The sequence below is a fragment of the Brevibacillus migulae genome (assembly GCF_004521915.1).
Taxonomy (GTDB): domain Bacteria; phylum Bacillota; class Bacilli; order Brevibacillales; family Brevibacillaceae; genus Brevibacillus_F; species Brevibacillus_F migulae.
Genome location: NZ_SDKD01000008.1, coordinates 171,971 through 228,996, shown reverse-complemented (window position 1 = coordinate 228,996; position 57,026 = coordinate 171,971). Strand labels below are relative to the sequence as shown.

54 protein-coding genes (1 of these 54 cut by a window edge) are annotated in these 57,026 nt (G+C 51.2%); 5 read left to right on the top strand and 49 right to left on the bottom strand.

Translation table 11 applies throughout. From position 1 onward, the window contains the following. Positions 1 to 74: 74 nt before the first annotated feature. From EIZ37_RS11845 to hemA, 15 genes are all read right to left on the bottom strand, one after another. Positions 75 to 1,067: a phosphotransferase gene (locus EIZ37_RS11845; protein ID WP_134684814.1), complete on the bottom strand. Its 993-nt coding sequence runs from the start codon at positions 1,065 to 1,067 to the stop codon at positions 75 to 77. Beyond that, a complete protein-coding gene (locus tag EIZ37_RS11840) occupies positions 1,054 to 2,076 on the bottom strand; it encodes an aminoglycoside phosphotransferase/kinase family protein (RefSeq protein ID WP_167568805.1) in 1,023 nt (340 codons plus the stop codon). Before EIZ37_RS11840 ends, EIZ37_RS11845 begins: the two co-directional genes overlap by 14 nt. A 14-nt stretch (positions 2,077 to 2,090) precedes the next feature. Next, positions 2,091 to 3,560, bottom strand: a complete 1,470-nt coding sequence (locus EIZ37_RS11835; protein WP_167568803.1) for a LysM peptidoglycan-binding domain-containing protein — start codon at positions 3,558 to 3,560, stop codon at positions 2,091 to 2,093. A gap of 149 nt (positions 3,561 to 3,709) precedes the next feature. Then, entirely contained in the window at positions 3,710 to 4,555 is an 846-nt protein-coding gene (locus EIZ37_RS11830; protein WP_134684811.1) for a DUF4097 family beta strand repeat-containing protein, read from the bottom strand. Between the two features lie 3 nt (positions 4,556 to 4,558). Beyond that, positions 4,559 to 5,137 (bottom strand): HAAS signaling domain-containing protein, encoded by a 579-nt coding sequence (locus tag EIZ37_RS11825; protein WP_134684810.1) that lies wholly within the window; start codon positions 5,135 to 5,137, stop codon positions 4,559 to 4,561. Positions 5,138 to 5,332: 195 nt separating this feature from the next. Beyond that, on the bottom strand, positions 5,333 to 7,195 hold the full coding sequence (locus EIZ37_RS11820) for a bifunctional metallophosphatase/5'-nucleotidase (RefSeq protein WP_134684827.1): 1,863 nt from the start codon (positions 7,193 to 7,195) through the stop codon (positions 5,333 to 5,335). 89 nt (positions 7,196 to 7,284) lie between these two features. Continuing rightward, positions 7,285 to 8,076 carry an alpha/beta fold hydrolase gene (locus EIZ37_RS11815; protein ID WP_134684809.1) on the bottom strand — a complete coding sequence of 264 codons (792 nt, stop codon included), beginning with the start codon at positions 8,074 to 8,076 and terminating at the stop codon, positions 7,285 to 7,287. 68 nt (positions 8,077 to 8,144) lie between these two features. Then, complete coding sequence (gene hemL, locus EIZ37_RS11810) at positions 8,145 to 9,434, bottom strand: glutamate-1-semialdehyde 2,1-aminomutase (RefSeq protein WP_134684808.1); 1,290 nt, start codon at positions 9,432 to 9,434, stop codon at positions 8,145 to 8,147. A 95-nt stretch (positions 9,435 to 9,529) separates the two neighbouring features. Then, a complete protein-coding gene (ahbA, locus tag EIZ37_RS11805) occupies positions 9,530 to 10,582 on the bottom strand; it encodes a siroheme decarboxylase subunit alpha (RefSeq protein WP_134684807.1) in 1,053 nt (350 codons plus the stop codon). 1 nt (position 10,583) lies between these two features. Beyond that, the gene (gene hemB, locus EIZ37_RS11800; RefSeq protein ID WP_134684806.1) at positions 10,584 to 11,564 is read right to left on the bottom strand and encodes a porphobilinogen synthase; all 981 of its coding nucleotides are present in this window, start codon (positions 11,562 to 11,564) and stop codon (positions 10,584 to 10,586) included. Position 11,565: 1 nt separating this feature from the next. Beyond that, positions 11,566 to 13,086 carry a uroporphyrinogen-III C-methyltransferase gene (cobA, locus tag EIZ37_RS11795; protein ID WP_134684805.1) on the bottom strand — a complete coding sequence of 507 codons (1,521 nt, stop codon included), beginning with the start codon at positions 13,084 to 13,086 and terminating at the stop codon, positions 11,566 to 11,568. Next, entirely contained in the window at positions 13,083 to 14,027 is a 945-nt protein-coding gene (gene hemC / locus EIZ37_RS11790; RefSeq protein WP_134684804.1) for a hydroxymethylbilane synthase, read from the bottom strand. Before hemC ends, cobA begins: the two co-directional genes overlap by 4 nt. Then, positions 14,024 to 14,677, bottom strand: coding sequence for a precorrin-2 dehydrogenase/sirohydrochlorin ferrochelatase family protein (locus EIZ37_RS11785; protein ID WP_134684803.1), 654 nt, complete (start codon positions 14,675 to 14,677; stop codon positions 14,024 to 14,026). The genes hemC and EIZ37_RS11785 overlap by 4 nt, the downstream gene beginning before the upstream one ends. 20 nt (positions 14,678 to 14,697) lie before the next feature. Next, positions 14,698 to 15,516 (bottom strand): cytochrome c biogenesis protein, encoded by an 819-nt coding sequence (locus EIZ37_RS11780; protein WP_134684802.1) that lies wholly within the window; start codon positions 15,514 to 15,516, stop codon positions 14,698 to 14,700. 20 nt (positions 15,517 to 15,536) lie between these two features. Beyond that, complete coding sequence (hemA, locus tag EIZ37_RS11775; protein ID WP_134684801.1) at positions 15,537 to 16,898, bottom strand: glutamyl-tRNA reductase; 1,362 nt, start codon at positions 16,896 to 16,898, stop codon at positions 15,537 to 15,539. 400 nt (positions 16,899 to 17,298) lie between these two features. Between hemA and EIZ37_RS11770 the strand changes: the two genes are divergently transcribed. Then, positions 17,299 to 18,234: a DMT family transporter gene (locus EIZ37_RS11770; RefSeq protein ID WP_134684800.1), complete on the top strand. Its 936-nt coding sequence runs from the start codon at positions 17,299 to 17,301 to the stop codon at positions 18,232 to 18,234. Positions 18,235 to 18,288: 54 nt separating this feature from the next. On the opposite strand, the gene EIZ37_RS11765 is transcribed toward EIZ37_RS11770, so the two are convergent. From EIZ37_RS11765 to racE, 12 genes are all read right to left on the bottom strand, one after another. Next, positions 18,289 to 19,656 (bottom strand): protein O-GlcNAcase, encoded by a 1,368-nt coding sequence (locus EIZ37_RS11765; RefSeq protein WP_134684799.1) that lies wholly within the window; start codon positions 19,654 to 19,656, stop codon positions 18,289 to 18,291. Between the two features lie 41 nt (positions 19,657 to 19,697). Next, positions 19,698 to 20,354 (bottom strand): ribosome biogenesis GTP-binding protein YihA/YsxC, encoded by a 657-nt coding sequence (gene yihA / locus EIZ37_RS11760; RefSeq protein WP_134684798.1) that lies wholly within the window; start codon positions 20,352 to 20,354, stop codon positions 19,698 to 19,700. After that, positions 20,351 to 22,684 carry an endopeptidase La gene (lon, locus tag EIZ37_RS11755; RefSeq protein ID WP_134684797.1) on the bottom strand — a complete coding sequence of 778 codons (2,334 nt, stop codon included), beginning with the start codon at positions 22,682 to 22,684 and terminating at the stop codon, positions 20,351 to 20,353. The genes yihA and lon overlap by 4 nt, the downstream gene beginning before the upstream one ends. Before the next feature lie 162 nt (positions 22,685 to 22,846). Further along, entirely contained in the window at positions 22,847 to 24,547 is a 1,701-nt protein-coding gene (lonB, locus tag EIZ37_RS11750) for an ATP-dependent protease LonB (protein WP_134684796.1), read from the bottom strand. Positions 24,548 to 25,129: 582 nt separating this feature from the next. Beyond that, positions 25,130 to 26,395, bottom strand: coding sequence for an ATP-dependent protease ATP-binding subunit ClpX (gene clpX, locus EIZ37_RS11745; protein WP_134684795.1), 1,266 nt, complete (start codon positions 26,393 to 26,395; stop codon positions 25,130 to 25,132). A 14-nt stretch (positions 26,396 to 26,409) separates the two neighbouring features. Next, the gene (gene clpP, locus EIZ37_RS11740) at positions 26,410 to 26,997 is read right to left on the bottom strand and encodes an ATP-dependent Clp endopeptidase proteolytic subunit ClpP (protein ID WP_134684794.1); all 588 of its coding nucleotides are present in this window, start codon (positions 26,995 to 26,997) and stop codon (positions 26,410 to 26,412) included. A gap of 144 nt (positions 26,998 to 27,141) precedes the next feature. Continuing rightward, entirely contained in the window at positions 27,142 to 28,434 is a 1,293-nt protein-coding gene (gene tig, locus EIZ37_RS11735) for a trigger factor (protein WP_134684793.1), read from the bottom strand. A 137-nt stretch (positions 28,435 to 28,571) separates the two neighbouring features. After that, a complete protein-coding gene (locus EIZ37_RS11730; RefSeq protein WP_134684792.1) occupies positions 28,572 to 29,096 on the bottom strand; it encodes a metallophosphoesterase family protein in 525 nt (174 codons plus the stop codon). Further along, positions 29,093 to 29,698, bottom strand: coding sequence for an XTP/dITP diphosphatase (locus tag EIZ37_RS11725; protein WP_134684791.1), 606 nt, complete (start codon positions 29,696 to 29,698; stop codon positions 29,093 to 29,095). The genes EIZ37_RS11730 and EIZ37_RS11725 overlap by 4 nt, the downstream gene beginning before the upstream one ends. Next, positions 29,691 to 30,467, bottom strand: coding sequence for a ribonuclease PH (gene rph / locus EIZ37_RS11720; protein WP_134684790.1), 777 nt, complete (start codon positions 30,465 to 30,467; stop codon positions 29,691 to 29,693). The genes EIZ37_RS11725 and rph overlap by 8 nt, the downstream gene beginning before the upstream one ends. A gap of 151 nt (positions 30,468 to 30,618) precedes the next feature. After that, positions 30,619 to 31,686, bottom strand: coding sequence for a GerMN domain-containing protein (locus EIZ37_RS11715; protein WP_134684789.1), 1,068 nt, complete (start codon positions 31,684 to 31,686; stop codon positions 30,619 to 30,621). 141 nt (positions 31,687 to 31,827) lie between these two features. Further along, positions 31,828 to 32,649 carry a glutamate racemase gene (racE, locus tag EIZ37_RS11710; RefSeq protein ID WP_134684788.1) on the bottom strand — a complete coding sequence of 274 codons (822 nt, stop codon included), beginning with the start codon at positions 32,647 to 32,649 and terminating at the stop codon, positions 31,828 to 31,830. 175 nt (positions 32,650 to 32,824) lie between these two features. On the opposite strand from racE, the gene EIZ37_RS11705 reads away from it, so the two are divergent. Continuing rightward, entirely contained in the window at positions 32,825 to 33,775 is a 951-nt protein-coding gene (locus EIZ37_RS11705; RefSeq protein WP_134684787.1) for a superoxide dismutase, read from the top strand. 83 nt (positions 33,776 to 33,858) lie between these two features. On the opposite strand, the gene EIZ37_RS11700 is transcribed toward EIZ37_RS11705, so the two are convergent. Continuing rightward, positions 33,859 to 34,758, bottom strand: coding sequence for a PhzF family phenazine biosynthesis protein (locus EIZ37_RS11700; protein ID WP_134684786.1), 900 nt, complete (start codon positions 34,756 to 34,758; stop codon positions 33,859 to 33,861). A 128-nt stretch (positions 34,759 to 34,886) separates the two neighbouring features. On the opposite strand from EIZ37_RS11700, the gene EIZ37_RS11695 reads away from it, so the two are divergent. The 3 genes from EIZ37_RS11695 (at position 34,887) to EIZ37_RS25915 (ending at position 36,186) form a co-directional block, all read left to right on the top strand. Then, positions 34,887 to 35,765 (top strand): LysR family transcriptional regulator, encoded by an 879-nt coding sequence (locus EIZ37_RS11695; RefSeq protein ID WP_134684785.1) that lies wholly within the window; start codon positions 34,887 to 34,889, stop codon positions 35,763 to 35,765. 79 nt (positions 35,766 to 35,844) lie between these two features. Continuing rightward, the gene (locus tag EIZ37_RS25920) at positions 35,845 to 36,006 is read left to right on the top strand and encodes a hypothetical protein (RefSeq protein ID WP_167568801.1); all 162 of its coding nucleotides are present in this window, start codon (positions 35,845 to 35,847) and stop codon (positions 36,004 to 36,006) included. Between the two features lie 27 nt (positions 36,007 to 36,033). Continuing rightward, positions 36,034 to 36,186 carry a hypothetical protein gene (locus EIZ37_RS25915; protein WP_167568799.1) on the top strand — a complete coding sequence of 51 codons (153 nt, stop codon included), beginning with the start codon at positions 36,034 to 36,036 and terminating at the stop codon, positions 36,184 to 36,186. Positions 36,187 to 36,272: 86 nt separating this feature from the next. Here the strand turns inward: EIZ37_RS25915 and EIZ37_RS11690 are convergent, their stop codons facing one another. The 21 genes from EIZ37_RS11690 to EIZ37_RS26630 form a co-directional block, all read right to left on the bottom strand. Next, complete coding sequence (locus tag EIZ37_RS11690; protein ID WP_167568797.1) at positions 36,273 to 36,749, bottom strand: NUDIX hydrolase; 477 nt, start codon at positions 36,747 to 36,749, stop codon at positions 36,273 to 36,275. A gap of 262 nt (positions 36,750 to 37,011) precedes the next feature. Next, a complete protein-coding gene (locus EIZ37_RS11685) occupies positions 37,012 to 38,055 on the bottom strand; it encodes a hypothetical protein (RefSeq protein WP_134684783.1) in 1,044 nt (347 codons plus the stop codon). 33 nt (positions 38,056 to 38,088) lie between these two features. Further along, on the bottom strand, positions 38,089 to 39,003 hold the full coding sequence (locus tag EIZ37_RS11680) for a TIGR01777 family oxidoreductase (protein ID WP_134684782.1): 915 nt from the start codon (positions 39,001 to 39,003) through the stop codon (positions 38,089 to 38,091). 112 nt (positions 39,004 to 39,115) lie between these two features. Next, a complete protein-coding gene (locus EIZ37_RS11675) occupies positions 39,116 to 40,075 on the bottom strand; it encodes an ABC transporter ATP-binding protein (RefSeq protein WP_134684781.1) in 960 nt (319 codons plus the stop codon). A 21-nt stretch (positions 40,076 to 40,096) separates the two neighbouring features. Beyond that, on the bottom strand, positions 40,097 to 41,002 hold the full coding sequence (locus EIZ37_RS11670; RefSeq protein WP_134684780.1) for a C40 family peptidase: 906 nt from the start codon (positions 41,000 to 41,002) through the stop codon (positions 40,097 to 40,099). Next, positions 40,999 to 42,099, bottom strand: coding sequence for a dipeptide epimerase (locus tag EIZ37_RS11665; RefSeq protein WP_134684779.1), 1,101 nt, complete (start codon positions 42,097 to 42,099; stop codon positions 40,999 to 41,001). The genes EIZ37_RS11670 and EIZ37_RS11665 overlap by 4 nt, the downstream gene beginning before the upstream one ends. A 15-nt stretch (positions 42,100 to 42,114) precedes the next feature. Next, a complete protein-coding gene (locus EIZ37_RS11660; protein WP_134684778.1) occupies positions 42,115 to 43,071 on the bottom strand; it encodes a S66 peptidase family protein in 957 nt (318 codons plus the stop codon). A 70-nt stretch (positions 43,072 to 43,141) separates the two neighbouring features. Continuing rightward, a complete protein-coding gene (locus EIZ37_RS11655; protein WP_134684777.1) occupies positions 43,142 to 44,788 on the bottom strand; it encodes a peptide ABC transporter substrate-binding protein in 1,647 nt (548 codons plus the stop codon). Positions 44,789 to 44,878: 90 nt separating this feature from the next. Then, entirely contained in the window at positions 44,879 to 45,892 is a 1,014-nt protein-coding gene (locus tag EIZ37_RS11650; RefSeq protein ID WP_134684776.1) for an ABC transporter ATP-binding protein, read from the bottom strand. A 6-nt stretch (positions 45,893 to 45,898) separates the two neighbouring features. Further along, positions 45,899 to 46,816 carry an ABC transporter permease gene (locus EIZ37_RS11645; protein WP_134684775.1) on the bottom strand — a complete coding sequence of 306 codons (918 nt, stop codon included), beginning with the start codon at positions 46,814 to 46,816 and terminating at the stop codon, positions 45,899 to 45,901. 5 nt (positions 46,817 to 46,821) lie between these two features. Further along, complete coding sequence (locus EIZ37_RS11640) at positions 46,822 to 47,754, bottom strand: ABC transporter permease (protein ID WP_134684774.1); 933 nt, start codon at positions 47,752 to 47,754, stop codon at positions 46,822 to 46,824. 190 nt (positions 47,755 to 47,944) lie between these two features. Next, positions 47,945 to 48,292 carry a DUF3870 domain-containing protein gene (locus EIZ37_RS11635; protein WP_134684773.1) on the bottom strand — a complete coding sequence of 116 codons (348 nt, stop codon included), beginning with the start codon at positions 48,290 to 48,292 and terminating at the stop codon, positions 47,945 to 47,947. A gap of 216 nt (positions 48,293 to 48,508) precedes the next feature. Then, positions 48,509 to 49,498, bottom strand: a complete 990-nt coding sequence (gene bioB, locus EIZ37_RS11630) for a biotin synthase BioB (protein WP_134684772.1) — start codon at positions 49,496 to 49,498, stop codon at positions 48,509 to 48,511. After that, positions 49,498 to 50,244: a dethiobiotin synthase gene (gene bioD / locus EIZ37_RS11625; RefSeq protein WP_134684771.1), complete on the bottom strand. Its 747-nt coding sequence runs from the start codon at positions 50,242 to 50,244 to the stop codon at positions 49,498 to 49,500. Before bioD ends, bioB begins: the two co-directional genes overlap by 1 nt. Positions 50,245 to 50,248: 4 nt before the next feature. Further along, positions 50,249 to 50,827, bottom strand: coding sequence for a biotin transporter BioY (locus tag EIZ37_RS11620; RefSeq protein WP_134684770.1), 579 nt, complete (start codon positions 50,825 to 50,827; stop codon positions 50,249 to 50,251). 215 nt (positions 50,828 to 51,042) lie between these two features. Then, the gene (locus EIZ37_RS11615) at positions 51,043 to 51,264 is read right to left on the bottom strand and encodes a helix-turn-helix domain-containing protein (protein ID WP_003387736.1); all 222 of its coding nucleotides are present in this window, start codon (positions 51,262 to 51,264) and stop codon (positions 51,043 to 51,045) included. Positions 51,265 to 51,424: 160 nt separating this feature from the next. Beyond that, complete coding sequence (locus EIZ37_RS11610) at positions 51,425 to 52,348, bottom strand: ABC transporter permease (RefSeq protein ID WP_134684769.1); 924 nt, start codon at positions 52,346 to 52,348, stop codon at positions 51,425 to 51,427. 57 nt (positions 52,349 to 52,405) lie between these two features. After that, the gene (locus EIZ37_RS11605) at positions 52,406 to 53,203 is read right to left on the bottom strand and encodes an ABC transporter permease subunit (RefSeq protein ID WP_235827968.1); all 798 of its coding nucleotides are present in this window, start codon (positions 53,201 to 53,203) and stop codon (positions 52,406 to 52,408) included. 257 nt (positions 53,204 to 53,460) lie between these two features. After that, the gene (locus tag EIZ37_RS11600; protein ID WP_134684768.1) at positions 53,461 to 53,919 is read right to left on the bottom strand and encodes a chemotaxis protein CheX; all 459 of its coding nucleotides are present in this window, start codon (positions 53,917 to 53,919) and stop codon (positions 53,461 to 53,463) included. A 96-nt stretch (positions 53,920 to 54,015) separates the two neighbouring features. After that, positions 54,016 to 54,390, bottom strand: a complete 375-nt coding sequence (locus tag EIZ37_RS11595) for a hypothetical protein (protein WP_134684767.1) — start codon at positions 54,388 to 54,390, stop codon at positions 54,016 to 54,018. A 587-nt stretch (positions 54,391 to 54,977) separates the two neighbouring features. Beyond that, positions 54,978 to 57,026: the 3' portion of a S8 family serine peptidase gene (locus EIZ37_RS26630; RefSeq protein WP_134684766.1), read on the bottom strand. The gene runs 1,731 nt beyond the window's last position; the window shows 2,049 of its 3,780 coding nt (coding positions 1,732–3,780); its start codon lies off the right edge, out of view — the gene reads right to left on this strand; it ends in the stop codon at positions 54,978 to 54,980.

Here is a 57,026-nt window from a genome sequence, read left to right as displayed (position 1 = left end):
GACTTTCACCCTATAGCTATCGCCCATGCTGGGCGCACAAATAAAGCAACGTCTCAAGAAACGAGACGTTGCGGCTAAAATGCCTGATGCACCCAGCGGCATAGACGGATTAAACGATCAATATCTTTTTCCAACCGCTTCACCGCATACAATTCATTCCAATCTTGCTTGCGGCAATAGTAGATCTCCAAATCTCGCATCACCCGTTCGGGATACAAGAGAAAGGCGGCGAGCAGCTCGACCTCTTCCGGGCGCAAGGGAAATACCGCCGTGTAGCGTCGGTATAACTCGGAAGCGAATGCGTCCTCTCCGCCCAGATGAAAATACGATCGGTAAAAAAGCGTCAGATCGCGTGTCGGCGTATCGAAGCCTGCGCGGTCAAAATTGATCAATCTCCCTTTGCCGTTTTGATCCACGATGAAATGGGCTGGATGCGGAAATCCATGGATGATCGACAGACGGAAATGGGCATGTGTGCGATGCGCTTCCCGCCACTGCGCCAACTGTTTGATCGCTGTACTCGCCATATCGACAATAAACTCCTGATTGGCCAGGAATACCACGTCAAACGGGGAAGGATAGTTTCGGCTGGCAGCCTCCGCTGCATAGCGCCTGGTGTCTTCCAGCCAGCTCTCCCAGCGTTTTAAAAGGGAATTTACGAGAGGCTCTACCTGCCGGGGGTCGTCAAATCGATAATTTTGCGTAAAATGATGCAGCTCTGCCAACCGTTCGATCATGGGTGGTGACCACTCGGCTGGAGCCAACACATCAGCAGGACGGTTTGCCCACGGGGTAAGGTAATAGGTGGCATCCCCGCGTACAACAAACGGTTCATCATATTTGGTGTACGTAAACGGAATGCAGCCTTCCCAGCCCCGCTGCTGCAGATGCCGCAGGACCCCTCCCAGATATTGCAGGCGATTGTTTGAAGCTTTGGTTCGTTTGCACACGTAGGAACCATAGGGGGTCATCGCCTTGTAAACATGCGGCGCCTTGATCATCTCGATCGCCTGGGCAAACATATCGTATTCCTGAAACAGCGGATAAATCTCCTCAAAGCGGCTCATGGATGACCCCACTCCTCGCACGCTCAGCCCGGTGTGCGATGTGCTGCAGGAGACGGTCGATTCTTCCTTGGACAGTCAAAGCGGCGAGTATGGCTTCTGGTGGTTCTTGCTCCTGCTCCTCTTCCCGAGCCAAACAGACGTTGCTCACATAATGTTCAATCCGGTTCCACGTTTCCAGAGGAAATGCCATGAAACCGAGCAGTAGCTTGTAATCTTCATAGCTAATCCTTCTTTTCGCCTCATATCCATCCAAAAACGCATCGACACGCTCCCCATCCTCTTGCTCGTTATACAGCTGCTTTAAAAAACTGGCGACATCGCGCATCTGCACAGACAGACCCGTACGGTAAAAGCCGCGGAGCAGCACTTTCTCATCGACCAGCGCCCAATTTTCTGTGCCTAACTGGCGATGCGATACAGCCAGGTTTTCCAGTTCCCCTTGTTGGGCGGCCAACAGTAAGTCCGCGCTTCTTTCCATTCGCTCAACCAGCGGCCCAAACAGACTGGACAACCATTTGTCCCGCTCCTGAGGAAACGCTTCTCTGGAAAGCAGCTCTTGATGCAAACGGCGCGCCCGTTTTGCTTCTGCGATCGCAAAGCCCTGTTCCTTCTTTAACAGCTCAGCGGCATCTAATAGGTGGTTGGTCTGCTGTGCGTCATGCATCATCGCCACCATGCTGCCGCAGGTGGCAGCATGTGCTCGTGATGGGGAATAGGGCTTGGCGCCGCGCAAATGATCGGTCAACGTAAAGCCTTTGCGACCAGCAATGACAAATGGTTTTGCATCTCGCGTACGGATAAACCGTTCAACCTCCCGAACGCCCTGTCGCGCCAACTGCTCCCTCCAGGCAAACGACCAGCGCATCACTTCGATTCGCGGCCAGAGGCGCAGCTCCTTTGGCCCCCGGTTTGTTTCCAAGAGATAAAAATCGTCATGCGGCGTGATTTGAATCACCCTTACTTTATAGCGCTGGCATACTTGTGTCAGGTCGATCCGCTCACGTGCCAAAGTACCCCCTCCGATCACTGGGGAATATAGAGAATTTGTCCCTCCGTGATCCGGTCGGAGGAAACATTATTTGCTTCCAAAATACGAGAAACGGGAATGCTGTAACGATCGGCGATGGATTCGAGCGTCTCATTGCGCTGCAGAATGGCGATTCGCACCTTGCTCATTCGCTCCTCTCCCTGACGGACGAACGAAGTAAGATTGCTTACCGCTTCGGAATTCTTGCCGGTATCTGCGACAGCCCTGCTGCTGCTCGAGGAAGACTCTTGTTCCACAGCAGCTTTTTGCGTTTGCGCCTTTTTGCTCTGCGTAAACAAGGAGGTGATATTGACCTTGGCATCGGTCTCTTCGCCATGCTTGCTTCCGATCGCAACTTTCATTTCTTGGGCTTCTGCTGCCGGAAGCGGCGCTTCTGCAAATACGGGCTCTGCTTCTTCTTCCTCTTCCGTTGCTACTTCTGCGGCTTCAAGCGCTTCTGGTTCTGCGACGGGCTCAGCAGTTTCCTCCTGTGCCTCTGCAGCAGCAGGAACAGATTCTTCCCTGTCTTCCTGCTCGTAGGACACGGCCGTACTCTGCTCGTGCCATTCCTCCGCGTGCAGGGTTGGCGTTGCCTCTGCTTCTGGTTCCGCTTCCGGTTCTTGATTGGTATACGCGACCGGCTCAATGTCCTGCTTCAAGTTGTCCAGATGCACAGACGACACATCGCCAAAGAGTGGCTGTGACGGAGGCAGGGGTGAAAACGCCGGCTGAACGTTGATACGCGGTTCCTCTTTTTCCATTTCAGGCTCACTGGCGAAAGAAGCCTCCTGGGCAATAAACAAGTTTGCTGATGATGCCGTTTTTGCTGACTCATCGCGTTTTTCCTGCAAGAGAATTTCCTCTTCCAGTGCCGCGAGCTTCCTTTCGATTTCCTCCAGCGAGCGGGGTTGATGATCAGCTACAGGCTGTACCTCTTGAGAGAGTGAATGGACGAATTCCCATGCCTCTTCATCCGCTTTCGCCGTCTTCTCGACCTCCAGATCACGCAGCTGAATGCCAGCGATTTTCAAATTGGCATGAATTTGAAGACAATTCGCTGTTTCCAGATGATAATCGAAGCTATCCACAATCGCGTAGATTTCAGCCACTTCCTCCACCCGGTTAAGTGGAATCGAAATATTCAACGGGATTCGATGGGAAATCGTCTGCTCCTCTGCAGAAAGAAAGCTACCGGTTTGCCTTTCCTCCAATTGAAACGGTGTAAACTTCATCGCAGCTACAAGCGTATCCGTTTCCTCTGAATCTTCTTCTGCCTTTCCCTGATAGGGATCATACTTGCCAAACAGCTGCAAGCAACCTGTGATGGAGATTTCCTGCGGGTTTTCAATGATCTCTACGTCCGGTACAAGCTCCAGCTCTTTTAATTCCCCGATCCCCGCTTTATCCGATGAGAGGAAAACAGTTTCCTTGATTTGAAACGACAACAAGCCATCCTGCAATGCCACCTGTGCTCCTCCTTTCAAATCCATGACATTTCCCTATACTATATGGACATTAGCTTTGATTTAGACCACGTGAGACAACGGCAAAAGCGTTGCTCCTGCATGCGGAGCAACGCTTTTAAGGGAAACACCAGATTTTCTTTTATCTATCGCTAGTTTGTGATCAACAAATCTCCTGTTGCGCTTTGCACCTTGATGATCGGACCCCCGGTGCCAATAGCAGCTCTTATTTCTTTCTCTTCATTCTTTTCAAAAGTGAGATCAGGGAGTTCAGTGCGCACTTCACCCGTATCGCTTTCCAGCTCTACCTGTGCCGCTTTTGGAACGGTTCTCAGCTTTACGGTGACATCCCCCGTAGAGGTTTCGATGGTGACATCCTGGGCAAGCTCCAATAGCTCAAGATCATTGATGTCACCAGTGGCCGTACGGAGCGAGATCGCCCCTTTCACTTGCGCCAAGTCCATGTCTCCCGTCTCGCTGGATGCCTGCAGCTGGTTGCCCGTGTAGCCCTTCAGGCGAAGATCTCCTGTGTCTGTCGTCAACTCCATTTGATCTACCTGAAGAGGAAGCAGGCTTTCAAAATCACCCGTGTTCGTCTGCAAACGAAGCTCTTGGTACGCTTTGTCAGGGAGTGCGATTTCCAGATCAAGCTGACGTCTCCCAAAAGAAAACGGGAATTGCTCCGATTCGGAAACAAGGATCCTTAGTTGCCCGGGTCCTACAGGTTCTACTGTCAGCCCTATATCGTTATGCATCACTTCTCCATTCAGGCTGACCTCGATCTGTTCCGTGCTGCTTTTCGTCACCCGCACATCTGCTGTTACCGTATCAATCTCCACCCGCGTGATGTCTTTCGCTTCTATTGTTTTGTGCTCTTGAATCACTTTGTGTTCGGTCGGAAAAGACTGATAACGCACAAATAAGTAGATAAGACCTCCAACACCGACCAGGAACGAAAGAAAGGCCAAAATCGCAACTTTTTTCAGTAATCCTTTCATTTTCTATTCACCCCTGATCAATTTCATATTCAATTTCAAGTAGGCCACCGTAGCGCGGAAAAACCACTTGGTGACATAAAAGCTGCCTATGGCAAGCAAAATGCCCAATCCCCCTGCCGCCAAGCTGCCGAAGATGGTGAAACCCCATACTTCTTCAGTGACCGGGGCCGCCAGACTTGCGAATAAAATAACCGGGGATAAGAGCAAGGATAGCGCTCCTGCGTAAATGCCCATCAAAATTCCGACTAAGCCAAAATACGGGCCCAGGACAAAAATCAGATTAAAAAAGATGAGAGCCACTGTCACCAGAAACGCCCGCGTCGGATTCGCCGTCTGGACCGGAATTTGCTGTACAATCGGATTTTCGAGCGGGGGGCGTTTTACCTGCTGGTAAGCGGATAAGTATTTGCTTGCAATATGAACCGGACTGCCCAGTTCTGCGGCAATCTCTTCTTCATTTTTTCCTTCCTGGATGCCGGTCAGGAAATGTTCGGTATAGTCGGCCAGTATATCCAGCCGTTCTTTATCAGGCAGCTCGCTCAGCAGCTGATCCAACTCCCTGATAAACTCTCGTCTCGTCATGTTTACCCTCCTTCATGCCTTACCACACTGATTATGCTTACGGTTTAATCGACTTTCTCATTGTAACCCCGATGGGGAAAATATGTGTCCATCCGCGGTTCGTTTTTCTCTCCAACTTAAGACGGATATCCTCGCATTTCGGGCGAGCTGGGCATGAAAAAGAGGGGCATGTGCTGCCCCCCTTATGTGTGACGCTTATTTTACTTCTACGATGCGGCCTTCCACTTTTGGATTGATGGTTTTTTGTTTCAGCAGTTCCGCTTCCACGATGCTGTAAAGCGTTTCACCTGTGTTCAGCGAAGGCTTCTTGAAGGATTCATAGCCATCGCCTCCAGCCGCGATAAAGTCAACGGTTGCAACCTTGTAGGTCTTTTTCAGATCAAGTGCCTCTTGGCCCACTTTCACTTCAACAACGCGTTCACCAGCAGGTTTTTTCGGATCATAGGTGAAGGACATGCCGCTGATTTGCGGGAAGCGTCCAGCTCCAGATTCTACTTGGCTGACGCCGTTTTCCAATGCTGCCTTCAATTCTTCACCGGTTACCTCGATGACAACCAAGGTGTTGTTGAATGGCAGGAGCGTATACAGATCCTTCTTGGTCAGGTCGCCCGCTTTCAATTGCGTGCGGATACCACCGCCGTTTGTGAGCGCTACATCTGCTTCGCTGCCCTTGATTTCTTTGGTGCGTGCCAGCATTGCATCCGCGATAAAGTTACCTACGTTGGTCTCTCTTGTGCGAACCAGCGTGCGGTCACCATCGAGATCCACCTCAGACTTCGCGATCACGACGTTCATCACGGTATCGATTTGTTTCACTACATCTTGAACCAATTTGTCGATTTCTGGATCAGCTTGTACCTTTTCATCATAAGCAGAGAGTCCGCCGCTGAACGCTACCAGCTCTTTGCCGAGGTAGTAAAGGTCAGCGCGGCCGAGAGATTTGCCATACTCCCAGTCCTGCACGATGTAGGTGCCATTTACCAGCTCAGGTTTTTCCAAAGGCGTATGGGAATGTCCGCCCACGATCAAATCGATGCCTGGTACATTCTTCGCGATTTCACGGTCAACCTCGACACCGATGTGGGAAACTACGATCACATGATCCACTTCTTTTTGCAGCTGTGGAACCACTTGCTTCGCGATTTCAACCGGATTTTTAAAGGTCAGGCCTTTCACGTTGTCAGGGTGAGTCAGGATCGGTGTATCCTCTGCAACAAGCCCTACAAAACCAAATTTCTTGCCGCCGATTTCCGCGATAAACGTTGGTGCCAGCAGGTTGGAGCCATCCTGCTTGAATACGTTTGCAGAAATGATCGGGTATTTCAGGCTGTCGCGCAGTTTGAGCAGCTGCTCGTAACCGAAGTCAAATTCGTGGTTCCCTGCTGCCATGGTATTGTAGCCCAATTGGTTCAGGATCGGCAGGATGGATTCGCCTTTGAATTGGTTCACGAACACCGTTCCTTGGAAGGTATCGCCTGCATCCAGCAGCAGGAAGTTCTCATTCTCTTCGCGCCATTGCTTCAGCAGGGTCGCGATTTTCGCGTAGCCGAATTCTTTTTGGCTTTTGTCTTCTACGATATGGCCGTGCACATCGTTGGTATGGGCGATGGTGATATGTTCCGTCAATGCTTCACCCAGCGCTTGGATGAATTCACCGCGAGTCACTTGTGCTTTTTCAGCCAGTGCAAGCTCCAGATTGAGTTTTTTGCCCATGTCGATCACTTGCGCAGAAGAGAGTGTTGCAGTAGGCTTCGCAGCTTGCTCTGCACTGATCGCTCCCAACTTTTGACCCCAGGCCAGGTATGGAGCCGCCCAATCTTTTGCTCCCGCCACTGCCGCAGGTGTTTCGCCTTTGGCTTTTGCCAGGATGACCAATGCTTCTGCAACGGTGATAGAGCGTTCCAACTGCAAATTGCCGTCTTTTGGTGCACTCAGAATGGATTTTTTCACCATCCAGTCTGCGTGATTAACCGGTTGAAGCGGTGCTGCCAGAGCTGCTCCAGCCCACATAGAGGATGCAAGCGCTCCCGCAAGCAGTGAGAAAACGACTCGATTCATTTTTTTCACGATATTTTTCCCCTCTCTTCCACAAAACTAGCAAAATTATAACAAATATTGCTAAGTTTCAGCTAGTCTAAAAGTCATATTTATTTCTGCTGTAAAAATGAAGAGAGCGCTTGATGCAAATCTTCCGGTGCTTCCAGCATGCTCATATGGCCGACTTCCTTCAGCAGCACTTCGGCAATCTGCGACTTTTGTACTGAAAACGTTTTGTCAGGAGGAATGACTTGATCATGCTCACCCGCTACCAGGAGAACAGGGACGGCGGTTTCACGCAGTACATGGTTGCGGTCCGGTCTCTCTTTCATCCCGAGAAGCGTGTTGATCGCTCCTATCGGTTTGGTTTCTTCGCCGATTTTTCTCACATGAGCCACTTCATCTGCCAATGTCTCTACGAGCGCGGGGGCGAATAGCTTGGGAGCAAGGGTTTTCATATAAGGGACCATGCCATGCTCACGAATGCTCTCTGCCGCTTTGATCCGCCCCGCTTTGGCTTCTTCGCTGTCCGGGTAAGCCATGGAATGGACGAGTGAAAACGCGCGCAACCGCTGCACATGACGTTCGGCAAAAGCGAGAGTAACATAACCGCCCAGGGAATGGCCAAAGAGCGTCGCCGTTTCGATCTGGAGCTGATCCAGCAGTGCCGCGATATCGTCGGCCATCAGCTCCACCGTATAAGGTCCATCCTCGGGAGCATCGCTATCCCCATGTCCGCGCAGGTCCGGGACAATCACCCGATAATCCGCAGCCAAAAGGGGCAGCACATATTTCCAGTACGCTGCGCTGCCACATAAGCCGTGTATGAGAACGATCGGCTCTCCGCTTCCTTCCTCCCTATACGCAATCCTGCAGCCGTTCACATCCGCATGTTTTTTCATAGTAGGCAAGCCTCCTCATATGGGAAGACCTTTTCCACTGTCTGCTGGAAAAGGTCCCCTCCTTTGATTTATAGACGCTTCATCGCTTTATAACTTGCTTCAATGGTACGCTCAATATCCTCGTCCGTATGGGCAAGGGAAACAAACATTCCTTCGAATTGGGACGGAGGAATCATGACACCTTCCTCCAACAGGTACTGGAAGTACGCCGAAAAACGCGACAAATCAGCGGTTTTTGCTGTCTCGTAATTGACCACAGTCGTATCGGTAAAGAACAGGCAGACCATAGAGCCTACACGGTTCAGCGTATGCGGCAGCCCCGCTTTTTTCGCATTTTCCGCCAAGCCCTCCGCCAGTCGCGCCGATTTCGCTTCCAATTGCTCGTATACGCCTGGGCGTCCCAGCTCTTCCAGCGTAGTCAAACCAGCTGCCATCGCCAATGGATTGCCCGATAATGTTCCAGCTTGATAAATCGGTCCTGCCGGAGCTACCTGCTGCATGATTTCGCGTTTGCCGCCATAGGCACCGACCGGCAAGCCTCCGCCGATGACTTTCCCCATGGTGGTCAGATCAGGAGTAATGCCGTAATAGTCTTGAGCGCCGCCCCGGGCAACACGGAAACCTGTCATGACTTCATCAAAGATCAACAGTGTGCCGTAGCGTTGGGTAATTTCTCGCAGGCCTTCCAAGAAGCCTGGAATCGGCGGAACGACACCCATGTTGCCTGCGACAGGCTCGACGATGACCGCTGCCAGCTCGTTGCCGAATTTTTCAAAGGCCAGCTTGACACTCTCCATGTCATTGTAAGGCACGGTGATCGTATTGACGGCGATCGAGCTTGGCACTCCCGGGCTGTCCGGCAATCCGAGTGTTGCCACTCCGGAGCCCGCCTTGATCAGCAAGCTGTCAGCATGGCCATGGTAGCAGCCTTCAAATTTCATGATCTTGTCCCGCTTTGTATAGCCGCGGGCCAGACGCAGCGCACTCATAGTTGCTTCCGTACCCGAGTTGACCATCCGTACAACTTCGACGGAAGGTACGATCTCACAGACCTGCTTGGCCATCTCGGTCTCCCGCTCAGTCGGCGCGCCGAAGCTGGTCCCCAATACCGCTGCCTCTTGAATCGCTGCCAGCACCTTCGGATGGGCATGCCCGAGGATCAGCGGCCCCCAGGAACCGATGTAATCAATGTATGTATTTCCGTCCACATCAGTAATGTGTGAACCTTCGCCTTTCGCTATGTATACAGGATTGCCGCCGACGCTTTTGAACGCGCGCACCGGGCTGTTTACACCCCCGGGTATGTAATTCTGCGCTTCCGCAAACAGTTTGTGTGATTGATCAAAACCTTTATGCATTCCTGATCCCTCCGTCATAAAAGTGGGCACTTCCTTATGTGCAGAAAAACCCACACGGCATGAGGGTGCTAAGCCGTGCGGGCAATCGCTTTCTCTTACAGTCCCAGACGCTGGGCGACTTCCTCTTCCCACTCGTAAATTTCCGGGGTGAAGTAGGATACGCGCGTCTTTTTGTATTCTTTGGTGGAATAAAGCGTGATACGGTCAGTGATGCCTGTCTCATCCTCAATCGCTTGCAGGATTTGCTCGCATTCTTCCATATCGCGTCCATGCACCATAGTGAAAATGTTGTATCGCCAGTCTGGATAGATCGGACGCAGGTAGCAGTGGCTCACCGCACGGAAGCTTCCCATTTTCATCCCGATTTCATCCGCTTTTTCCTCAGGCACGTGCCATACTCCCATGCCGTTTGCACGGAAGCCCGCTTTGCGGTGGTTCAATACCGCAGAGAAACGGCGCATTTGACCGCGCTCGACAAAGTCTTCCGCGTGTGCCAGCAATTGCTCCGTGGTCATGCCAATGTTGGCAGCCCACTGATCAAATGGGCGGGATACGATTTCGAGATCCTTTTGCAGCTCCAGGATCACTTTGATATCCAGGTCGGTCAATCCTTTTTTCATGGCTTCCAGACGCATTTCTTCGGTGTAATTCGGCGCAGCTTTTTCGTTCGCTTCGCTTTCCTTTTTCACGTCAAGCTGCACACCGATTTTATACAGCTTCAAAGTTGGCAGCAGACGAATGGATTCCACTTGTGCCATTTCACCCAAAATCTCCACGGATTTCTCCAGGCCAAAACGGCTGTTTGGCGGGACTGCAATCGTAAACCACAGGTTGAAATCATGGTTACGCTTATAGTTATGGGTAATACCTGGGTGCTGGTTAAATACCTTCGCCATTTCATCCAGCTTGTCTGGAGCGATGCGGGCAGCTACCAGGCTCGATTTGTAGCCGAGTGCCTTCGTATCAAAAATGGCGGACATCTGCCGGATTTCATTGCCTTTCATACTGTTCAAGCGCTCCAGCAGGACATCCTCGGTTGTCCCGATTTTCTCCGCCATCACTTTGAACGGCTCTGGCACCAGAGGAATTTCCTTTTGAACGATATCCAAAATCTCTTTGTCTAGCTCATCACGCAGGTCAACTGCCATCTTACATGCCCTCCTTCAGCCATTTTGCGATATCTTTCGCATGATAGGTAATGATCAGGTCAGCGCCAGCGCGTTTAAAGCCAACCATCGTTTCCATCACGATTCTCTGTTCATCGATCCAGCCGTTCGCTGCCGCAGCTTTTACCATGGAATACTCCGCGCTCACATTGTAAGCCACAATCGGCAATTCAAAGCGGGTGCGAAGACGCTGGATCATATCCATATAAGCCAAGGCTGGTTTCACCATGAGGAAATCTGCGCCTTGCTCAACATCCGCTGCCGCTTCCCGAATCCCTTCGCGCGCATTGGCCGGGTCCATCTGATACGTCTTGCGATCACCCGTTTGCGGGGTCGAATGAGCGGCATCACGGAATGGCCCGTAGAAGGAGGACGCATATTTCACTGAGTACGACATGATCGGAATATGCACAAAGCCCGCTTCATCAAGCGCAGCTCGGATCGCTGCCACGAAACCGTCCATCATGTTGGATGGAGCGATGACATCTGCTCCCGCTTTCGCTTGGGAAACAGCGGTTTTGGCCAAAAGCGCAAGCGATTCGTCGTTTTCCACATTTCCTTCATGCAATACGCCGCAATGACCGTGATCGGTATATTGACACAAGCAGTTGTCGGCCATGACGACCATATGCGGATACGCTTCCTTGATCATGCGGATGGCTTGCTGCACGATTCCGTTTTCCGCATATGCTTCCGAACCGCATGCGTCTTTATGATTCGGTACACCAAACACCATCAAAGACTGAATGCCCAAAGACACAATGTCATCCAGCTCTTCTTTGAACACATCCAGCGAGAAATGATACACACCTGGCATCGATGGGATTTCATGCTTTACTCCTGTACCTTCTACGAAAAACAATGGATAGATCAAATCTTCCACGCGTACATGATGTTCTCTTACCAAGTTGCGCATCGTCGCACTCATACGCAGACGGCGGTGTCTATCAAATGAAAGGCTCATTTTATTTTCCTCCCCCATTGGTTAACAACGCATCCAAGAGTCCTTGTATCGAAAAGTCCTTGGCTACGATATCCACAGCAAGGCCAAGCTCTTTGGCGGTATCAGCCGTTACCGGTCCGATACAGGCGATTTGCACGCCATCCAGCAATTCCTGCAGGTTTTCCTGAGCCAACGCTTGCACAAAATTTTTCACCGTCGAAGAGCTGGTAAAGGTAACAATGGAAATTGCCTTTTCTTTAAACAACTCGATTGTTTCGGCGGCATTTTCCGCATCGATCACCGTTTCATATGTATCGACCTCGGTTACTTCAAGACCTCTTTCCTTCAGCTCGCGAGGCAGAACTTCACGGGCGATGTCTGCACGCGGCAGCAGCACTTTTTCTCCCGGTTTCAGCTGACCTTCCAGGCTGTTCAACAATCCCTCCGCCCGGAATTCTCCCGGCAATACAGTGACGGTCAAGCCTTTTTCCTGGAGCGCTTCCGCCGTCTTCGGTCCCACTGCTGCCAGCTTCGCCCGCATATGGCGAATATCAGCGCCAAGCTCGCGCAACCGTTTGAAGAAAAAGCCTACACCATTCGGACTGGTAAAGATCACCCAGTCGAAGCTGCCTAATTGCGAAATCGCTTCATCCAGCGGACGCGGATCCGTTGGAGGGATCATTTTGACCAATGGAAACTCGTAAGCTTCTCCGCCCAGCTCTGCAATTTTCTCCGACAGCTCGCTTGCCTGACTGCGTGCGCGTGTTACCAGCACACGTTTGCCAAACAACGGCTTTTTCTCAAACCATTGCAGCTTGTCGCGCAGCTTGACGACTTCCCCGACGATGATGATCGCTGGATTGGTCAGGCCTGCTTCTTCTCTCTTTTCTACGATATTTTCCAACGTTCCGACCAATGTCTCCTGATCCACGGTGGTGCCCCAACGCACCAACGCCACAGGAGTCTGCGGGGAACGTCCATATTTGATCAACTGCTCACGGATAAACGGCAAATTGCCGACACCCATGTAAAATACGATCGTTTCAACAGCGGTCGCCAGCTTCTCCCAGTTGATGCTGGACTCGGTTTTATCCGGCCGCTCATGCCCGGTCACAATCGCGAGAGAAGAATTGTAATCACGATGAGTTACCGGTATTCCTGCATAAGCAGGAGCCGCGATACCTGACGTGATCCCTGGTACGATTTCAAACGGGATATCATGCTTCGCCAATTCTTCCGCTTCTTCGCCCACACGTCCGAAAATGGACGGATCTCCCCCTTTTAAACGGGTGACAACTTTACCTTCCAGCGCCTTGTCGACCAGGACCTGGTTGATTTCTTCCTGGGTCAGCGTATGGCGGTCTGGCAGCTTGCCGCAATAGATCAATTCAACATCGGGCCGTGCATGGGCCAACAGGCGTGGACTGGCAAGCCTGTCATAGACGATGCAATCGGCCTGCTTGATCGTTTCCATGCCGCGCACCGTGATCAGCTTGGGATCTCCCGGGCCTGCTCCGACAAGAAAGACTTTACCTTTGCTCATTTCTGATTCTCCTCCCGCACTTTTGCCAACACTTCACCAGCACCTTGCGCCAAGACTCTCTCGGCAAGCTCTCTTCCTAAGGTAACCGGATCTGTTCCGGACTGCTTTTCGATGAACAAGCGGGAGCCATCTGGAGCCCCTACCAAGCCCACCATGCTGATCACAGGCAGTTCACCCGTACTGGACTCTTCAACCGTCGCATAAGCGCCGATCGGTACCTGACAGCCGCCTTGCAGCTTGTGCAGGAATGCTCGCTCAGCTGTTACCGCCAATCGTGTCGGCAAATGGTCAAATTGAGACAGGAGGGCGAGCATCTCTTCATCATCCGAGCGGCATTCAATCGCGAGCGCCCCTTGGCCTACTGCAGGAATGCTGATGTCTACCGGCAAAAACTGCGATATCGTTCCTTTCCAATTGACCCTCTCAAGCCCTGCAGCCGCCAGTACGATCGCATCAAAATTGCCCTCTTCCAGCTTGCGTACCCGTGTATCGATATTGCCGCGAATCGACTCGATTACCAGATCCGGCCGATAAGCCAGGAGCTGGGAGGAACGGCGCAGGCTGCTCGTGCCTACAATCGCTCCATGGGGCAATTGATCCAATGTTTTTCCTTCCTTGCTCAGCAATACGTCACGGGGATCTACCCGTTTCGGAATCGCGCCAATGGTCAATCCTTCCGGCAGTTCGGAAGGCATATCCTTCAAGCTATGCACCGCCATATCCGTTTCACGATCAAGCAGAGATTGCTCAATCTCCTTGACAAACAAGCCCTTTCCACCCACCTTGGAAAGCGTGACGTTCAAAATCTTGTCTCCCTTGGTCACGATTTCATGGGTTTCAAAGGTAGCCGTCGGATCTAATTGCTTCAGCTGGTCAATCACCCAGTTGGTCTGCGTCAGCGCCAGCATGCTTCTGCGTGTTCCTACTTTCCAGTGTTTCATTGTTGCCTCCTCACGAGCCCCTCTCCCAGCACCTGATTGATGAGGGTCTCTGCCATCTGATATCGCTGTTCATCGTCTGCCAGTAAGAAACGGTCATCCAGCAGCTGACGAAAGATTTTTTTCCGTTGCGTGGTGTCAGAAACGGTTTTCATGACCTGCCCTCTCACGGCAGCCAGGAAATCTACATAAGATTCGTACTCGGGTCCGATCTCCTGCTCTACCTGCTGCCTGATTTTTCGTGCCAATCCGGGACTTGCCCCCGAAGTGGAGATCGCGATCACCAGTTTACCACGCTGCACCGTAGATGGCACGATGAAATTGCATAAATCGGGGCGATCCACAATGTTGATCCAACCGTCAACCTCTTTCACCGCTTGCCATACCGCCAGATTCACATCCGTACGATTGGTAGCAGCCACGACCAATGTATACTTTTTCAGCTCATGCGTGGAAAAAGGCTCTTGCCGCCAGTCCAGTAAACCCTCTGCCGCCCATTCGGCAATCTGCGCAGTGGCTTCCGGCGCGATAACGGTAACGCGAGCCTGGGCATGCATGAGCGCTTCTGCTTTTCTTGTCGCCACTTCTCCTCCGCCGACTACCAGGCAAGCCTTGTCAGCCATATCAAGGACGAGCGGAAAATGTGTCTGCATCGTTGTGATATCCTCCTCAACTACAGCCAACGATGGAAGTTGGACGTATCCGTTAATAAAACATTCAAGATGATCAGCAAAAAGGCGATCATGTTCCAGATGGCAAGCTTTTTGCCCTCCCATGTGTCAGTCAACCGTTTATAGAGGATGGTTCCGTATGTCACCAACACGATCACAGACATTCCGACCTTCGGATCCAGCCAAAAAGGAGTAGATACTACCAGTTGTGCCCAAATACTTCCCAAGATAATAGCAAGAAGCAGCATCGGGACGCCTATCATATTGAGGGAAAATGAATATTGCTCCAATTTTTCCAGACTGGGCAATCTGCGAAACTTCTGCGGCCATCGCTTTTTCTTCAACATCTTGTGCTGAAGCAGATAGAGTGCCGAGAAAATCATTGATAAGGAAAACGTGCCATAGCTGGCGATTGCCATGGTGATATGAATGAACAATAGCTCTGATGTAAAGGCATTGGACGGTTCATGCAAAGGCCCAATCGGCATAAACATCGAGAGAGTCAACACGGCAAAGCCAATCACATTCGTAAAGAAAATAAGTGCATCAATTCGAAAGAAATAGTTAATCACGAGCGAAAGCGTGACCAGTACCCACGAGTAAAAGAAGAGTGTTTCAAACAGCGTCAGTACTGGAAAATACGCCTTTTCCCACATTTGCGAGGCAAAAAATAGCGTTTGCAGTGCCCAAACGACAGCAAGCAACCCAAAAGCCAGACGATTGACTTTCCGGTTGCTTTGCAGAAAATCGTGAAAATAGAAGAGCACACTCGCTGCGTAGAGAAAGATCGTCAAATCGTAGATCCATCTCGTTTCGGCCATTTCCGCTCCCCTTTCCTTGCCTACTCCCCAGTGCGTGGAGCGAGTACCTGTTCTCGGACGATTTGATGTTGTTGTTTGCCGTGATCCCAAGCAGCCTCTTGCGCATTGCGCTCGAGAATCTCCTCTAATGCAAAAATCGTAGAGAACACATCCAGCACCTCGTCACCGCTTTTCTCTGCCGCGAGTTCTTTCAGGCGGACGACGGGATCATGCAGAAGTTGATTGATAATGCCTCGTGTATGTTTGCGGATGATATGTAACTCACGCTCTGACAGATTCGGCAGTTTGTTCTCGATTTTTTTCATCGCGTCTCCATGAATGGCGAACGCCTTTTCACGCAGGGCCGCGATCAAAGGCACGACACCCAATGTCTGGAACCATGACGTAAACGCCACGATTTCGCTGTCGATCATTTCCGTGATGCGCTCGGCTTCCTTCGTGCGCTCAGCCAGGTTGCTGGCGACGATGCCTTCCAGATCATCGATATCGTACAGATACACATTGTCAAGCTCGTGCAGCTGCGGATCGAGGTCACGCGGAACCGCGATGTCGATCATGAACAGCGGACGGTTCTTGCGCTGCTTCAAGAGCGGCTTCAACTGCTCTTTTGTCACCACATACCCTGTCGCGCCCGTCGAGCTGATGACGATGTCGGCAGCGAGCAGCGCCTCAGGCAGCTGCTCCATCGTACAGGAATCGCCTTGGAATTTTTCTGCCAGAAGCTGCGCCCGTTCAATCGTGCGGTTCGCTACCGTTACTCGGCTCGAGCCATTGGCACGCAAATGTTTGGCGGTAAGCTCACTCATTTTTCCCGCCCCGATGATCAGGACATGCTTGCCGTCAAAAGAACCGAAAATCTTTTTCGCCAGCTCAATCGCAGCGTAGCTGACAGATACAGCATTTTCATTGATGCCTGTCTCGGTGTGCGCACGTTTGGCCAGTGTGACTGCCTGTTTGAACAATGTATTGAATACAGTCCCTGTCACTTTTTGTTCCTGCGCCAGCAAAAAGGCATCGCGCACTTGACCAAGAATTTGCGTTTCTCCCATGACCATGGAATCAAGACCGCAGGAAACCCGGAACAAATGGTCGATTGCATCTACATTTTCTTTCATATATAGGTGTTCTTGGAACGTATCTTTATCTACGCCGAACCAATCAGCGAGGAAATTGCGAACATAGAAACGTCCGGTATGCAGCTGGTCACATACGACGTAAATTTCCGTACGGTTGCACGTGCCAAGAATCACACTCTCCACGACACTCTTCGTCTGGGAAAGAAGATGGAGGGCACGCTCTGTGCTGTTGTCGCTAAAGGTAAACTTTTCGCGAACTTCGACAGGTGCAGTTTTATAGTTGAGACCAATAAGCAGGATATCCATTTCCTTCCTCCCGGATACGTGTGCATTCTCTTTAGAAAAACTTGGCTACGCCAATTCTATGGGCGGAGCTTCGTTTTTCTTATATCGATGGGAATTTTATATATTCCTATCGATTAAAAGCCAATCTCATTATAGCATATTTCTTCTTTAGAGTAATTCTAATTTGTGAACAGTTTTTTAACGTGTGCTTTTCGACACTTTTCTACCATATCATTATTACCATAAATACAGTAGGATAAATTGTGATTTTTGTCACTCTGTAAGCTTTTGCTTGTACGAGCATTCATATGCATCTATTCACAAGCTTCCCTTTGCAAAATTGACAATTTTTCGAGAAATGCTATATGATTCAGAAAAAATCTACATAGGCTGGGTAACCATCACTTGAAAGGAGCATACTGTGAAAAAACCTATCGTGGCTGATCTCGTCTTGCTCATCATCGCCTTTATTTGGGGAGCAACCTTTCTGGTCGTGCAGAACGCGATCGCGACATTGCCACCCAATACGTTTAACGCTGTCCGGTTTACGATCGCTTCTCTCTTTTTAGCAGCCATCATGCTGCTGTTTGTTCGCCGTGATCTCGGCAAGTTCACCCCGTCGCTCCTGAAAGCGGGACTTACGATCGGGGGTTGGCTGTTTGCCGGGTACGCCCTGCAGACCATGGGCCTCGTCTATACGACCCCGTCCAAAGCCGGATTCATTACGGGCTTGTCTGTGGTGCTTGTCCCGCTGTTTTCCTTTCTGTTTTTACGCGAACGCATCAAGTGGCCCGCGATTGCCGGCGCGCTTGTCGCTGTCACAGGACTTTACCTGCTGACGTTAGGTGAATCACTGCAGCTGAACGTGGGGGATATTCTCGTATTTGGCTGTGCGATCTCGTTTGCCCTGCAGATTGTCTACACCGGGAAATACGCTCCCCAGCACGCAGCCCTGCCGCTCGCCATCGTTCAACTGACTGCTGTCGCACTGGCCAGTTGGATCTATGCGCTGTTGTTTGAGGACTGGCGATTGGCTTTTAATGCTGAAGCAATGCTCACCCCGGAAGTTGCCTGGGGACTTTTTATCACTGCGATTCCTGCTACCGCACTGGCTTTCCTGGCGCAGACCGCATTCCAGCAGCAGACATCCTCCACCAGGGTCGCTTTGATCTTTGCGATGGAGCCTGTCTTCGCCGCGCTAACCTCGTATGTGTGGATCCATGAAATTTTGACGGTGAAGCAAATCATGGGATGCTCGTTTATCTTTGCTGGCATGATCCTGGCCGAGCTGCCCATCGCCGCATGGATCAAATCATGGACAGCCGCCAAAAGCGATTCCAGTGAGCCCAACCCGTAAATGCATAGACATGCGAAACACCCCGAGACTGGCGACAGTCGCTTCGGGGTGTTTTTATTTGCTCTGTTTGTCTCTTTTCACTTTCACTTCTTGTAAAATCGCATCGACAAACAGTCTCATCACACTGCCGCATACCCGCTGCGGCATCTTTTCCGCCCGTGCCAGCCGGTACTTGAGCAAGAGCAGATAAAAGACGGCAAGCGGCGTTCGTCCGCGAATGCCGGATTCCACCATCAAAGCCGTTGCTTGTCCCACCTTTGCCCACCTGCGATACTTTTCAACCCAGCGCTCTACTTCGCTTGCCAGCTTTTTGTTATGCATTCGGTGCAGCAGATAGACGGCTGTCGCTTCCATTTCTTGAAAGAGCTTTTTAACAGCGGACACCGCCGCTTTTTGGTCTCCTCGCAGGAACTGGGAACGAAAACGTAAAAATAGCTCGAGCAGCCGGGGAGATTCCTGCTCATTTAAAAACGAGCTTCGGACATTATCGGCAAATAGCTGAAATGCCTCGGCATCCTGCTCGCCTGCAATTTCTCTGATCGCTTGTTTCCAGGATTTTTCGGGATCATAGCCCTCCGGATTGGACAAATAATGGCCCGTGGTGATCAACGGAATCTTCGAGGACTCCACCAGCTCCATCGCGTTAGCCACATAGCCATGTGCGTGCCGGTACAATGCGGGATCGCGATGGAGGAGCGGACCGATGTGCAGCTCATTGGCCATCGCCAGATCATTGACCGGATAATTGTCCCAGTACAGCGGCCGATGTCCGGTCCATTCCACAAATTTGGCGGCGTCCCCCTCAGTCAGGTAAGGGGAGCATACAAATCGCCCTGTCCAAAAGATCATGATCTCTTGGGGAAGCAGCCTGCCCAATTCGACGATGTATGGTTCGTTGCCCAAACCGTTATACAGGGTAGGGCAGATGACTAAGCGATTCTCGTCCGACCAGCTTTGCAGCTGCCTCCAGAACCGCAGGGTCACATCCGCATGAGCAGTCGCTAGCGAGTCATAACACTGGAGGTCGTCCTCATGAAGCAGCGTCATCGGAATATCGTCAAAAAACAAACCGAAGTGCCGGATCCCCGCAGAGAACATTTGCCGGAACTTCTCCAGCAGGATCGAAAAATCTTCTTCCCTGCTGTAACGCATATCCAGTCCTGGGCTGAGACAATAGTAAAAATCAAGTTTACCTTCCCGCGCTTCCTCCGCCAAGCGTACGATATTAGCCAATTGCATGGTAGGATGCGGCTCTTGCCAGCGTTCACGCAGGTACGGATCATCCTTTGGCGCGTAAAAGTAAGCATTGTAACCATGGCTTGCGAGAAAATGAATCATCGCGAGCCGTTCCTCCTGCGACCAAGGTGTTCCGTAAAATCCTTCGATGACACCGCGAATGGCAAAGGTAGCTGTTTCGTTCACACGTCTTCCTCTCCTCTGGATGAACGTCTGACGTATTTGCGTTATTCGGAGAAAGGCGGCTGCGCTTCTTCGGAGACGGCGGCTACGGCTTCCATCTCTTCTTGTTCATCAAGTTGACCGAGGCGTCTCAAGATTTCTTTCCATAATTCATCTCTACCTTGCCCGGTCTCTGAAGAAAATAGAATCATCGTGTCGGTTTCACGGAGATGCAGATCCTGCTTGATGACTTTCAGATGCTGCTGCCATCTGCCCCGTGCGATCTTGTCCGCCTTTGTGGTCACAATGACGGTCGGTATGCCCAGTTCCTTGCACCATTCGTACATGGAGATATCGTCCTTGGTAGGAGGGTGACGCAGGTCAATCAATTGCACGATAAATTTCAGCTCTTTGCGGTTTTTCAGATAGCCCTCGATCATTTTTCCCCACTGATGGCGCAGCGTTTTGGCCACCTTCGCATAGCCGTAGCCGGGAAAATCGACGAAATAGAGCATTTCGTTGACGCGAAAATAATTAAGCGTTTGCGTTTTTCCCGGCTTTTGGCTGATACGCGCCAACGCTTTGCGATTCATCATTTTGTTGATCAGCGAAGATTTCCCTACATTGGAGCGACCTACCAGTGCGATTTCTGGTAGGCCGTCTTCCGGATATTGTTTTGGTCCGACTGCGCTGATAATAAATTCAGCTGATTTGATTTTCATCGTTTTTCACCATTTTTCACCAAAGCGTTCCGCAGCACTTCATCCATATGCTCTACTGGGATAAATTTCAGCTCCTGCCGCACGCTTTCCGGAATTTCATCAATGTCTTTTTCATTTTCCTTCGGCATGATGATGACACGCAGGCCAGCCCGGTGCGCTGACAAGGATTTCTCCTTCAATCCGCCAATCGGCAGGACACGACCGCGCAGGGTGATCTCGCCGGTCATCCCCACCTCCTTGCGTACAGGGATGCCGGTCAGCGCCGATACGAGAGCGGTCGCCATGGTAATCCCTGCCGAAGGGCCGTCTTTTGGAATCGCACCCTCAGGCACATGGATATGAATATCATTTTTCTCATGGAAATCAGGTTCAATATCCCAGTCCTTGGCGATGGAGCGAATATAGCTGAATGCAGCCTGTGCCGATTCCTTCATCACATCGCCCAGCTGCCCTGTCAAGGTAAGCTTCCCTTTTCCCGGGAAAATGCTTACTTCCACATTCAGCGTGTCTCCGCCTGTCTGGGTCCAAGCAAGCCCGGTCACAGAGCCGACCTGATCCTCTTTTTCGGCGAGCCCGTAACGATAACGCGGTTTGCCCAGCAAGGTTTCCACCGTTTTGGGCGTGACCACAACCTTTTTCTTTTCCCCGCTGACGATCATTTTCGCCGCTTTTCGGCTGATGTTGGCCACTTCACGGTTCAGGTTGCGTACCCCTGCTTCACGTGTATACTGACGGATCAGCTTCATCATGGCTTCTTCGCTCATCTGCAGCTTATCTTTGCCAAGACCGTGGTCTTCCAGCTGCTTGGGCAAGAGATATCCTTGCAAAATATTGAGTTTTTCCAGCTCCGTATAGCCGGAAATATGGATGACTTCCATCCGGTCCAAAAGAGGGCGTGGAATCGTATGTATGGTGTTCGCCGTGGTGATGAACATCACGTTGGTCAAATCATAAGTCTCTTCGACATAGTGGTCGCTGAATTTGTCATTCTGGTTCGGATCGAGCACTTCCAACAGCGCAGAAGCAGGATCTCCACGGAAGTCCGAAGCCAATTTATCGATCTCGTCCAGCAAGAAAACGGGATTCACCGTACCCGCCGTTTTCATTCCCTGAATGATGCGGCCTGGCATGGCGCCGACATAGGTGCGGCGATGTCCGCGGATTTCCGCTTCATCACGCACGCCCCCCAAGGAGATACGTACGAATTCCCGTCCGAGCGCGCGGGCGATCGAACGTGCCAACGAGGTTTTCCCTACGCCTGGAGGACCTGCGAAGCAGAGAATGGGGCCGCGCATTTTGTTGACCAGCTTTTGTACAGCCAAATATTCCAAAACGCGTTCCTTTGGCTTCTCCAAGCCGTAATGGTCCTCATCCAATACTTTTTCCGCATGTGCGATGTCGAGATTGTCTTCGGTCTTCTTCGTCCACGGCAGTGACAAAAGCGTATCGATATAAGTCCGGATCACACCGCCTTCCGCAGAAGTGGACGGCATCTTTTCCAATCGTTCCAGCTCTTTTTCGATCTTGCTTTTAATCCGCTCGGGAGCATCGGATTTTTCCAATTGGGCACGCAGCTCTTCGACTTCTCCCGCGCGTCCCTCTTTGTCTCCCAGTTCTTTTTGAATCGCCTTCATTTGCTCGCGCAGATAGTATTCCTTCTGCGTTTTTTCCATCTGCTTTTTCACGCGGGCGCCGATTTTTCGTTCCAGCTCCAAGACTTCGCGTTCATTGTGCAGGATGCCGAGCAAAATGTCCAAGCGATCCTGGATCACGGTCGTCTCCAGAATTTCCTGTTTATCCTTCATTTTTAACGGCAAATGCGACGCAATGACATCCGCCAAACGACCTGGCTCATCGATGTCGCTCACCGAAGTGAACGTCTCGGGCGAAATCTTTTTGGACAGCTTGATATATTGCTCGAAATGCGTGAGGACGGAGCGCATTAACGCTTCTACTTCATTTTCATTTCCTTTGGTTTCATCCAAAAAGGTGATCGAAACGTAGAAGTATTCCTCTTCCTGCAGAAACTCTTCAATTTTGGCGCGCTGCAATCCCTCGACAAGCACACGGATCGTGCCATTCGGCAGCTTCAGCATCTGCTTGACGCGGGCGACCGTGCCTACTTTATAGATCTGCTCGGCGCCAGGCTCCTCTATATTCACTTCTTCCTGAGTAGCCAACAATATCTGATTGTCGTCAACCATCGCTTTCTCTAATGCTTTGATTGACTTCTCCCGGCCTACATCCAAGTGGAGTACCATGCTTGGATAAACGAGCAATCCGCGCAACGGCAGCAGCGGTATCTCCCTGGTTCCCTTTTGTTCGCTCATGGCCAGACACCCCCCAATCCTATATCACATGTCTTATGTATCTTGTTTTGTTTTTGCTCAAGAGAAAACGGCCTCAGCCGAAGGCCGTTTTCGTATCATTGTAGCGTAAACGGAAGATAATGTCTAATTCCATTCACAGTTTGAAAGGTCCCACCCAGCCGCTTATAAAGGAAGCGTAGAGGAAGCAAGTCCCTCCGCAGCTTGCATCGGCACGGAAAATGGCACAACAGTCGTTTCTTCTTGTGTCTCTTCGACCAGAGCCAGTTGAAGCGCTTCCTCGACAGTGGCAACCGGGATCACTTGCACGCCTTCCATCTCTTCAAATATGGTTTGCCAGTTTTCTTCCGGAATCAATACACGGGTAGCCCCTGCCTGACGAGCGGCCTCCACTTTCGCCACGACTCCGCCGACCGGTTTTACCTTTCCGTGAATGCTGACCTCCCCCGTCATCGCGAGCAGATTATCCACAGGTTTCTCCATGATGGCGGAATATACAGCAACAGCAATCGTTATTCCCGCCGAAGGTCCGTCGACCGGGACTCCTCCCGGAAAATTAATGTGCAGATCGTAATCATATGGCTTGATACCCAATCTGTGCAGCACAGTCAGCACGTTTTCAATCGAACCTTTCGCCATCGATTTGCGGCGGATGGTGCGGCTGCGGCTGCCCATTTCTTCCTCTTCCACCAGCCCTGTCATTGTTACGCGTCCATTTCCCGGCGTCACAGACAGGGATGCTGTCACTTCAAGCTCCATGACGCTTCCCATGTTTGGTCCGTAAATCGCGAGACCATTTACTAAGCCCACTTGGGGAGTCGTATGCACAGCTTTTTCTTGACGCGGTGATTTCTGACTGCTATGTACCACCCACTCGACATCGGACGGCTGGATTGTCCGGCGCTGCTCTGTCAAGGCGATGCCGGCTGCGATTTGCAGCGTATTAATCGCTTCACGGCCATTGGTGGCGTAGCGCTCGATGACGGTAATCGCTTCCGGTGAAAGCTGCATATCCATCTTCTTGCCTGCTGTCCGTACGATGCTCCCAATCTCGGCCGGCTTTAACGGCCGGAAAAAGATTTCGAGACAACGGGAACGAAGCGCTGGCGGAAGTTCTTCCGGAGTGCGTGTGGTAGCCCCGACCAGCCTGAAATCTGCCGGCAGCCCATAGCGAAACATATCATGAATGTGGGAAGGGATCTGTGCATTCTCTTCGCTGTAATAGGCGCTCTCGAGCATTACCTTGCGATCTTCCAACACTTTGAGCAATTTATTCATTTGAATGGGGTGCAATTCCCCAATCTCATCCAGAAACAAGATACCGCCATGCGCTTTGGTTACTGCGCCGGGCTTAGGCTGCGGAATTCCCGCTTGTCCCAGTGAGCCAGCCCCTTGATAAATCGGGTCATGAACGGAACCGATAAGCGGATCGGCAATGCCGCGTTCATCAAAACGGGCAATGGTCGCGTCAATCTCCACGAATTTGGCATCGTGTTTAAAGGGAGAAAGATTATTTTTTTTCGCTTCTTCCAAAACGACACGTGCCGCTGCAGTCTTTCCTACTCCCGGCGGTCCGTAAATGATCACATGCTGTGGATTGGGACCGCATAAGGCAGCGCGTAATGCTTTCAGTCCGTCTTCTTGGCCAACGATCTCCTGCAAGGTGGCAGGCCGGGTTTTCTCGGATAACGGTTCGGTCAGTGCGATCATGCGCAGCTTGCGTAATTGATCTAAGTCTTTGCGCGAATCTTTGTCAGCTGAATTTTTCGTCGTACGCTGTGTACGGAGCAAATTCCAAAAATAGGTACCGATAATAATCCCTACGATTACTTCGATACATGCAATCACTAAAGTCGTATAGTCCATCGGCATTCCCTCCCTACCAAGTAACGCGTGAGCCAGCGCCGCTTGTGTTATATAGTGTAGTATTGCCGACCGTCCTGCCGAGTAAACGAAGATTTCCTTGTTGACCTTTCGCTTGAATTCGACAGCTTTTTGTAGGAGCTGCTGTGGTGGGAGAAGCGAGTTTTTCAGTCTGTGCTCCGATTCTTTGTCCCGCGAGGAAGCGGAAACTGCCCGCTCCACACCGATTCCGTGGGAAGGGCAAAAAGTGGTGTCGCTTTGGAGCTTATTCAAGTATGCCCTTCGGATCCACGGAAACGGCGTTCCGCTCGGTCTTAAGCAAGTCGCTTCGCCTGAAAAACTCGCTTCTCTTACGGGGCTTTTCCGCGGAACAACGCAGTGCGGGAAAAAGAGGAGCGCACCCGCCCGAGCTTCGAAGCGGCTACCACCTACTTTTGCGCTCCCCGCAATTTGCTGTTGAGAGGACAGTTTCAGCTTCCTTGCGAACATAGGCTGGAGTGAGGAATAGGAAAATTCCTTCTCTCCACCACATCCACGAAAATAAAAGAGACTGCCCAGTATCGGACAGTCTCCTTCATCACAACCTTACGCGCTTTCGCTGCGTACGCTGTTTCCTTCTTTGTTGATCAATTGTGGCTTCACCTTGTCACGGACGGTTTCTTCCGTGATCACGCACTTGTTCACATCTTCGCGGGATGGCAATTCATACATCATATCCAGCAGAATTTGCTCGATGATGGCCCGCAGACCGCGTGCGCCGGTATTGCGCTTGATCGCTTCCTTCGCGATTTGGGAGAGTGCTCCTGGCGCAAAGTCAAGCTCCACGTTATCCAAGCTCATCAGCTTTTGATACTGCTTCACCAAAGCGTTTTTCGGTTCAGTCAGGATGCGGATCAGCGTGTCTTCATCCAGCGGCTCCAGTGTAGCGATCACTGGCAGACGTCCGACAAACTCCGGAATCAAGCCAAATTTGAGCAGGTCTTCCGGCAAGGAGTACTTGAGGTACTCGCCCACTTTCAGGTCACCCTTCACATTTTCAACGGTATCGGTACCAAAGCCGATTACCTTTTTACCGATGCGGCGCTTGATGATTTGTTCCAAACCATCGAAGGCTCCGCCGCAGATAAAGAGGATGTTCGAGGTATCGATCTGGATGAACTCCTGATGTGGGTGCTTACGTCCGCCTTGTGGCGGTACGCTCGCTACGGTACCTTCCAGGATTTTCAACAGCGCTTGCTGCACCCCTTCGCCCGACACGTCGCGCGTGATGGACGGGTTCTCGGATTTGCGTGCAACCTTGTCGATCTCGTCGATGTAGATGATTCCTTTTTCGGCTTTTTCCACATCGTAATCAGCAGCCTGGATGAGCTTCAACAGGATGTTTTCCACGTCTTCGCCCACATAGCCAGCCTCTGTCAGAGAGGTTGCATCGGCAATCGCAAATGGCACATTGAGAATGCGCGCCAAGGTTTGCGCCAGCAGCGTTTTCCCGCTTCCGGTAGGTCCAATCAGCATGATGTTGGATTTTTGCAGTTCCACATCTTCAATTTTCGCACCGGAGTTGATGCGTTTGTAGTGATTATATACAGCCACCGAAAGCGACTTCTTCGCTGTATCTTGACCAATCACATAGTCGTCAAGAATCTTGCGGATTTCCATCGGCTTCGGAATTTCTTTCATATCAATTTCTTCATCTGTGCCCAGCTCTTCTTGAACGATTTCGTTACAGAGCTCAATGCATTCATCACAAATGTAGACACCCGGTCCAGCAACGAGCTTGCGAACCTGTTCCTGGGACTTTCCGCAGAAAGAGCATTTCAACTGACCTTTATCGTCGTTAAACTTAAACATCTACTTCACCTCTCCTAGATCGAATCCTTGCGTTGAATGATTGCATCTACCAAACCATACGCAACAGCCTCTTCGGCACTCATAAAGTTATCGCGGTCCGTATCTTGTTCAACCCGTTCGATCGGTTGTCCGGACCGTTCTGCAAGGATCTGATTGAGCTGGCGCTTGGTCTTCAGGATCCAGTCGGCATGAATGCGGATATCCTCTGCCTGACCACGCACGCCGCCCAGCGGTTGGTGAATCATCACTTCACTATTGGGCAGCGCATATCGCTTCCCTTTAGCCCCTGCTGCCAAAAGCACCGCTCCCATGCTTGCGGCCATCCCGATACAAATCGTGGAAACATCTGGCTTAATAAATTGCATGGTGTCAAAAATGGCCATACCTGCTGTAACTGACCCACCTGGTGAGTTTATGTACAAGCTAATATCTTTGTCCGGATCTTCAGCCGCCAAGAACAGCAATTGCGCAACGACGGCATTGGCTACCTCGTCATCGATCTCACTGCCGAGAAAGATAATCCGGTCTTTCAGCAAACGCGAGTATATGTCATACGCCCGTTCACCACGACTGGTTTGTTCAATGACCATAGGAATTAGCATGGGTATTCCCCCTCCTTTACGCACTTGTTTGAGAAAGGTGGATGGTGGAAAAACAAGGCACGAAAGTTGGTTCGTGCCTTGCTCGTTTGTCGATATAGATAGGTTATCCGATTTTTCCTGGAGCAGAAGACCTCATGTATCAGCTTATGCAGATACTTTGTTTTCTGCCACTAAAAGATCAATCGTTTTTCTAGCTTGAATATCTTGGCGCAGGCCAGCCAGTCCATCTTGAGAGGTGAAAATTTTGCGCAGCTCATCAGCAGGACGACCATACATGCTTGCCATTTTGTTCAGCTCTTCTGTGATGTCTTCTTCGGTCACTTGGATGTTTTCCGCTTTCGCGATCGCTTCCATGGTCAATGCGCTGCGAACACGAGTGGTCGCATCAGGACGCAGTTGATCGCGCAGTTGGCTTTCATCCATACCGGAGAATTGATAGTAGAGCTCGATATCCATGCCTTGCATACGGAGACGTTGACCGAATTCATTTACCATTTGATCCAGCTCTTGCTCGATCATGACGCCTGGAATTTCGATCTCGGCATTTTCGCTTGCTTTGAGCAGCAGCTGTTCACGAACATAGGTATCCTTTTCGTTCGCAGCGCGCTCTTCCAGTTTTTTCTTGGTGTCAGCTTTCAGCTCATCCAACGTATCGAATTCGCTTACGTCTTTTGCAAACTCATCATCGAGTGCAGGCAGATTTTTGCGTTTGATACCGTTCAGCTTCACTTTGAAGAGAGCTTCTTTACCAGCAAGGTTTGGAGAATGATACTCTTCTGGGAAAGTGAGCGTGATATCTTTTTCTTCGCCAATCGCCATACCCACGATTTGCTCTTCGAATCCAGGGATAAATGTGCCGGAACCCAGCTCCAAGCTGTAGTTCTCCGCTTTGCCGCCTTCAAAAGCTACCCCATCCTGGAAGCCTTCAAAGTCGATTTGCGCCATATTGCCGTTTTGTGCAGTGCCTTCTTCCACCACTACCAATTCAGCATGACGCTCTTGCATGCGTTTCAATTCTTCTTCCACTTGCTCGTCGGTTACAGTGAATTCCTTCGGTTCGATGGTCAGGTTTTTGTAATCGCCCAACTTCACTTCTGGTTTCACAGTAACAGTCGCTTTGAAGATGAGGTTTTTGCCTCTCTCCATCTGTTCTACATCCACTTCGGGACGGTCAACAGGTTCGATTTCAGTTTCGCGCACAGCTTGTCCATAAGCTGCAGGCAACAGGATATCCAATGCGTCCTGATACAAAGATTCTACACCAAAACGCGCTTCGAACATCTTGCGCGGAATTTTGCCCTTACGAAAACCAGGAACGTTCACCTTTTTCACGACTTTCTTGAATGCTTGATCCAAAGCCGCGTCAACCTGAGCTGCATCTACTTCGATCGTCAGGACTCCCTGGTTATTCTCTAACTTTTCCCATTTTGCTGCCACGTAAACTTCCCCTCCTAGATTGAATCCACAAAAACGGTCACATCGCCCATAGCACAGGGGCTCTTTCCTGGGCGACGGACACGTGACTTCCACGATAACCCTTTCAGTATAACATATGGCAATCAAAATTCAAGGACTCATCGTCTAACTGTAAAGTTCCCGCCACGCTCGCCTACAATCTGCCCTTTGTGATCATAAAAAATGACATTCAGCATGATCCCTTCGCTGGTCTCATCCGTCTTATCGATCACGACATAAGTAGGGACATCAAACCCCCGGGGCAGCTGCAGACTTCCCGGATTCAAAAAGAGAATGCCGCGCTCCACCGTACAGACCGGAAAATGGGAGTGACCGAACAGTGCGATGTTGGCCCCGACCTCTTCCGCCCGATAATGGAGCTGCAGCAGCGAGCGCTTGACCCCGTACAAGTGACCGTGCGTTTGGTAAATGGTCAGTCCATTCCACGAGGTTTTCCGTTCCTCAGGCACATCCGTGGCAAAATCGCAGTTTCCACGCACAAGCTGCATACCCGAAAAAGGCTCACGATTTTTGTCGACGCAAAAATCGCCGCAATGGAATATCATCTCTGCCGGATGGCGTCCCACCACGTCTTGCACTTCCCTCACCAACCCATGCGTGTCACTCAGTACGAGTATGCTCATCTCCCCATCCCCCTGATTGCTGCCAGCAAATTTTCCATCGCCTTTGCCCGATGGCTAATCTGATTTTTTCTCTCTGGAGCAAGCTGTGCCATGGTACACATTTGCTCCGGCAAAAAGAACACCGGATCATAGCCGAAGCCATTGCTCCCTGCCGGCTCGCGCAGGATGGCGCCTTCGCATGAGCCGCTCGCGGTGATCGGCTCTTTTCCCGGTTCCACCAAAGCCAAGACACAGCGAAACCGAGCCGTCCTTTTCTCGTTCGGTGTGTCTTTCAGCTCTTCCAGCAGTTTTTTCCAGTTATCCTCGTCGCTTGCCTGCTCCCCCGCAAAACGGGCGGAGTAGACACCGGGCCTGCCGCCCAGCGCGTCCACTTCCAAGCCGGAGTCATCTGCAATCGCCGGAAGTCCCGTCGCTGCGGAAATGATTGCCGCTTTTTTCAGCGCATTCGCGGCAAATGTCTCGCCATCCTCCACCACTTCCGGAGCATCCGGAAATTCATCCAGGCTGACGATCTCCCAGCCTAAAGGAGCAAACAACCGTTCCATCTCCCGTACTTTCCCTTTGTTTCTCGTGGCCAGCACCACTTTTTTATGTTCAGACATGACTTTCCTCCGTGACAGATGCCGAATCATTGGTGCTCTCCATAGAAAGCTTGATTTCCCCGAGAGCCGTTTGCTGGGCCTGGATCAGCTCGCGGATTCCTTTCTGGGCGATCGCCAGCAGCTGCTGGAGCTCATCCGCGCTAAATGGGGCTTCTTCGCCGGTGCCTTGCAGCTCCACGAACTTCCCTTGCCCCGTCATCACGACATTCATGTCCACAATAGCCGAAGAGTCTTCTTTGTAATTCAGGTCGAGCATAGTCTCGCCTTCGATGATCCCGACCGACGTAGCCGCCAGGTAATCGGAAATCGGCAGCTCCTTCCAGGTGCCGTTTTCGACGAGCTTATTCATGGCGTCCACCATGGCGACGAATGCCCCGGTGATGGAAGCCGTGCGGGTGCCTCCGTCTGCCTGAATCACGTCGCAATCCAACCATACGGTCTTTTCACCCATCAGCTCCAGCTTCACGACGGAGCGCAGCGCCCGGCCAATCAGCCGCTGAATTTCCATGGTGCGTCCTGCGACCTTACCTTTTGACGATTCCCGCGCGTTGCGTGATTCGGTCGCACGCGGCAGCATGCCGTATTCGGCGGTAATCCAGCCTTTTCCTCCGCCTCTCATAAAAGGGGGGACACGGTCTTCCAAGGTTGCGGTGCAAATTACTTTGGTATCACCGACTTCAATTAAGCAAGAGCCCTCTGCATGTTTGATATAGTTGCGTGTAATGGTTATAGGACGCAGTTGGTCGTTTGCCCGTCCATCATGTCTCATACCGTGTTCCTCCTACTTCTTACTCTTCGTCAGCTTTGCCCATTATACCAAAAGCAGGAAACGGAATGCCACTTTTGGGCCCAAGCACTTTTGGGTACAGGCATTTTAGTGCCCAGGCAGAGAAAAACCACGCCGGAGCGCGGTGTGGGGATCAAAATTGCATGGCATTTATGGACAAAGGACGGACGACCGGTTTGCTGAAATCATAGGCGCCGGTGGAGCTGGAAAGCGGCTTGCCTTCCACGAGCAGCTGAACCTTATTGTATCCGGTATTTTCGGTCAACGACAGCACCAGGGATTCCAACGCTTCCGGATTCGCTTCTTTGCCGCTGCCGTATTTGAGAATGTCATCGCTGAGGTTCACCGTGACCGTTCCGTCGCTCTCTTTCACATCCAGCACCTTGGTCGTGGAGAGCAGTGAGCTGAAAAGCGGAGAGCCTTGCTTGGGCCCTTTCACCAGCTCCTCGACAACAGCACGGGCGCGTTCCTTGGTTTCGGGAATCAGCCTTGTCACAGGAACGAAATAGCTCCTTTTGTCATCCAGCTGGCTTTGAAAGTAGACGGTGACACTTGTCGTATTCCCCGGGATTGCTCCTTCCGCCAACTCCAGATTGACGCCATGGTTGCGGTCCAACTGGGAGACCGGCGTATTGTTCACAGGCATCTCTGTCAACGGTGTGCCATTTACCCAGATGGATACGTTTTTGATGGTCGGAAACTCGGTCAGGGCTCTCGTAATGGCATCCATGATTTTGTTCTCGTCTTTGGCATCGTATTGTTTGAATTCCTTGGAAAAGTCGACAGTAGCCGTTCCGTCTTTTACCACCATGCCGAGCACTTTGGTGCCTTCGGGCAGAACTGCTTGAAAGCCTTGAGGCAGCATTGTTTCCACTGGTCCGCCTTTTACCATGTAGGTCAGCACCTGCTTGGCGATGCCTTCCTCTTTTGGAATGGTAAGGGCGACAGGCACGACATATCCATTCGCATCAAGCAGATAAACCGTGCGCTCTGAAGATTGCTGCGCCTGCGCATCGACCGGTGCGCCTTCCTCTCCCGGAAGCGCTGTGCTTTGCGCCGAATCGTCTACGGCCACTTCAGACAGCGGCGGCGGATCGATGCTGGTTGCTTCTTTTTCCGGACCAAACAGGCCGCAGCCCGTCAACAGCAAAGCGCTTACTCCCAATACGGCAGTCATTTTGCCGATACGGCGAATGTTCATTTCTCTAACCTCCTCGGGACCCTTTGTACTACCATGTATACGAGCCTTGCCCGGGTTTATGCTTGTTTCATTGGAAAGGCGGATATCGGAGGCCATAGAAAAAGCCCAGCGACATGCGGACGCTGGACTTTCGGTTGACAACTATTTATTTTGCATGGCCTGAGCCAGGTCTTTTTGTTCGACATGCAACTCACGATCAAGCCATTCTTCTCCGATTTCCTGGAAAATTTGCTTGTTTCCGCTGGTAAAAAACAAATGCTGTGGCGCTGACGATTGCTCACATGCATGCAAGTCGTCCAGAGAAAACAGCGTGCTCAGCTCCCTAGCCGTCTCTTCTGCCGAGCTGATCAATGTGATTTCATCCCCTAATGCTTCCTGAATCAGCGAAGACAGAAGCGGATAGTGTGTACAGCCTAAAATCAACGTATCCAGTTCCTCATAGCGGAGCGGCGCCAGCGTTTTTTCCACAATCCTTCGCGCTTCCGGCGTGTGCAGCAGTCGCTTTTCAACCAGCGGCACAAATTCCGGACAGGCCAGCTGCGATACATACAAATTGGGATTCAATCGGCGAAGCGCGCGTTCATAGGAGGATGTGCGAATTGTCGTCTCCGTGCCGATAATCCCGATGCGACGGGTGCGGGAAGTGGAAATGGCGGCCCGTGCACCAGGTTCTATCACCCCCAGAACCGGGATCGACGACAGCTCTTTGACTTCCTCCAGCACGACTGCCGCGGCAGTATTGCAGGCAATCACCAAGGCTTTTACGGGATATTGGTACAAGTACTCGATCATTTGCAGACTAAAAGTCCTGATTTCATCGGCAGGCCGCGATCCATACGGGCATCGATCATTATCACCAAAATACAGGATTTTTTCGCGCGGCAGCTGACGCATGATCTCCTTTGCGACCGTCAGCCCACCGACACCGGAATCGATGATGGCAACCGCTTTTTGTTCGTTCATGACGCTCTCCCTCGTTTCGGTTGGTTAAAAGGATCTATCCCCGTGTTCTTTTTTTCTTCCAAGCGTGATATTACCATATGCCACAGGATAGCGCCATGTACTCCGCATATGCCGCACCCCTGCCCCTGGTGAATCATATAGTGAAAAGGTAGCCCAGAACGAGGAGGAGTACACGTTGAAAGAAAAAATAGAGCACCTCATCAAATGGAGTGAATGGGGGCGCCAATGGGTCGATTATCTGCGGCGCAAGCCATCGCTGATTCAGGAGATGGACCGCAACATCCGCAGGTTCGAAACGGCCTTTGAACAGATCGGCAGCAAAGCGCGTTATCTGCAAACCGCCGACACCTCGGAAGCGGAGGTCAGTCGGTTGGTGGCCAAAGCGGAAGAGATCCAGCATCACTTTCATCAAATGCTCCGGCTGGTGCAGGAACGCAGTGATGAGCAAGCTTCCGCCCCGATACCGGCTACACAGCGACAGTCCGCCCCGATTACCCATCCCGTCCCAATCGGTGGCCACACTTTGCCCCCGCTTCCCTATCGCTACGATGCATTGGAACCTTATATCGACGCCGAGACCATGCGCATCCACCATGACAAGCATCACCAAAGCTATGTCGACGGTTTGAACAAAGCGGAGACCATGATGGCACGAGCCCGCCAAACCAATGATTTTGATCTGATCAAGCATTGGGAAAGAGAAGCTGCCTTCAACGGAGCCGGCCATTATCTGCATACGATCTTCTGGCAAATCATGAGTCCGCGCGGCGGCGGTGCCCCCCAAGGCGAACTGGCGGAACAGATCATCCGTGATTTCGGTTCGTTTGATGCATTCAAGCGCCATTTCTCGAAGGCGGCAGAAAAAGTGGAGGGAGGCGGTTGGGCACTCCTCGTCTGGTCCCCTCGCTCGCAGCGTCTGCAGATTCTCCAGGCAGAAAAGCATCAAGATTTGTCACAATGGGATGTGATCCCGCTGCTTGTCCTCGACGTATGGGAGCATGCCTACTATCTCTCCTATCGCAATGAGCGTGCCCGTTATATTGAAGCTTGGTGGAATGTGGTCAACTGGGCCCACGTGCAAGACCGTTACTTGCAAGCTCGCCGACTGCGCTGGCAGCCCTTTTAATCCACGCAATAAGCAAAAAGGATGGCAAATCCCCGCATGCGAGCGAGATTTGCCATCCAGCTTTTTTTAGGTCCATTTTTTGTTTACAGCCGAATGTCGCCAGCTGCAGTCAAATGAGCTGCTCCTCCTACCTGGATAACCGGAGTACCGTCACCAGTAAGGATCGTAACTTTCAAGGTTCCAGGGCGACCAATCGCGTTCCCTTGGGCAACCAGCAGCTCATGCGTGTCTTTTCCCGACAAGATCCCTTCCAGCACGAGATAGCCCGCAAGCGCACCGTTGGCCGCACCGGTCACCGGGTCCTCCGGTATGCCGATAGCCGGGCAAAAATCGCGTGTGTACAGATCATGGATGTCGCCTTGGGTATCAAATGTGAAAAGATGCGTCGTGCTGATTTCATACTCGCGGTTCATCTCTGCCAGCTCGGCAAGACGCGGCTGGGCTTCATCGATCGCCCTCCAGCTTTTCACAGGCACGAGTAAATGCCAGTTTCCCGTATTGCTTAAGCGGATTGGATAGCGAGCATCAATTTCCGTCTCCGGAATGCCAACCAGGCCTGCGATTTCAGATACGGGCAGATGAAAATCCTTAACCTTGGGCGCCACTTGCGTCATCGTCACACGCTGCAGAATACCTTCCTCCCGTTCAAACCGTACCGGGACCAACCCGACATTCGTTTCGAATACGACCTGTTCCTTATCATTCCAGCCGTATTCCGATGCCAGCAACCAAGCAGTGGCCACCGTCGCATGCCCACAGAAGTTAATTTCTTCAGCAGGTGTGAAGTATCTGATGCGAAAATCTGCTTGAATGTGCTCGCTTTTGCGTAGAAAAGCGGTTTCGGATTGGTTCAATTCACGGGCAATTTGCTGCATTTCTTGCTCAGTCAGCGCCTCTCCTTCGGGAACAACCCCTGCGGCATTCCCCCCAAACGCCCGCTCCGTAAAAGCATCCACCAGATAATACGCTACCTTTTTTCCCATCGAGCTCTCCCCTTCCCTCTCTTGCCAACGTTTCTTGTTACTCGTTATGATAAGACCACAACCAACATATGTAAAATGAATCTTATCAATCGTATACATGAGAAAAAGATCATGAAAGGGGAAGCCGGATGACCCTATTACAGCTTGAAGTGTTTGTGGCGGTCGTGGAGACTGGCAGTTTTACCCGGGCGGGCGAAAAGCTTCGCCTTAGCCAATCCGGGGTGAGCCATACGATTGCGGGGATGGAAGAGGAGCTGGGTATCTCTCTGCTGACGAGAAATCGCAATGGTATCCGCTTGACGGAAGCTGGGGAAGCCATCTTGCAATATGCCCGACGGATTCTCACCGATATGGATCAGATCAAGCAAACAGCGGCTGCGGCCAAAGGACTGCAGGTAGGAAACTTGCGAATCGGAAGCTTCCCCAGCGTATCTGCCAAGCTGTTGCCCGGTATGCTTCGGCTATTTCGGGACCGCTATCCCGGCATTTCACTCAGTCTATTTGAAGGCAGCTATACCGAAATTCAAGCATGGATGATGCAAGGCGCGATCGATTTGGCTTTTCTTCCCTACCCGACGGAGGGTCTTGAGATGATCCCGCTCTTGCAAGACGAACTGGTCGCTGTCCTTCCCGAAACTCATCCTCTCGCCTACTCCTCCGAGATAATGGTGGAACAGATCACATCAGAGCCGTTCATCATGCCGATGGCTGGCTGTGAAATCCTTGTCGGTGAGGCATTTCGTGCGAGGGATGCACAGCCCAATACGCAATTCGAAGTGGCGGATACCAGCACCATCTTGTCCATGGTCACAGAAGGACTGGGCATCACGGTGGTTCCGCAAATGACGCTTCCCGCTTCGATGGACCAATTAACTCTTCGCCCTTTGAAACCCCAAGTGTTTCGCCACATCGGTCTGGCGGTTCGCTCTCTTGCCGCTCCGCCTCCAGCCGTGGCCATGTTCATCAAGGAAGCAAAGCATTGGGTAGAAGAGCATCCCCTCCACTGAGTGAACATCTCAGACAGAAACTGGCTGTGTGGGCGAATCAGCCCAAGCATACACTACTCCTAGAGAAGGAGTGATTCATGTGGCAGACAAAAACAACCAGCCGAAAAATGAGGAATTAGCCGTATTGGGCACACACGCTGCCGGAGCGACCGACATGTTCCAGACCAGACACACCTCCCAAAAGCAAGCCATCGATCCGCCGAAGCATCCGGGAGGCGCGGGTTCCTCGGGTACGTATTGATTTTGAAAAAGGAGGCCTTTGCTGATTATGGCCAAGCAAACGAATAAAGATATGCAAGTTGAGCTGCAGCAAGTGGGCGCATACGGTACCTTTCACAAGACGACCCAGCAAAAGGTGCCATTGCTGGAAAACGGACAACCAGCGAAGCAAGTTCCCTTGCAGCAGGATCGAGAAGAATAGTGCCGAAGCCATGCCGTTTGCCCTGGGAAGCCTTGATCGCTTCCAGGGCTTTTCGAGTTGTATACCCGCCGCGTCAGCTGCACATTTCAACGAATAGTCAGCGGTTGCTCGGGAAGATTACCAGCCAAAAGGGACGTCAATATCTCCTTTAATTGAAAGGGAATAAATGTATCCTGTGAGTGGGTCAGCTCGGCTAACGTCCACCATTTGTGACTCCGGTAGCTTGCCTGTTCCAATGGAGTGAATTCGCTCATATCGATTTCGTCCGCTTCCTTCACACGAACCAGAAAGTAACGCTCATGTGCCTGCACCGGGCCATCCTCCCACCGAAAGACCACTTCTCTTGTCCATATCCAGGGGCCGATTTCCACTCCTCTGATACCGGTCTCCTCCCATAGCTCACGCTTCGCCGCTTCCTCGAAGGACTCCCCTGGATCCACACCGCCGCCGGGCGTCACCCAGAATTCCTCCAGCTCTGGATTGTACGGATCTTCAATCTTAAACAATAACAATCGATCGTCTTGATCCAATAGCACGATTCTTGCTGCATTTCTGATTTTCATGGTTTGCTTCCTTTCCATTCACAAAATGGCCAGACCGTTAACCTGACAATTGCTCACTCAATGGGAGAAACAGGTATATGATGCAAGTAAAGAATGCGGAAATAATGAGTGCAACCGCTAAATCAATTTTCCAATTCGTCTTGGAAAAAGGCTTTCCGATGAAAGATAGCAACCTCCCGATGAGAAAACTTGCAGCAACCATGTTGAAAAAGAGAAACATAGAGGCCCCCTTTTTGACTCTATTTGCCGAATGTCCGGTTATTCATTTACCTGATATGCGCGACGATACATCGCGAATGAATTGCTCGGGTTCATCCATCGCCAAATAGATCGTCTTTACGCTCCGGGGAAGAAATAGCAATCCCTCTACTCGAACCGGCTGATGAAGATCGATACGAACGTTCGCCGTACCCAGGATCGGGGTGATCGCTTCTTTACCAGATTCATACGCACCGTCTTTGCAATACCCGACAGCGGAGATCATTGTCAATGGGATGTCCCCCTGAATGCGCAAGCCATACCGTAAGATCAGCTTATCCTCTTTGATGCGCACAGGCTGTATATAGGAGGCACGGCAATCCGCCCACAGGACGGCTAGCAACCATAGATCCGCGAAAGTGAGAATCCAAGCCGCGAGAGAGGACCATTGCTGAATGAAGAAATGCACAGCAATGCTTTCAATCAGGATGATTTTGGTTATCATCGCTGTATAAATCAATAGATTGGTATTTTTATGATAGGTAAACAGCTGGATATCATCCCGTCGGCTAGGAGTCATCATCGGCTTTCTCCGCCAAGAAAAGAGCAGGAAGTAAAGGAAGATCGCATCATGCAGCAGGACAGATGCAATTTTCCCATCTCCGATTTCCTTATGCATACTGACCCGAATCGCTTCGGCGCTGTCCTCCATCGTTTTGGACACCTCACGAAACCGCCGTATGACACGAAATAGCAGCCGAAGTTCATAAAACAGAAAAGCGACTTCCACAGTTATGATGAGCAATTCGATCGGCCATACAGCGTTCCAAACGACATGGCGCATTTGCACCGGCAAGATAAGCCATGCGACTAATCCTCCCAATAACGGCAGCGGCAGCAGCCTTACAAATGGCTTCCCCGTTTTTCGGATCATCAAAAACCAGTAGAGCAGCGGGATTACGATCATACAATCGAAGAGGACTCCATAAGCCATCAAGTGATCCTCCGCGGCGTTCGGCAGGAAACGAACTAGCAAACTGTCCACAACTAAAATCACAGCCGCAATCGAAATGAACCAATAGGAACGAGGAAGCAGTTTCAAAACCATTCATGATTTCCCCCTTTCATGCGCTTACAAGGCTTACGAGTGGATCAATTCCCGCAAAGCGTTTTCCAAGTCTGTATGCTGAAAACGAAACCCTTGATCCATCAACCTTTTCGGCACACAATTCCGTCCGGTCAGTGCCAGACTGGGCTCCGTCTGCAAAAACAGATATGCGCCCAGCCATACGAGTGGGGCAGGTGCTGGCGGACTCCAGCCTTTGTTCATGACCTTTCGCAGCGCCGCCATAAACTCCCGGTTGGTAACCGCCGCAGGACTGGTTGCGTTGTATATCCCGCTCATCTGCGAAAGTTCCATCGCCTGCAAAAACATCTCATTGCAATCATCGATATGCAGCCAGCTGATATACTGCCGCCCTGATCCCACCGTACCACCGAGGTTCAGCGAGACGAGCTTCATGAGCGGCTCCAAAGCGCCTCCGTGTTTGCCTAATACAAAACCGATGCGCAGCATGACTTTTCGCGTAGCGGGAAGCTCTTGTGCAAAAAAAGCCTGCTCCCACGCCTGGCATACTTCAACGGAGAATCCTGTCCCATGCGGCGCATCTTCATCACAAAGAGCGGTTGTATCTCCGAAAATGGCTAGTGAACCCGCCTGAACAAATGCTTGCGGCGGGTGATCGCATTGTCCGATTGCTTGATCGAGTACCTGAACGGAATCCAGCCGGGACCGCATGATCTCTTCCCGATTCTTTTTCGTATAGATGCAGTTTACGCTTTTTCCGGTAAAGTTGATCACGGCGTAGCTTCCGTCTATTTCACGCACCCACTCCCCCACATGTGTCCCGTCCCACTGGACATAGCGAATCCCATTTTCCTGTCGTGCCTGCCCTCTGCTAAAGATGACGACTTCATACCCTTTGACGAGCAAATATTCCGCCAATGAGCGCCCTAAAAAGCCGGAACCGCCCGCAAGAATCACTTTTTTTGCCATACGTTCGCCCCCTTCTTGTCACTTTCAATTATACCAATATTTTCAAGAAGACGAACAGAGCGAACCCCCTCGCCATTTTCTTTGACAAGGGGGTTCAGATGATTCAGCCTATTTACGAATAAAGATGGCAAGCCGCAAAATGGGAAGGAGCCACTTCCCTCCAGACCGGCTTTTCTGCCGCGCAAACCGGTTTAGCCACAGGACATCGGGTGCGGAACACGCAGCCGGAGGGCGGATTGATCGGACTGGGCACATCGCCCTCGAGCAAGATGCGCTCTCGCGTCTGCTCCACATCCGGATCGGGAAGCGGAATCGCGGACAGCAGCGCCTGCGTATACGGATGCTTCGGGTCCTTATACAGCTGTTCACTATCGGCCAGCTCCATCATATTGCCCAGATACATCACCCCGATACGGTCGCTGACATGCTTCACCATCGCCAAGTCATGAGCGATAAACAAATAGGTCAGCTTTCGTTCCTTCTGCAGGTTTTTCAACAAATTGACGACTTGAGCCTGTACGGATACATCCAAGGCAGAGATGGGCTCGTCGGCGATGATGAATTCAGGGTCCACCGCCAAAGCGCGAGCGATGCCGATACGCTGCCGCTGTCCCCCGCTGAACTCATGGGGAAAGCGATTGGCGTGCTCTTTGCTCAAACCCACCATCCCGAGCAGCTCGTAGACGCGTTTGAGCCGTTCACTGCCGCTGGCAAGCCCATTTAAGTACAAGCCCTCTCCGATGATTTCGGCCACATCCATTCGCGGATTCAGGGAAGCGTACGGGTCCTGGAAGATCATCTGCATTTTTCGGGTTAACTGGCGTCGCTCTTTTCCAGGCATGCGGTGGACGTCTTTCCCGTCGTAGCGGATTTCACCGCTCGTCGGGGTATACAGTCCGATCATGGTTCGTCCTGTCGTGGATTTGCCGCAGCCCGACTCTCCGACCAAGCCGAATGTCTCTCCTTGATAAATATCAAAGGAAATGCCATCCGCCGCCTTCACATATTGGCTCCCGCCGATTTTAAAATGGATTTTCAAGTCCTTGACTTCAACCAGCTTCTTCCTCTGCACGGCGCTCCCCCCGTTTGCGGTTTACCAGTATCTGCGTGAAATGCAATGCTCTTTCTCCAGCTTGTATCCGGCAAGCGGAATGAGTTCGATCCCATGCCTGGAATCTGGAGAATGAATCATGTGATGATCGCCGGCATAGATCCCGACATGATGAACCCGCCCTTTTCCTTCCTCGTGTGCGAAGAACAGCAGATCGCCCGGCTGCAGGTCTTCCTTTTCCACCAGCTTGCCGGCTTGTGCCTGATCACCCGCATCACGGGGAATAACAATCCCATGCGCCAGATGCATCGAATGGGCAAATCCGGAGCAGTCATAGCCAAATGCCGACATGCCGCCCCATAGATAATGCAGATCCAAAAATCGCTTGGCCGTATTCACGATCGACTCGCCAACGTTGCCTTCCACATTGGGCTTTCCATCGATTATTTGAACTTCGCTCGTTTTCAACAGGCGCGGACCATGCGGTGTCAGCACTCGTGTCCATTGCGGGTCCGTGTCCAATAGCGGCAGTGCCGTTAAAAAACTGACTTCCAGATCCGGCTCATCCGCACTTTTGTACAAAAACGCCGTCTTAGCGGACACCACCGCACGTTTTGGCTGGCTAGCCAGCGCCTGTTCGTACTCGGGGGCATCCATCAGCTGCCGCTTTGGTACCCACCCTGGATAGCCGCGCTCATCCTTTTTGCTGGATTGATCAGGGATGATCACTTTCGCCCATTCGCCCCGCTCCTCGTCGACGATCACTTTTCTGCCGTAGAGGATTTGCGTCTGCGTCTGGTTATCCGCCCAAAATGAGAGGCGGTCGTCGATGGTTAACGGATTGATCCACTCCCGCAATTGCACGGGATTTTGCAAAGCCGGCAGATCCCGTTCTTTCGGCGATTCGGGAGATGTCCATACGGTTGCTACCGCGACCGCTACGATCATTTCTGTCCAGCCCCTTCCTCCATATGCACATCCGTGATGCCCAGTCCCGGCGCGTCCGGCAACGTCATGAGTCTGCCCTCATATTGCACACCGCCAACGACCAGATCGTTTTTCAGCATGAGCGGCGCATCGAAATCAAACCGGGTGATGTTTTTCTTGCTCGCCGCAAAATGAGCAGCGGCCGTTACCGCCAGACGCGATTCAATCATGCTGCCCACCATGCACTCCACGCCGCATTCCTCGGCAAAATGATTAATGATCTGTGCTTTATAAATACCGCCCGCCTTCATCAGCTTGATATTGATGAGGTCGGCAGCACGGTTTTTCACCACGTCCAAAGCCTGCTTCGGCGAAAAGACCGATTCATCCGCCATAATCGGGGTATCCACGGAATCCGTCACAATTTTCAAGCCCTCAATGTCATGAGCTTTTACCGGCTGCTCGATCAGCTCGATGTCGAGGCCCATCTCCTCCATTTTGCGGATGGACGAGATCGCTTCCTTCACCTGCCAACCCTGGTTGGCATCCAGACGGATTTTCACCTGATTGCCTACACGATTGCGAATTTCCTGAATACGCAAAATGTCATTTTGGATATTGTCTTTCCCGACTTTGATCTTCAGCACATTGAAGCCTTGCTGCAAATATTGATAAGCGTCTTCGCCCATTTCCTCCGGGGAGTTGACACTCACGGTATAATCCGTTTCCATCTGCTTTTGATAGCCGCCCAGAAATTGATACAGCGGCAGGCCCGCATTTTGCGCGATCAGATCATAGAGAGCGATGTCCACGGCAGCTTTTGCACTGCTGTTGCCCACCATGGAAGCGTGCAACTGCTGAAACACGCGCTCGTATGCCAGCAGGTCCAGTCCCACAAGCTGCGGCTTGATCGTTTTCATAATCGCCGCCTCGATGCTGTCCAGGCTGTCCCCGGTAATCGCGACGGTAGCTGCAGCCTCGCCATACCCGACCATACCGTTGTCACAGGTGACTTTGACAAAGATCGATTCAAGATGCTCGACGGTGCGCAGTGCTGTTTTAAAAGGCTTTTTCAAAGGTACATGCTGTCTTTTCAATTCGATGTTTTGGATAATCATAGGCTTCTCCCGTGTCTATTCACAAGTTGAGTCATTGTCGTCAACGCCAGGCTCTTCAACTGTGAACGTTTTTTCATTCGTATTGATTCTTCCCAATGCTCCGATCGGGATCGCGAGGTTCGGGGTGCAGTGGCCGATGCGAAAACCGCTGATCACCGGCTTTTCCAACTGCTTAAAATAATCATCAAACACTTCGGCCAAGCTAAGCGACGCTTCTTTGCGTTTCTTCGGCTCACAATCATGGAAGTCCCCGACGATAATGCCTGCCGCATCATCCAATTTGCCCGCCATGCGAAGCTGGTTCAACATTCGGTCAATTCGGTACGGCTCTTCCTCAATCTCCTCGATAAACAGAAGCTTATCCCTCGTATCCAACTCGTAGGAGGTGCCCAGCGTACTTACCAAAAGCGTCAAATTGCCGCCGACGATCCGTCCCGCCGCTTCTCCTTCCACGATGACAGAGAGAGGGGAAACGGTTTCATCATACCGCAGGATTTGCGGATGTAGCAACTGCTGGAAGGTCTGCAGCGTCAATGGGTCAACATCTTCACTGGCGACATCCGAGGTCATCATGGGGCCATGGAACGTAACCAAGCCCGCCTTTTGAAAGAAGGCTGTATGTAAGAAGGTGATATCGCTGTAGCCCCAAAAGATTTTCGGATTGGAACGGATCAATTCGTAATCCAGCATATCCGCGATCCGGCCGGTGCCATACCCGCCGCGTGCACAAAAGATTGCCTTCACCTGCGGATCAGCAAACATCTGATGCAAGTCGTCCGCGCGCTCCTGATCGGTCCCCGCCAGATAGCCGCGGCGATTGTTGACCGCCTTCCCCAGCTTTACCTGCAGCCCCAATTCTTCGAGAAAGCGAACCGCCACCAGCAGCTTCTCATAATCGCCGCAGCTGGCCGGTGCTATGACGCCTACGGTATCCCCTGCCCGGAGTTTTGCTGGCTTGATCACATCTGTCATGAACATCCTCCTTGAAAAAAGGGAGGTTCACTCCGCTTATGGAGAATGAACCGTCCCTGTGAATTGGGCATTACTTCAATGTGGCCCACTTCAGATCCATATATCCTAACGCGTGCCGCACGATACCTTCTACTTTATCACTTTGCAAATACGCTGTGTTATAAAAATAGAGCGGCATGATCGGCGATTCCTCGATCAGAAGCTTTTCCGCCTCATGCATCAGCTGGAAGCGTTTGGTGTCATCCGCTTCTGCATACGCATCCTTGATCAGCTTGTCGAAGGCTTCATTCTTCCAGCCAGTGCGGTTGAATGGGTTATCGGAAAGGAATCCATCCAGGAAGTTGATCGGATCACCGAAGTCTGGCAGGAACGAGCTGCGCGAGAACTGCAGCTCCAGATTTCTTTGCGCAGCGGTGAACGCTTTGCTCTCCATCTGTTCGATCTTCGCTTCAATGCCCAGGTTTTCTTTAATCATTTCTTGCATCGCCTGCGCAATCTTGATATTGGATTGCAGACTGGTCGATGTGCTGATCGTGATTGGCGGCAGTGTCGTATAGCCTTCTTCCTTCATGCCAAGCGCCAGGAGTTCTTTTGCTTTTGCCGGATCAAAGGTGATGAGATCCCCGCCGACATCGCGGAAATCCTTGCCGTCCGGCTCCAGGAAGTTATAGGACACATAGGCCGTCGCCACTTTTTCCTTTTTCTTGGTGATGAAGTCCACGATCTTCTGGCGGTCTACTGCCATGCTGATCGCTTTGCGGATGTTTTTGTTTTGGAACGGCTCTTTCGTCACATTAAAGCGATAGAACGCTGTCCCCGCTCCATTTTGCGTAAGCACCTTTCCTTCTGCGAAAAGCTGGTCGCTCAAGTCGGCCGGCACGTCGGCTGTATGCAGCTCACCCGTTTGGAAGAGCTGGTAAGCGGTATTCAGGTCGTTGATCATTTTCCAGGTGACGCCATCCAGCTTTACGGTAGCCGCATCCCAGTAATTCTCGTTTTTCACCATTTTCAATTCACTGTCATGCGTCCATTCTGTCAGCTTGAACGGACCGTTCCCCACAAAGGTCGCCGCCTCTTTCGCCCATTCCGGATTTTTTTCAACCGTAGCTTGGTGAACCGGGAAGAAGGCAGGATTGGACACCATCAAAAGGAAGTAAGAAGCCGGTTGATTCAGGGTTACTTCAAGCGTCTTGTCGTCCACCGCTTTGACCATCATGCCATCCGCGCTTCCTTTGCCTGCATTAAAGGCTTCGGCACCGACGATCACGTTGGCGAGAAACGCCGCAGATGATGCGGTTTTCGGATCGGCCATCCTTTTCCATGCATAGACGAAATCAGACGCCTTCACCGGATCCCCGTTGGACCATTTCGCATCACGCAGGATGAACGTATACGTCTTGCCATCCGGAGATACCTTCCATTCCTGCGCGATCGCCGGCTCTACCTTGTGATCTTTGCCCAGGCGGGTCAGACCCTCCATCAGGTTGTTCAGGATGTCGTAGGAGATCTGGTCGAAACCGATCGGCGGATCGAGGGAGGTCGGCTCATTAATATTATTCAGGACGAGAATTTTCGGTCCCGTGCTTTCCGGCGCTTTCGGCTGCTCCGCGCTGGGCGCTGTCTGTTGATTGTTGGCCGCAGGCTGGCCGGAACAGCCGGCAAGCAGCAGGGCAGCAGACAGCAGCAGTGTGCCAGCAAGTGAAAACCATTTTTTCATTTCTTTTTCCCCCTTATCATCGCGATATTTTCTGGAAACCGCTCCCTATGTAAGTGCCATCACCTGCCTTTTCTCCTGAGTGGTTATGTGTCACAAGCCGGTTGCGGTTTGCAGCGGAAACACGTTCTTGGCTCGTGGATCCTGCAGCCAACAGCTGACGTGGTGTTCGTGGGTAAGATCTGTCACGTCCGGCTGGTGAAGACGACATACTTCCAATGCATAGTCACAGCGCGCTGCAAACGCACAGCCAGCAGGTGGCGCAAACAGATCGGGCGGCGTCCCCGGTATGGGGCGCAGCGGCTGGCTGCGATCATCATCAAGACGCGGCATGGAGGCTAACAGCCCCTTGGTATAGGGATGCTGGGGATCGTAAAAGATCTGGCGGATCGGACCCGACTCCACGACCTTTCCTGCGTACATGACACTGACTTTGTCCGCCAGCTTCGCAACCACTCCCATGTCATGCGTGATGATAATGATCGAGATGCCCGTCTTTTTTTGGATCGATTTGAACAATTCCAAAATTTGCGCCTGTATCGTCACATCCAAGGCAGTGGTAGGCTCATCGGCAATGAGGATCGCGGGACGGCAGACCAAGGCGATCGCGATCATGATCCGCTGCCGCATCCCTCCGCTGAACTCGTGCAAATATTGCTTCAGCCTCCGCTCCGGATTGGCGATCCCCACCAGATTCAGCATCTCGATCGCCTGTGCCCGTGCCTGACGCCGACTGATTTTTTGGTGGCGGATGATGCCTTCCATGATCTGCTCCCCGATCGAGATCGTCGGGTTCAAGGAGGTCATAGCATCCTGGAAAATCATCGATATTTTGGAGCCTCTCAGCTCGCGCATTTCTCTTTCCGTAAGCTTGCAAAGATCAAGTCCGTCCAGCAGGATACGCCCATCCGTAATCTTGCCGGTATGCTCAGGGATGAGCCGCATCACGCTGCGGGCCGTGACGCTTTTTCCGCAGCCGGATTCGCCGACAATCGCGAGTGTCTCCCCCTTCTTCAGGGAAAAAGATACACCCCGGACGGCTTTCACCTCACCGCCGTGCGTCTGAAAGGTGACATGCAGATTTTCCACCTGCAGCAAATTACTCATCTCGTCCTACCTCCTCTGCCTTGGGTCAAATGCGTCTCTAAGGCCATCTCCCAATACATTAAATGCGAGCATCGTCAAGGAGATGAAAAAGGCAGGGAAAAACAACCGCCACCAGTGCCCCGAGAGAATGCTCGGGATACCGTCGTTGGCCATGACCCCCCAGCTCGCCAACGGGGGCTGCACACCAAGCCCGAGAAAGCTGAGGAAGGCTTCCGCAAAGATCGCTGTCGGCACCGAGAACGTGACCTGCACGATAATGATGCCGAGCGTATTTGGCAACAAATGCTTGCGGATGATATACGGCACTTTTGCTCCCAATGTCCGAGCTGCCAGCACATATTCCGATGATTTCAGCTGCAAGACCTGTCCGCGGACGATCCGGGCCATCCCGATCCAGCCGGTCGCACTCAGCGCAATGATGATCGTATCCAGACCAGGCCCCATGACGACCATCAGCAGGATCACCATCAGCAAATACGGGATGCCATAAAGAATATCCGCGATCCGCATCATCACGTTATCCGTATTTCCGCCCAAGTACCCTGCCAACCCGCCATAGATCACACCGATGCACAAATCGATCAGCGCTGCCATCACCCCGATGAACAGCGAAATTCGCGCCCCATACCAGATCCGGGCAAATACGTCTCGCCCCAGCTCATCCGTGCCGAACCAATGCTCGGCAGAAGGAGCCTGATTACTGTCCAGCAGCTTTTGTTCCGTATAGCTGTACGGCGTCAGCGAGGAACCGATTAACGCCAGGATCGCGATGACCAGGATGATCAGCATCCCTCCCAGCGCCAGCTTGTTTTGGCGCAAGCGCAGCCAAGCCCCCTGCCAAAAAGAAAGCTTGGGTCTGACAATGGCTTCAGCATGAAGAATTTCTTTGTTCATCTGGACAAACAAATCATTGGATACCGCCATGTCCATCACCCCTCTTTCTTATGCAGCTTAATGCGCGGATCCACGATGCCATAGAGCACATCGACGACAAACATCATAAAGATCAACAAAATGCTGTAAAACACCGTAGTGCCCATAATCACCGTATAATCGCGGTTATAAATGCTGTCCACAAAGTACTTCCCCATGCCGGGGATGGCAAAGATTTTTTCAATGACGAAGCTTCCTGTCAGCACATTGGCGATCAGTGCTCCGACCAGCGTAATGACAGGCAGCAGGGAATTGCGCAGGCCGTGTTTGACAATGATCACCCATGGGGCCAATCCTTTCGCCCGCGCTGTCTCCATATAGTCCTGGGTCAGCACATCGAGCATGTTCGCCCTCGTAAAGCGTGCGATGATCGCCAACGGGCCAAAAGAGAGCGCCAAAGCAGGCAGGACGATGTGCTTCCACGTCCCCCAGGTGGCTACCGGAAACAGCTTCCATTCGACAGCCATATACTTGATCAGTAAAGCAGCGACAACAAAGCTGGGAACGGCAATCCCAATGACCGAAACAACAGTCGCGACATAATCGATCAGCTTGTTATGACGGAGCGCAGCGACTACCCCGAGCGCCACACCTGCAATGATCGCAAATGTGAGGGCAACGGCGCCCAGCTTGGCGGAGACTGGAAAAGAACGACCGAGCATATCATTCACCGTTTCCGGTGCCCGGATGATCGACGGCCCCAGCTCAAATTGGACCAAGCTCTTCAAATAGGACACATATTGAACGGATAGCGGTTTGTCCAACTGGTACAATGCCATGAGGTTTTTTTCGACTGCTGCCGGAAGGGCTTTTCCATCGCGGTCAAACGGAGATCCGGGTACGGAATGCATGAGAAAAAAAGTCACGGTCACGATCAACCAGAGGGTGATAATCATCGATACGAATCGTTTCATTATGTACGGAAGCAATGGAAACGACCTCCTCCTTGCTGGGAATGGGAATGAACAGGAAGATGAGCTATCGCAAAAAACCCAGCAAACGATCCTTTCGCCATTGAAAGAGTCATTTACTGGGTTTTATTTACGTTGCATGCGTGACTCGCACACCAATAAATAAAGCAGCTTTGGTTCCATATGTAGTTTTGCATATGCTGATCAATCAGGCAAGCTCAGGAGCGCCTAATTTCTCCCTGGCTTCCATAGCCAGCTTATATTTTTTCTGTGCATCCTTGAATGCGACGATTAACGCTTTTTGGGAGGAGCCAAAATAACGGGTCCGGATCTGGTATTCCACTTCCGTAGTGGAAAAGATCGATTTTCCGACAAAAATGGAGCGTACGAAATCATTGGTCAGTTGAATCGTAGAGGAACAACCGGCATCAATGATCTTGCCATTGGAGGTATCCACAACAAGTCCAATAAAAAAGCCGCTGAACTGCTGGGTGATGGGATTGTTGCTCGGAGCCTGTGCATCGCCTACCAAATACAAGGTTTCATGGTCGTACAAGAGAGATGACCTCGCTTTGCAGACACTCATTCCCTGCTTGCAGGATGTTCACCGGGTGGCCGATCAACGACTGCAAACGTAATGAGTAATTTCTTTTACAGTATCACAATTATCAGTCAATTGCAAATATTTATAGCGGGTGAAAATGATGAAGCGCCAAATAAAATCCCCTCACAGGAGCTTTCTTCTTCCGTGAGGGGAGGCGCATATACCGTTCTAAACGATCGGACAGGGCATGCGGTCGATCTCGAATCCCAAATCCTCCAGCATTTGATGGTCGGCGGTAGATTCTTGTCCAGCAGTGGTCAAGTAATCGCCGACAAAAATCGAATTGGCTGCGTAAAGGCCAAGCGGCTGCAAGCTGCGCAAATTTACCTCGCGTCCGCCGGAAATCCGTATCTCCTTGGATGGATGGATGAAACGGAAAAGCGCCAACACCTTCAGGCAGTACCTTGGGTCCAGCTCGTTGACTCCCGCCAATGGAGTGCCGTCAATCGCGTGCAGGAAATTAACCGGTATCGAATCGGCATCAAGCGCTTTGAGCGCCCGTGCGACACGGATGACATCTTCCTTTGTTTCTCTCATCCCGATGATCACTCCGGAGCAAGGAGATATCCCTGCCTCTTTGATGACGTTGACCGTATTTACGCGATCCTCATAAGAATGCGAGGTTGTGATGGTAGGGTGGTGTTCCTTCGACGTATTGAGATTATGATTGTACCTTTCCACCCCCGCTTCTTTGAGCGTTACCGCCTGATCCGGCTTAATGACCCCCATGCAGGCGCATATCTTCAGGTTGTATTTCTCTTTTATTTCCCGGACGGCCTCGGCGACCATCTCTATCTCTTTGTTTGTCGGCCCTCTCCCGCTCGCCACGATGCAGTATGTACCCGCCTTGAGATGAAAGGCTTGCTCGGCGCCTTTCAGCAACTCTTCCTTGGAGAGGAACGGATACTTTCGAACATCGGCTGTTGAGATTGCGGATTGCGAGCAATAGCCGCAATTCTCCGGACACAAGCCGCTTTTTGCATTGACGATCATGTTTAGTTTTACGCGGTTTCCGTAATAATGCCTGCGTATCCGGTAAGCCCCGTGGAGGAGCAAAAGCAGCTCCTCGTCCGGGCAAGTCAAGATCGCCAGCGCTTGCTCATCGGTTATTTCTCCACCAGCCAGCACATGCTCGGCCATTCCCAGCCAATCCTTCATCAAATCATCTCCTTTGTCGGTGCTATGAGTTCCATTAGTCGTTTCACATCGATGTAAGCCTTTTTCCTTTGCAAGGCACATGTCAGCGCAGCGGTTATCGGTTCCGAAAATTGCGGTACAATTCCCAGAATCGGCAATTGACCGAGCTGTTCCAATACGCTAAGGTTATCAGCTTCGACCAGTGTAGGTTCTTCAGACAAGCCATTCACTATCATCCCAAAGACCGGGAGTTGTTGTGCCTTGGCGTACTGAATGGTCAACAGCGTATGGTTGATCGTCCCCAAATGAGGGCTTGTGACAATCAGGAGGGGCAGAGCCAATTGCCTCACCAGATCGGCTGTCATCCAGTAATGTCCCGCTTGAGCGGCAAGCGGCACTGCGAGTCCACCCGCCCCTTCAACCAACACAATGTCATACTCACTTGTCAGCTTGTCGAACGTTCGCTGGATCGCTTCCGGCTGAATCGTCACCCCTGCACGCCGGGCAGCGAGATGCGGAGATGCTTCTTCTGCCAGACAATAGGTGCACAGTTCACTTCGCTCGGAAGTCTTGCCAGCAACGGATTGATAAACCATGACATCAGGCGATAACAGCTGACCTTCCACTAGAACCGCACCGCTCTGTATGGGTTTATAGGCCGCCGCTTTGATACCGATGTCCCGGCATAGCGCGGTCAAATATGCCGTCACTGCTGTTTTGCCTACGCCTGTGCCCGTCCCCGTTATAAAGAGTCCCTTTCCTGCCATCGTCTTACCTCGCCGTAATCGGATGATAAAATCGTTGTTGAAAAACCTTATGTAAGCGTAAAGCGATGATCGCCCCGACAAAAGCAAGCAGGAGATCACCTGCAATATTCACAGAAAATCCAGTCACAAACACGGTCCAAAACGTGATAGATTCCCCTACCCACGTATTCATGGAAAGATATAAATAAAGCATGCCAAAGCCGTAAACAGGGATCAGTCCCAACAGATGTGCGGTGAAGAAGGTGGAAAATCGCGGAACAGGAGAACGTTCGATGATTTTCCCGACCAGATAACTAGCTAGCACAAAGCCAATCAAGTAACCAAATGTCGGTTTGAAAATGTAAGCAATTCCTCCTCCCGAGGTGAAAACGGGCAGGCCCGCCAAGCCGGCGCTAAGGTAAACAAGCTGGCTGAACATGCCCCCCTTGCTGCCCAAAAGCGCCCCTGCCAGGAAGACAAAAAGAATCTGCAGCGTGAATGGATCAACTGCAAGCGGAATTTTGATGTAGGCGCCTATTGCCGTCAAAGCAGCAAACATAGCGACCAACATCATGCGCATGGTACGCAAGCTGGTTGCTGACATTTTTTCACTCCTTTACGTTATATGTTAACCATTTCCAAAGACAGGTTAACTTACATTCGCTTTATATGTCAACTTGTTTTTGTTTTAAGTTAACATATAAGCCGAATAAAGATTAGAAAACAGGATTCGCCCAGCCTTTGGCGGATCCTTCGTTGCAAAAAAAATACCCCCTCCACTTCTCTTCGGAAGCAAAGGGGGGACCGGGTGGACTGGGTTCAAATCTCTAATTCTCCAAGTCGAACGAGTTCAACAACGGCTTGAGATCGACCTTTCACACCTAATTTTTGCATGACGTTTGAAATGTGATTACGAACCGTTTTTTCACTGATGAAGAGTTGTCCGGCTATCTCTTTGGTTGTTTTATCTTGGACCAAGAGTTCGAACACTTCTCTTTCGCGATTCGTTAACAACGGCTTGGTTTGGTCGCTACCCTTCAATCGTGCCACCCCTCCTTGTGGGCTCTACAGGAACAAGGTTGAGGGATACAGTCACCTTATCCTATGTAGGGGGGTGGGTGATGGTGCCGGATGAGTAGGGATTTTAGGCTTTTGCCTTACAGTCTATTCGAAAAATGGGCAATGTGTTCCTGCCCATTTCTCAAATAAACGGTGTGCGGTGATACGTGCCCTGATAGCGGTCACGCAGCCCTTTCGCCAGCAAGGTAAACGAGGTGATCGCAAAGACAAAAGCGATCAGCGGAACCATGTATATCCATGGATACGAGCTGTAAATAAAACTGCGGTAATTTCCTAACAGACCGGCCCACTCATTGGTAATGGAGTGGTACAAAATCGGATCAAAGGTCATTTCCGTCCCTCCGACAAACTGGTCAAACATCCCCAGCAAGCCCATCAAGGTCATCGTCGAGATGATTTCCATGACAAACACCAGGGTAACCTGCTCTTTCAGATGCGGCAAGACATGGCGAAAGATGATCTGATTGCGCCCGGCACCCAGGGACGAAGCGGCCAGCACGTATTGCATGTCCTTGATCTGCATCGTTTTTTGCCGGATGGAGGACACGACGCTGGGAATCCCCAGGATCGTTACGATGCCAATAAAAATGGCGACCAGTGCGCTGGTGCTCAAATCTGAATTCACATTAATGCCGACCAACAGGAAATAGACAGGGATAAAAATCGGGATGTAGCTCCACGCATTTTCAATTGAGACCCACCACTTCGCCTCTTGGTCCTGCATGCCCAGATATAGACCGATCACGGTGCCGAAAATGACGCGGAGCAACGCGATCGCCATCGTGACAAATACCGTGTAGCGCGCCCCATAGAGCAGCTTGGTGAGCATATCATAGCCCCATTTATCCGTTCCCAACAGGTGAATCCCGGAGGGCGGGAGAGGCGGTTTGATGATCACATTTTTTCCATTTACCACTTCATTGCGCACCTTTTCCTGGAAGTCCAGCGGATAGGGTGCGATTGTGGGACCGAGGACAGCGATGAGGATCAGCAAGCTGACCATGATGCTCCCCACCCACAGAAATGCATTCGAGCGACTTCTCATCGATACGTACCTCACTTACCAAGTTTCTTCCTGAAAGCAAGCTGCAAAAACTGCCCTTTATCTGTAAACGAGAGTGCGTTCAAACAAATACAGGAACAAGCGGACCAGCACATACACGAAGATCGAGAGCAAAATGATGCCCATCAATCCCATTACAGAGGAGTTAAACTGGTAACCTCCTCCTTTTGTAAAAATAAAGCGGGTCAGTCCGACGACGTTCAACGAATATTCCACGATAAACAGATTGGCCACGGTTATCGCGATCGCTTTTTTCAAATCCGCCAGCAGGAACGGTTTGATATTTTTATAGACGTGATGGAGCTGCACATGCCGCAGCTTCAGCCCTTTGGCCAATGCCGTCTTGATGTAATCTTCCCCCGCGATTTCCGCATACTTAAGCACGACGACTTTGACGAGAAAAATCGTGGGGCCGAGTGCCAGCACCGCCGTAGGAAACCAGTTGTTGGCTGCATCGCTGGTAGGCGACAAGGTGATCAATCGTATGTTGGTAAGCTTGTAAAAACCGATGGCCAGGACAATCGAAAATAAAATCAGGATGAAATCCGGGACCATGGAAATGATGTCCAGCACACGCTGAACGATTCGTGACAATCGGTTTCGATGCATAAACAGCCCGAGAAGAATACTGATAATGACAGAAATCATGATGCTGCAAAAAAGCAACTCAAACGAACTGAGCGTGAACGGCAAAATATCTTCGGCAATTTCTCGTTCATTCACGCCGAGATAATACGTGCCGAGCGAGCCTTCCGTAAATTTCTCGATCAGATAGACGACGCGACTGACGACTCTCTCCGGCTCAAAAACGACCTCTTCCTTATGTGTGTAAAGCATTAATGGTGCCCCGCAAACAAAAATAACAAGCAAGAACATTCCGACGAATTGCTTTATATATGTGAGCAATAAGACCCCCCCTACTATACCAAACAATACTACATCCCATTTTTTGTGACCATCATTCAGCGAATATTTTATCTTTTTTTATTATTAAGAAATCGTTTTTTTCTGCAATAAACAGCAAAAAACCCCCAAAGGAGCATCATGATGCCGATTGGGGGTTTCGAAAAACCTGTTGTAGGCAGAAATTTCGATTAGGAGAGCACCAATACTTGAACTTCCAGACTTCCCAGATCGCCAAGATTCAGTGGTACCGTGAGCGCTTTGCCCGAAGTCGGAAGCGTTTCATGATCATGGATCAGTTGCGGTGGAGTGATATCAATCGATACACCCTGATTGAACAACAATGTGCTTGCGTTTCCAGAGATCATATTGCCTAGCTCGGAAATCGCACTTTTCCCCATTTCATCCATCTGTTCAATAGGGAAACCACCCATCATGGCTGAGACTACACGTAGGGCAACCTCATTATGCAATCCAAAAATAACGTCCCCTTGCATTTGACCGGTCAAACCGATTTTGATCCAGATATGATTATCGTAGAAAGCCACATCCTTGACCCCAAGTTCACCGCGTGTAATAGGCACGTTGCATACTTGTTCGATTACGGTGGAAGCCGATTCTAGAAAGGGATTGATATACTGAGATTTCATATAGACTTTTCCTTTCCTGGCTGATTGTCCCTACTAGGCTCAATTATAGTGTCGAATCTTGTAGGATACAAGTCCTATTTCATTCTTCCCTTTTCATCACAATACCTGAATTCGCTTATGGGGAAACAACTGACGAAGTTCGGGATCTTCCTGCAGCAGATAGATCTGCTGACAATTTCTCAGATCCAATACGGGCACTCCTACCTCGTGTCTGCTCAGCTGCCAAAGCGGATCTGGCAAGCTGGTAAAAGCAAAGACGCTATCGCCAAAACGCAGACAAGCTTTGATGCATTGTTCTTTTGTATATTCTTCGCTTGCTTCCAATAAATGAACGGGTTCTAGTCCGAATTGTTCGATTAAATGCATCCGGTCTGTCAATTGGTCTTCCTTCTTCTCAGCGACTCTGCGTCGCGGCGAAAGGATCGGATAACTATGATAGACATATTCCCTGTTAATTCCGTGGTAAAACATGATTTTCACCTGCATTTTGTTGAGATTATATTCCAATATAAGGAAGATACGTTATTTTAGGCACTCGTATAGGGTTTGTGCAAACATCGTGGTGGGGGAAGGGAAGAGAGGGCGGGCTACGTTCTTGCCACACCCACCGGGGGTATTCACTGTCCGGTTCCGCTGCCAAAAACGGTACGTCGCGCAAAAAGTTTCGACGAAGCGTATTCAACCGATGGGGTTTGCTCGACAATCGTGTACCGTTTTAACACAGGAGAGCATATATCGAAACCGAGCGCCTACGTAGTCCTGCCGACCGGAGCGGTAAATGGCAGGAACAAGGGCCGCCCCCCTCCCCAAGCTGCAGAGCGGACAGTCCCTCTTCCCTTAATTGCGTAGAATCAAGCAGAGTTGCGAAACATGCTCTCTCAGCCACAGCCACGAAGTGATCCCACTTTTTCGAACTCCTGCTATTTGCTACGGAGTGCCACTGCCCACAGCGAGGCCCGGAATGAAGCGGCGTTGTGAAACAGACTCCCCACCGTAGCCCCGAAAAAAAGAAACCCACACGAGTTTTGCATAACACCTTGCGTGTGGGCCCTGTCTTGCTAGTCTTTTGGTTTTTTCCCGATGACTGGTACATCGAGCCGCTGCTCACGTCCTAGATCATCGATGGCGATCACGATTACTTTTTCCTTGCCTTCCTTCACCTCAGGCAAAGTCAGGCGGAACTCATTGCGATCATTGACATCCGCATACAAACGATTTTCTCCATAGTAAAATTGAAAGCGTGCTGGCAAGGATGAATTGACTTTGCCTTGCAGGACAAGCGGTTCGCCGACTTTCCCTTCATAGCTTGGTTTGGACAATTGCAGGCTTGGCGTAGGCAATTCCTTGGCCTGATAAGTCAATCGCTGTTCGCCGTGATGGAGGACCAACGTACCGGCATTGGTATCGACATAGGCATGGACGACCAGGTTCGATTGGTTTCCTGCATCATCTATCCCCTCGACCAGCAGACGATTTTCTCCTTGCTTCAACGAAAGCGGATGAACAAACAATTTTTGCACGGCTTTTTCCAACTGATCTTCTTCCCAGCTATCGATAATTTGTCCATTGACCTTCAGCATCCCTTTGTAGGTTGCATCCCGATACTGCAAGCGCAGGGGAAGGAGCATTCGTTTTGTCGCGGAATCAAAGTACGGCTCCTCTGTCCCATCATTGATCAGCTGCAGCTGAGGGGGAGTCATATCCACGATGACACGCTGGGTGAACTGTCTGGCGTTCCCGTATACATCACTCACCCGATACATGACAAAATGCAAACCCTCCGGCAGCTGCAGCACCGTTTCAAAGCTTCCATCCTCTTCCACTTTTACAGGAGTCTTGTTGATCGTCATCCGGATCCGATCGGGCATGTCTTCGCCGCTCACCCTGCCGTGAATGGGGACATTCGGGCGATTCGTCACCAAAATTTGCTCAAACAGATCATCCGGGAAATGAACGGTAGGCGGCATCGTATCGCTTCGGCCATTCACATGCACCATCGTCATATTGCCTGCATAGTCATACGCCACTACTGTCATTTTCTTCTGCGGCTGACTGACGATCGTCCCTTTTTCCGTGGCCGAATACGGACCTCCCGTCTTTTTCCCGTCTATATAGAGAAGATAGCCTTGGACATCCTTGTCCTTACTAGACCAGTGCACCCGGTTTCCTTCCAGAGAGGCGGATAAACTGGGCGCTTTTGTGTCCACATGGATGGGCAGCGTCATGGTCTGCCAATTGGCGTTGCGGCTGTCGTTTTTCGCGCGGATCTGAAATTGATACGATCCGTCCGGGACCTGCGTGTATTCTCCTTTTTCTGTCGAGTAGGCTTTTCCGTCCCAGCTCCATTCTTCCTTCTCCGTGTAGTAATAAGGAATCCCCAGCTTGGATTGATCGAATTTCGTAATGTTTTCATCTCTGGCCAACGAGCGGATGACCTTTCCTTCGTGATCCAGCACATCGATGGCTACCTGCTTGGCATTGCGTAAAAAGGTAATGGAAGGAGCTGCCTTGTCATAATGTCCATCACCATTGGGTGAAAAAGCGACGCGGCTTGGATCGACCTGAATATAACCATCCTCATTGATCCCGGTCACACCGAGATAATCACGGTACTTCCATTTGTCGTTTTCCTTGTCATGATACCAGGTCGTTTTGACACCTGTCCGTTTTTCCTGGCTGCTCTCTTCCCACATGGGGGCATCCATGACACGCGGCTCATTCCAGCTGCCATAGAAGCCAAAATAGGGCACATGCAGGACCGGGACATCTTCCGCTTGTGGCTGAAACCGGACATAGCCTTCCGCAAAAATATTACGCGGACTGTTGGACGGAATCGTGACAGTCACTTTCACTTCTTTTCGCTGCCCAGGGGCTACCGTCACCTGGGAAGGAGATACTTGCAGCTTGGCATCCGGCAGCAGCGTCTCCCGAAACCAATTGTAGCCATCTCGATGCAAGTCGGTTAATACGCCAAAGGCATCCCCAACCTGGTACGAGATCGGTTTCTTGCCAAACTTGTTTTCAATAAATAAGGAAAACGTCGTGGTCGCACCGATCTCGCCCAAGGAAACGCCCGCCTTTCCTTTTCGATCAGCCACGATGACGGG

Coding starts and splice junctions, on each gene's coding strand:
- ahbA (WP_134684807.1), bottom strand. CDS start 10,582: ATGGCAGTTGACCTGCGTGATGAGCTAGACAAAGAGATTTTGGATATC.
- EIZ37_RS11595 (WP_134684767.1), bottom strand. CDS start 54,390: ATGTTTTACCACGGAATTAACAGGGAATATGTCTATCATAGTTATCCG.
- EIZ37_RS11605 (WP_235827968.1), bottom strand. CDS start 53,203: ATGCTTTACACACATAAGGAAGAGGTCGTTTTTGAGCCGGAGAGAGTC.
- lon (WP_134684797.1), bottom strand. CDS start 22,684: ATGAGCGAACAAAAGGGAACCAGGGAGATACCGCTGCTGCCGTTGCGC.
- EIZ37_RS11780 (WP_134684802.1), bottom strand. CDS start 15,516: ATGGCCGAAACGAGATGGATCTACGATTTGACGATCTTTCTCTACGCA.
- hemC (WP_134684804.1), bottom strand. CDS start 14,027: ATGAAACACTGGAAAGTAGGAACACGCAGAAGCATGCTGGCGCTGACG.
- cobA (WP_134684805.1), bottom strand. CDS start 13,086: ATGAGCAAAGGTAAAGTCTTTCTTGTCGGAGCAGGCCCGGGAGATCCC.
- EIZ37_RS25915 (WP_167568799.1), top strand. CDS start 36,034: ATGGCCAAGCAAACGAATAAAGATATGCAAGTTGAGCTGCAGCAAGTG.
- EIZ37_RS11825 (WP_134684810.1), bottom strand. CDS start 5,137: ATGACGAGACGAGAGTTTATCAGGGAGTTGGATCAGCTGCTGAGCGAG.
- EIZ37_RS11670 (WP_134684780.1), bottom strand. CDS start 41,002: ATGATCGTAGCGGTCGCGGTAGCAACCGTATGGACATCTCCCGAATCG.
- clpX (WP_134684795.1), bottom strand. CDS start 26,395: ATGTTTAAGTTTAACGACGATAAAGGTCAGTTGAAATGCTCTTTCTGC.
- yihA (WP_134684798.1), bottom strand. CDS start 20,354: ATGAAAATCAAATCAGCTGAATTTATTATCAGCGCAGTCGGACCAAAA.
- EIZ37_RS11715 (WP_134684789.1), bottom strand. CDS start 31,686: ATGAACATTCGCCGTATCGGCAAAATGACTGCCGTATTGGGAGTAAGC.
- EIZ37_RS11645 (WP_134684775.1), bottom strand. CDS start 46,816: ATGGCGGTATCCAATGATTTGTTTGTCCAGATGAACAAAGAAATTCTT.
- EIZ37_RS11815 (WP_134684809.1), bottom strand. CDS start 8,076: ATGAAAAAACATGCGGATGTGAACGGCTGCAGGATTGCGTATAGGGAG.
- hemA (WP_134684801.1), bottom strand. CDS start 16,898: ATGGATATCCTGCTTATTGGTCTCAACTATAAAACTGCACCTGTCGAA.
- EIZ37_RS11730 (WP_134684792.1), bottom strand. CDS start 29,096: ATGAGCATACTCGTACTGAGTGACACGCATGGGTTGGTGAGGGAAGTG.
- rph (WP_134684790.1), bottom strand. CDS start 30,467: ATGAGACATGATGGACGGGCAAACGACCAACTGCGTCCTATAACCATT.
- hemL (WP_134684808.1), bottom strand. CDS start 9,434: ATGCATAAAGGTTTTGATCAATCACACAAACTGTTTGCGGAAGCGCAG.
- EIZ37_RS11690 (WP_167568797.1), bottom strand. CDS start 36,749: ATGAAAATCAGAAATGCAGCAAGAATCGTGCTATTGGATCAAGACGAT.
- EIZ37_RS11660 (WP_134684778.1), bottom strand. CDS start 43,071: ATGACAGATGTGATCAAGCCAGCAAAACTCCGGGCAGGGGATACCGTA.
- clpP (WP_134684794.1), bottom strand. CDS start 26,997: ATGCTAATTCCTATGGTCATTGAACAAACCAGTCGTGGTGAACGGGCG.
- EIZ37_RS11845 (WP_134684814.1), bottom strand. CDS start 1,067: ATGAGCCGCTTTGAGGAGATTTATCCGCTGTTTCAGGAATACGATATG.
- bioB (WP_134684772.1), bottom strand. CDS start 49,498: ATGAAGGATTGGCTGGGAATGGCCGAGCATGTGCTGGCTGGTGGAGAA.
- EIZ37_RS11600 (WP_134684768.1), bottom strand. CDS start 53,919: ATGAAATCTCAGTATATCAATCCCTTTCTAGAATCGGCTTCCACCGTA.
- EIZ37_RS11785 (WP_134684803.1), bottom strand. CDS start 14,677: ATGCAGACACATTTTCCGCTCGTCCTTGATATGGCTGACAAGGCTTGC.
- EIZ37_RS11820 (WP_134684827.1), bottom strand. CDS start 7,195: ATGAATCGAGTCGTTTTCTCACTGCTTGCGGGAGCGCTTGCATCCTCT.
- EIZ37_RS11680 (WP_134684782.1), bottom strand. CDS start 39,003: ATGGCAAAAAAAGTGATTCTTGCGGGCGGTTCCGGCTTTTTAGGGCGC.
- hemB (WP_134684806.1), bottom strand. CDS start 11,564: ATGAGCCTTTCATTTGATAGACACCGCCGTCTGCGTATGAGTGCGACG.
- bioD (WP_134684771.1), bottom strand. CDS start 50,244: ATGGCAGGAAAGGGACTCTTTATAACGGGGACGGGCACAGGCGTAGGC.
- EIZ37_RS11700 (WP_134684786.1), bottom strand. CDS start 34,758: ATGGGAAAAAAGGTAGCGTATTATCTGGTGGATGCTTTTACGGAGCGG.
- EIZ37_RS11695 (WP_134684785.1), top strand. CDS start 34,887: ATGACCCTATTACAGCTTGAAGTGTTTGTGGCGGTCGTGGAGACTGGC.
- EIZ37_RS11650 (WP_134684776.1), bottom strand. CDS start 45,892: ATGAGTAATTTGCTGCAGGTGGAAAATCTGCATGTCACCTTTCAGACG.
- EIZ37_RS11665 (WP_134684779.1), bottom strand. CDS start 42,099: ATGATTATCCAAAACATCGAATTGAAAAGACAGCATGTACCTTTGAAA.
- EIZ37_RS11655 (WP_134684777.1), bottom strand. CDS start 44,788: ATGAAAAAATGGTTTTCACTTGCTGGCACACTGCTGCTGTCTGCTGCC.
- lonB (WP_134684796.1), bottom strand. CDS start 24,547: ATGGACTATACGACTTTAGTGATTGCATGTATCGAAGTAATCGTAGGG.
- EIZ37_RS11610 (WP_134684769.1), bottom strand. CDS start 52,348: ATGAGAAGTCGCTCGAATGCATTTCTGTGGGTGGGGAGCATCATGGTC.
- EIZ37_RS11830 (WP_134684811.1), bottom strand. CDS start 4,555: ATGAAAGGATTACTGAAAAAAGTTGCGATTTTGGCCTTTCTTTCGTTC.
- EIZ37_RS11725 (WP_134684791.1), bottom strand. CDS start 29,698: ATGTCTGAACATAAAAAAGTGGTGCTGGCCACGAGAAACAAAGGGAAA.
- racE (WP_134684788.1), bottom strand. CDS start 32,649: ATGAACGAACAAAAAGCGGTTGCCATCATCGATTCCGGTGTCGGTGGG.
- EIZ37_RS11685 (WP_134684783.1), bottom strand. CDS start 38,055: ATGGTTTTGAAACTGCTTCCTCGTTCCTATTGGTTCATTTCGATTGCG.
- EIZ37_RS11620 (WP_134684770.1), bottom strand. CDS start 50,827: ATGTCAGCAACCAGCTTGCGTACCATGCGCATGATGTTGGTCGCTATG.